General features: G+C 46.9%; 45 protein-coding genes and 1 pseudogene (1 of these 46 cut by a window edge). 15 read left to right on the forward strand and 31 right to left on the reverse strand.

The features are described from left to right. Positions 1-166 precede the first annotated feature (166 nt). Positions 167-301, reverse strand: coding sequence for a hypothetical protein (locus tag DXZ20_RS38385; RefSeq protein ID WP_284681706.1), 135 nt, complete (start codon positions 299-301; stop codon positions 167-169). A 229-nt stretch (positions 302-530) separates the two neighbouring features. After that, positions 531-1,565 (reverse strand): TIGR00341 family protein, encoded by a 1,035-nt coding sequence (locus DXZ20_RS35905; protein ID WP_163703233.1) that lies wholly within the window; start codon positions 1,563-1,565, stop codon positions 531-533. 268 nt (positions 1,566-1,833) lie between these two features. On the opposite strand from DXZ20_RS35905, the gene DXZ20_RS35910 reads away from it, so the two are divergent. Next, positions 1,834-2,253: a BON domain-containing protein gene (locus tag DXZ20_RS35910; RefSeq protein ID WP_163669670.1), complete on the forward strand. Its 420-nt coding sequence runs from the start codon at positions 1,834-1,836 to the stop codon at positions 2,251-2,253. 97 nt (positions 2,254-2,350) lie between these two features. Here DXZ20_RS35910 and DXZ20_RS35915 read toward each other — a convergent pair whose 3' ends face one another. After that, positions 2,351-3,310: a sugar transferase gene (locus tag DXZ20_RS35915; protein ID WP_250565154.1), complete on the reverse strand. Its 960-nt coding sequence runs from the start codon at positions 3,308-3,310 to the stop codon at positions 2,351-2,353. A 532-nt stretch (positions 3,311-3,842) separates the two neighbouring features. On the opposite strand from DXZ20_RS35915, the gene DXZ20_RS35920 reads away from it, so the two are divergent. Beyond that, on the forward strand, positions 3,843-4,430 hold the full coding sequence (locus DXZ20_RS35920; RefSeq protein ID WP_163703234.1) for a GIY-YIG nuclease family protein: 588 nt from the start codon (positions 3,843-3,845) through the stop codon (positions 4,428-4,430). A gap of 82 nt (positions 4,431-4,512) precedes the next feature. On the opposite strand, the gene DXZ20_RS35925 is transcribed toward DXZ20_RS35920, so the two are convergent. Next, entirely contained in the window at positions 4,513-5,505 is a 993-nt protein-coding gene (locus tag DXZ20_RS35925; protein WP_163703235.1) for an ABC transporter ATP-binding protein, read from the reverse strand. Between the two features lie 369 nt (positions 5,506-5,874). On the opposite strand from DXZ20_RS35925, the gene DXZ20_RS35930 reads away from it, so the two are divergent. Both DXZ20_RS35930 and DXZ20_RS35935 read left to right on the forward strand, forming a co-directional pair. Then, positions 5,875-6,522: a LexA family protein gene (locus DXZ20_RS35930; protein WP_163669684.1), complete on the forward strand. Its 648-nt coding sequence runs from the start codon at positions 5,875-5,877 to the stop codon at positions 6,520-6,522. A 455-nt stretch (positions 6,523-6,977) separates the two neighbouring features. Further along, positions 6,978-7,223 carry a hypothetical protein gene (locus DXZ20_RS35935; protein ID WP_163669686.1) on the forward strand — a complete coding sequence of 82 codons (246 nt, stop codon included), beginning with the start codon at positions 6,978-6,980 and terminating at the stop codon, positions 7,221-7,223. 109 nt (positions 7,224-7,332) lie between these two features. Here the strand turns inward: DXZ20_RS35935 and DXZ20_RS38835 are convergent, their stop codons facing one another. From DXZ20_RS38835 to DXZ20_RS35960, 6 genes and pseudogenes are all read right to left on the reverse strand, one after another. Next, positions 7,333-8,190, reverse strand: coding sequence for a putative bifunctional diguanylate cyclase/phosphodiesterase (locus DXZ20_RS38835; protein WP_431732111.1), 858 nt, complete (start codon positions 8,188-8,190; stop codon positions 7,333-7,335). A 132-nt stretch (positions 8,191-8,322) separates the two neighbouring features. After that, positions 8,323-9,222 (reverse strand): annotated as a pseudogene (locus DXZ20_RS38840) (response regulator); the annotation flags it as partial. A gap of 51 nt (positions 9,223-9,273) precedes the next feature. Beyond that, positions 9,274-11,346 (reverse strand): response regulator, encoded by a 2,073-nt coding sequence (locus DXZ20_RS35945; RefSeq protein ID WP_250566045.1) that lies wholly within the window; start codon positions 11,344-11,346, stop codon positions 9,274-9,276. Positions 11,347-11,395: 49 nt separating this feature from the next. Continuing rightward, positions 11,396-13,639, reverse strand: coding sequence for an ATP-binding protein (locus DXZ20_RS35950; protein WP_163703237.1), 2,244 nt, complete (start codon positions 13,637-13,639; stop codon positions 11,396-11,398). A 76-nt stretch (positions 13,640-13,715) separates the two neighbouring features. Continuing rightward, on the reverse strand, positions 13,716-14,600 hold the full coding sequence (locus DXZ20_RS35955) for a phosphate/phosphite/phosphonate ABC transporter substrate-binding protein (protein ID WP_348918753.1): 885 nt from the start codon (positions 14,598-14,600) through the stop codon (positions 13,716-13,718). A 210-nt stretch (positions 14,601-14,810) separates the two neighbouring features. Beyond that, positions 14,811-16,154 (reverse strand): Na+/H+ antiporter NhaC family protein, encoded by a 1,344-nt coding sequence (locus DXZ20_RS35960; protein WP_163703238.1) that lies wholly within the window; start codon positions 16,152-16,154, stop codon positions 14,811-14,813. Positions 16,155-16,382: 228 nt separating this feature from the next. Between DXZ20_RS35960 and DXZ20_RS35965 the strand changes: the two genes are divergently transcribed. Then, a complete protein-coding gene (locus DXZ20_RS35965; protein ID WP_163703239.1) occupies positions 16,383-17,843 on the forward strand; it encodes a glycosyltransferase in 1,461 nt (486 codons plus the stop codon). Here DXZ20_RS35965 and DXZ20_RS35970 read toward each other — a convergent pair. From DXZ20_RS35970 to DXZ20_RS35980, 3 genes are all read right to left on the reverse strand, one after another. Then, entirely contained in the window at positions 17,840-18,469 is a 630-nt protein-coding gene (locus DXZ20_RS35970; protein WP_163703240.1) for a LysE family transporter, read from the reverse strand. The two genes, DXZ20_RS35965 and DXZ20_RS35970, sit on opposite strands and share 4 nt — an antisense overlap. A gap of 76 nt (positions 18,470-18,545) precedes the next feature. Next, positions 18,546-19,751 (reverse strand): hypothetical protein, encoded by a 1,206-nt coding sequence (locus DXZ20_RS35975; protein WP_163703241.1) that lies wholly within the window; start codon positions 19,749-19,751, stop codon positions 18,546-18,548. Positions 19,752-19,826: 75 nt separating this feature from the next. Further along, on the reverse strand, positions 19,827-20,762 hold the full coding sequence (locus DXZ20_RS35980; protein ID WP_163696824.1) for an IS5 family transposase: 936 nt from the start codon (positions 20,760-20,762) through the stop codon (positions 19,827-19,829). A 1,060-nt stretch (positions 20,763-21,822) separates the two neighbouring features. Here DXZ20_RS35980 and DXZ20_RS35985 point away from each other — a divergent pair. Continuing rightward, positions 21,823-22,578: a PEP-CTERM sorting domain-containing protein gene (locus DXZ20_RS35985; protein WP_163703242.1), complete on the forward strand. Its 756-nt coding sequence runs from the start codon at positions 21,823-21,825 to the stop codon at positions 22,576-22,578. A 296-nt stretch (positions 22,579-22,874) separates the two neighbouring features. On the opposite strand, the gene DXZ20_RS35990 is transcribed toward DXZ20_RS35985, so the two are convergent. The 3 genes from DXZ20_RS35990 to DXZ20_RS36000 all read right to left on the reverse strand — a co-directional run bounded on the left by DXZ20_RS35990 (position 22,875) and on the right by DXZ20_RS36000 (position 29,835). Continuing rightward, the gene (locus tag DXZ20_RS35990) at positions 22,875-26,705 is read right to left on the reverse strand and encodes a CHAT domain-containing protein (RefSeq protein ID WP_163703243.1); all 3,831 of its coding nucleotides are present in this window, start codon (positions 26,703-26,705) and stop codon (positions 22,875-22,877) included. A 135-nt stretch (positions 26,706-26,840) separates the two neighbouring features. Beyond that, positions 26,841-27,854, reverse strand: coding sequence for an SDR family NAD(P)-dependent oxidoreductase (locus DXZ20_RS35995; protein ID WP_006514935.1), 1,014 nt, complete (start codon positions 27,852-27,854; stop codon positions 26,841-26,843). A gap of 367 nt (positions 27,855-28,221) precedes the next feature. Then, a complete protein-coding gene (locus DXZ20_RS36000; protein ID WP_250566046.1) occupies positions 28,222-29,835 on the reverse strand; it encodes a cation:proton antiporter in 1,614 nt (537 codons plus the stop codon). A gap of 335 nt (positions 29,836-30,170) precedes the next feature. On the opposite strand from DXZ20_RS36000, the gene DXZ20_RS36005 reads away from it, so the two are divergent. The 4 genes from DXZ20_RS36005 (at position 30,171) to DXZ20_RS36020 (ending at position 36,630) form a co-directional block, all read left to right on the forward strand. Beyond that, on the forward strand, positions 30,171-33,041 hold the full coding sequence (locus DXZ20_RS36005) for a DUF4347 domain-containing protein (protein ID WP_163703244.1): 2,871 nt from the start codon (positions 30,171-30,173) through the stop codon (positions 33,039-33,041). Positions 33,042-33,145: 104 nt separating this feature from the next. Continuing rightward, positions 33,146-34,567 carry an HlyD family secretion protein gene (locus DXZ20_RS36010; protein ID WP_163703245.1) on the forward strand — a complete coding sequence of 474 codons (1,422 nt, stop codon included), beginning with the start codon at positions 33,146-33,148 and terminating at the stop codon, positions 34,565-34,567. A gap of 37 nt (positions 34,568-34,604) precedes the next feature. Then, on the forward strand, positions 34,605-35,834 hold the full coding sequence (locus DXZ20_RS36015) for an ABC transporter permease (RefSeq protein WP_250566260.1): 1,230 nt from the start codon (positions 34,605-34,607) through the stop codon (positions 35,832-35,834). Positions 35,835-35,946: 112 nt separating this feature from the next. Further along, positions 35,947-36,630, forward strand: a complete 684-nt coding sequence (locus DXZ20_RS36020; RefSeq protein ID WP_284681707.1) for an ABC transporter ATP-binding protein — start codon at positions 35,947-35,949, stop codon at positions 36,628-36,630. A 341-nt stretch (positions 36,631-36,971) separates the two neighbouring features. Here DXZ20_RS36020 and DXZ20_RS36025 read toward each other — a convergent pair whose 3' ends face one another. Continuing rightward, positions 36,972-37,874 (reverse strand): ROK family protein, encoded by a 903-nt coding sequence (locus DXZ20_RS36025; RefSeq protein WP_163703247.1) that lies wholly within the window; start codon positions 37,872-37,874, stop codon positions 36,972-36,974. Between the two features lie 335 nt (positions 37,875-38,209). Between DXZ20_RS36025 and DXZ20_RS36030 the strand changes: the two genes are divergently transcribed. From DXZ20_RS36030 to DXZ20_RS36040, 3 genes are all read left to right on the forward strand, one after another. Further along, positions 38,210-39,175: a pentapeptide repeat-containing protein gene (locus DXZ20_RS36030; protein ID WP_250566047.1), complete on the forward strand. Its 966-nt coding sequence runs from the start codon at positions 38,210-38,212 to the stop codon at positions 39,173-39,175. Positions 39,176-39,275: 100 nt separating this feature from the next. After that, positions 39,276-39,884 carry a hypothetical protein gene (locus DXZ20_RS36035; protein ID WP_163703248.1) on the forward strand — a complete coding sequence of 203 codons (609 nt, stop codon included), beginning with the start codon at positions 39,276-39,278 and terminating at the stop codon, positions 39,882-39,884. A gap of 66 nt (positions 39,885-39,950) precedes the next feature. After that, on the forward strand, positions 39,951-40,415 hold the full coding sequence (locus DXZ20_RS36040; RefSeq protein WP_163703725.1) for an ASCH domain-containing protein: 465 nt from the start codon (positions 39,951-39,953) through the stop codon (positions 40,413-40,415). A 97-nt stretch (positions 40,416-40,512) separates the two neighbouring features. Here DXZ20_RS36040 and crtC read toward each other — a convergent pair whose 3' ends face one another. The 5 genes from crtC to DXZ20_RS36065 form a co-directional block, all read right to left on the reverse strand. Beyond that, positions 40,513-41,415 (reverse strand): cyanoexosortase C, encoded by a 903-nt coding sequence (gene crtC / locus DXZ20_RS36045; protein WP_163670169.1) that lies wholly within the window; start codon positions 41,413-41,415, stop codon positions 40,513-40,515. A 212-nt stretch (positions 41,416-41,627) separates the two neighbouring features. Then, positions 41,628-43,202 carry an FAD-dependent oxidoreductase gene (locus DXZ20_RS36050; protein ID WP_163670167.1) on the reverse strand — a complete coding sequence of 525 codons (1,575 nt, stop codon included), beginning with the start codon at positions 43,200-43,202 and terminating at the stop codon, positions 41,628-41,630. A 765-nt stretch (positions 43,203-43,967) separates the two neighbouring features. Further along, positions 43,968-44,966 carry an ABC transporter substrate-binding protein gene (locus tag DXZ20_RS36055; RefSeq protein ID WP_163703249.1) on the reverse strand — a complete coding sequence of 333 codons (999 nt, stop codon included), beginning with the start codon at positions 44,964-44,966 and terminating at the stop codon, positions 43,968-43,970. After that, entirely contained in the window at positions 44,963-45,724 is a 762-nt protein-coding gene (locus DXZ20_RS36060) for an ATP-binding cassette domain-containing protein (RefSeq protein WP_163703250.1), read from the reverse strand. Before DXZ20_RS36060 ends, DXZ20_RS36055 begins: the two co-directional genes overlap by 4 nt. A 2-nt stretch (positions 45,725-45,726) precedes the next feature. Further along, the gene (locus DXZ20_RS36065) at positions 45,727-46,524 is read right to left on the reverse strand and encodes an ABC transporter permease (protein WP_163703251.1); all 798 of its coding nucleotides are present in this window, start codon (positions 46,522-46,524) and stop codon (positions 45,727-45,729) included. Positions 46,525-47,127: 603 nt separating this feature from the next. Here DXZ20_RS36065 and DXZ20_RS36070 point away from each other — a divergent pair. Together DXZ20_RS36070 and tehB are read left to right on the forward strand one after the other, a co-directional pair. Then, the gene (locus tag DXZ20_RS36070) at positions 47,128-47,298 is read left to right on the forward strand and encodes a hypothetical protein (RefSeq protein WP_163670154.1); all 171 of its coding nucleotides are present in this window, start codon (positions 47,128-47,130) and stop codon (positions 47,296-47,298) included. 170 nt (positions 47,299-47,468) lie between these two features. After that, positions 47,469-48,359: an SAM-dependent methyltransferase TehB gene (tehB, locus tag DXZ20_RS36075; protein ID WP_163703252.1), complete on the forward strand. Its 891-nt coding sequence runs from the start codon at positions 47,469-47,471 to the stop codon at positions 48,357-48,359. 153 nt (positions 48,360-48,512) lie between these two features. Here the strand turns inward: tehB and DXZ20_RS36080 are convergent, their stop codons facing one another. From DXZ20_RS36080 to DXZ20_RS36120, 9 genes are all read right to left on the reverse strand, one after another. Beyond that, complete coding sequence (locus DXZ20_RS36080) at positions 48,513-50,345, reverse strand: V-type ATP synthase subunit A (RefSeq protein ID WP_163703253.1); 1,833 nt, start codon at positions 50,343-50,345, stop codon at positions 48,513-48,515. A gap of 10 nt (positions 50,346-50,355) precedes the next feature. Next, positions 50,356-51,039 carry a DUF2764 family protein gene (locus DXZ20_RS36085; RefSeq protein WP_163670148.1) on the reverse strand — a complete coding sequence of 228 codons (684 nt, stop codon included), beginning with the start codon at positions 51,037-51,039 and terminating at the stop codon, positions 50,356-50,358. An 8-nt stretch (positions 51,040-51,047) separates the two neighbouring features. Next, positions 51,048-51,743: a hypothetical protein gene (locus DXZ20_RS36090; RefSeq protein ID WP_163670146.1), complete on the reverse strand. Its 696-nt coding sequence runs from the start codon at positions 51,741-51,743 to the stop codon at positions 51,048-51,050. 42 nt (positions 51,744-51,785) lie between these two features. Then, positions 51,786-52,229, reverse strand: a complete 444-nt coding sequence (locus tag DXZ20_RS36095; RefSeq protein WP_163670144.1) for an ATP synthase subunit C — start codon at positions 52,227-52,229, stop codon at positions 51,786-51,788. Next, complete coding sequence (locus DXZ20_RS36100; protein WP_163670142.1) at positions 52,226-54,028, reverse strand: V-type ATP synthase subunit I; 1,803 nt, start codon at positions 54,026-54,028, stop codon at positions 52,226-52,228. The genes DXZ20_RS36095 and DXZ20_RS36100 overlap by 4 nt, the downstream gene beginning before the upstream one ends. After that, complete coding sequence (locus DXZ20_RS36105) at positions 54,025-54,624, reverse strand: V-type ATP synthase subunit D (RefSeq protein ID WP_163670140.1); 600 nt, start codon at positions 54,622-54,624, stop codon at positions 54,025-54,027. The genes DXZ20_RS36100 and DXZ20_RS36105 overlap by 4 nt, the downstream gene beginning before the upstream one ends. Before the next feature lie 12 nt (positions 54,625-54,636). After that, the gene (locus tag DXZ20_RS36110) at positions 54,637-55,986 is read right to left on the reverse strand and encodes a V-type ATP synthase subunit B (RefSeq protein WP_163670138.1); all 1,350 of its coding nucleotides are present in this window, start codon (positions 55,984-55,986) and stop codon (positions 54,637-54,639) included. Between the two features lie 812 nt (positions 55,987-56,798). Beyond that, complete coding sequence (locus tag DXZ20_RS36115; RefSeq protein ID WP_163670136.1) at positions 56,799-57,224, reverse strand: hypothetical protein; 426 nt, start codon at positions 57,222-57,224, stop codon at positions 56,799-56,801. Positions 57,225-57,343: 119 nt separating this feature from the next. Beyond that, positions 57,344-57,671: the 3' portion of a GNAT family N-acetyltransferase gene (locus DXZ20_RS36120; protein ID WP_163670134.1), read on the reverse strand. 326 nt of this gene lie beyond the right edge of the window; the window shows 328 of its 654 coding nt (coding positions 327-654); the start codon falls outside the window, past its right edge — the gene reads right to left on this strand; it ends in the stop codon at positions 57,344-57,346.

Genomic DNA, 57,671 nt, shown 5'->3' on the forward strand with positions numbered 1-57,671 from the left:
TTTTAGCTTGCCAATAGGTTGGGGTTGTTGGTTCTTGGTTTTCAGTAGTTTCTCAATTTTTTAGATTATTGGGTGGATGGCTGGGCGATAGCATTGCGGAGGAGGGTAATCATTTCTGTACGTATTGGCCAGATTGTTGTGCGCCGTGGCATAGGACGGATCGAGGTCAAAAGGTATATCTCCCCTGTAGTGCTTTTAACCGTTCTTCCAGACCCGTTTGCACATTCACCATCGCCCCCAACAAATCCATCTGCGACCGCCGCAACATTGCCAGGACAAAGGTAAGCTGCTTATCTGGCAAGGGTCTTCGGGGTATCCAAACAATGTTTTAGAAACCGTTCACAAGTCTCTTTAATCACCCGATCTCGCTCGCTAGTTTCTCCATCTTTTCTCGGCACCGGAGCCCCAATTTTAGTGATGGGCTTCCCCTTTGCACACATCGCCGCCACCAGATCCATCACAAAGGGAATACCTAAACGAAACTCTGCAATGGATTTCGCTTCACTTTCGGCTAAAGATGTCTTACGATATTACTCTTCGCCATCTGGCTCACCGCTGGCAGGCTGCACTTCTTCCTTAGTGACTTCTTGCACCTCGCTGACCTCAAAAATTAATCGAAACGGTCGGTTCATGCGATCGGTTACATATTGCTCAAGTAATCCCACCTGGGTAGGCGTTACCGGCTCTACGCTATACACCGTCAACCGCACCTCCGGTGGGCTGGGCAACCAATCAATATCAAGGTCAATCAGCTCTAACCGTTGAAACGTGACTGTGCCATTCACCAATGCATCGCGAACACTATCTTCGGCTCGGTTCTGGCGCACTAGCTCCACCAAACTCAGGGCCAGTGGAATCACTAATGCCCCTGTGATGATTAACACATATCGCAACGACTTACGCGCTTTTTGAAACGGTGCATACCCCGTTAGCCAAAAGGCCAACATACAGGCCAGGGTAATACCGATCAAATTGGTCACATACAGTAAGGTCGCACCCTGACTCAGGGCCATTTTTCCCTGGGCCAACCCTAACCCAATCACACAGACTGGCGGCATTAAGGCCACTGCGATCGCAGTTCCCGCCAACGTACTCGATATCTTTGGCTGCACCTTGGCAAATCCGCTAATGCCACCCGCCGTAATTGCAATGCCCAGATCCAGTAGCGTTGGTTCTGATCGCGCCCACACTTCCGACCCATATTCCGAGAGACCTAGCATGAAGCCTAGAGCCGTGGAGAGTGCGATCGCAAGTATCGTACCCACTCCCAGCGCCTTGGCACCTTCCGTAATCAGCTCAATATCACCTTCCAAAAAACCAAAGGCCATGCCCCGAATCGGTAACATCAGCGGTGCCACCAGCATTGCCCCTATGATTACCGCCGCACTATTTGAAAGGAGACCCAGCGTCGCAATGATACAGGCACCAATTGTCATGACCACATAGTCACGATTTAGCTCTGAATCATCCATGAGGCTATCGCGCATGTGCTTTAGCGCCATGGGGGATACTCGTCGCCCACCAAAATAGCGATTCGTTACCGTTTTCAGCCCGTCTCGTACCATGGTTCGCTTCGGCGAAAACATCTATGCAACCGTGTTCAGACTATAGCAAGTTCCTTAGCAAGTTCCTTCAATGTTCATCGTGACGATTACGTACTGTAGAAATTGCATACCCTAGAAAATCTGCCATCCGGCGCAGAAAAATACGCGATTAGACGTCATTAAGGTTATTTGTTTCTGAAAATGTCGATGGGATCAGAAGTCGACCGGTACCCTGATCAATGTGAGGCATTTGTTCTACTCACTTGTGGTATTCACGTAGGAAATTTTCATGGGTTTTCTAAAACGTATCTTTAAGCAGGACAAGCCTGCAGGCGCTAGTATTACCGCTGGTCGTCGCCCTGGTGCCAAAAAAGCTTCCACCCCTAAAAAGACTGCTGCTGCTCCCACTGCCGCTGCTGCCAATAACGCACCTTCATCTTCACCCGCAGCAGAGAACGAAATTCCACTGTGCAAAATTGGCCTCACAGGTGAATTTGATGAAAGTGGTCTAGCTAAGCGGGTCACCCTGGCCTTTGATGAAGATTCTCAGCTGGATGATGTCGAAACTCTATGGGTAGCGCAGCTCAGCAGCAAAGTAGTGCTCAAGGGCAAAGTTCCCAGCCAGGCTATCCTCGACAAAATGATTGCTGTTGCTAAAGACGTTGATGGTGCCACTGCCGTTGACACTAGCCAGGTAGAAATTGGCTAATTTGAGCCTTTAAAAATTTTCAATTCAACAGAGAAGGGTGTGAACCCAGGTTCACACCCTTCTTTTCATTTTTATCTAGGTGTTAATCTTAAAAGCTTTAGTGAGCTCCAGATTTTTTGCTAAACAAAACCAGAACCGTTTTGACAATTAGCTTAATGTCATAGAAGAAGCTCCAGTTTTCCTGATAGCGCAGGTCTAACTTAATCACATCCTCAAACTTAGTGATGCTAGAGCGACCGTTAACCTGCCATTCTCCAGTCATTCCTGGCTTGACATTTAGACGTTGCCACTGGCCAACTTCATATTGCTCAATCTCATCAGGTGTGGGGGGTCTTGTACCCACAAGGCTCATATCCCCCTTGAGCACATTCCAAAATTGAGGAAACTCATCTAAGCTGGTTTTGCGAAGGAAACGCCCAATCTTAGTGATTCGGGGATCGTTTTCATTCTTAAATAGTGGGCCTTCCACCTGGTTAGAGACCTCGCTCTTACGAGATTCGGCATCCGTTACCATCGAGCGGAATTTCCAAATCTTAAACCGCTTACCTAGCCAAGAGCAGCGGGTCTGAGCAAAGAAAATAGGACCTCCATCATCCAGCTTAATAATGATTGCAACTGGTACACAAACCAGAGCAGTCAAGAATAATCCTACAAAGGCTCCTACGATGTCTAGCGTGCGTTTTGCTTTGGAATTTACTGAAGGATGAGTTTCAGGTAAAACCTGATCTTCAGGATTGGAATCTTCCTCAGCAGCAAGGGTAATGTCAAATACCTTATCTAGTTCAGTTAATGACAGCACCATCATGACCTGGGCGGGTACATCGACCAATCGCAACCTGGCACCTTTAGCCGCACATAGGCGATGGCAAATCACCAAAGCGCCAATGCCACTACTGTCAATAAATCGGGTTGCCGAAAAATCCAGTACCAACTCAGATAAATCAGGCTGCTCGGCAAAAAGCGTCTGACACTGCTGCTTAAATGCTGTTGCTTCAGCTACTGCCATACTGATGGGCAGCTGAATAGTTTGAAACTCCGATTGGACCAACGCTGACATAGGAGAGGATGTCTTAACACTATCGACCATAATCTAATAGCAATATTTACAACAGACTAGTAGAACAATCGGCAACCCTAGATTGCCCAAAAGTTCCATCAGACGGGTTATCTATATACTGTTCGCCTTGTTTAGCCTAACGAATAAACATCGAGTGATTACTCACGCAATTCGGCATTTACTCGGTAGCCACCCTCTGCTCTATCCAATTTTAAGTAGTAACAACAAAACCCGACTTGATAAAAGGTAGTGTCTACAAAATCAATATAAACTTGCCCTTAGATTCGGTAGTTTTCTTCACAATGGGAGTTACTTTTGCATCACAGTGGAGGACGTGTCATTACTCAGAACGTTAATAGGCCGATGTCGATACCTATCAATACATGGTGAATCGTTAACTTTCCAGATTAAATCTACTGCCATCTCTGCAATGTTCTTGTAAAGCAGGTATTCTTGATGCTAGATACAGAGGTATGATTGCTTTCTAGAGGCATGATTACGCCATATATAGCGTCGAGCTTGGAGTAATTCCATGGGCAATCGTAACCAACCCTCCCTACTGAATGACGAGGTTCAGCGGGCCGTTAGTCAGTCTCGATTCCAAAACTTACAGTCTCAAACTACCTTGAGCCATAGCGAGCTCGTTGCTTGGAAATGTAAAGTTGCTACATTTCAGACGTCCGTACAAGCGACACCCATAATGGAGCAAGCTTGTTTGTTCGAAGCAGCTCGTGATCCTGGCGAGGATATCGATCCGTTTACTTTACCTCAGCAAAATACGGAATTTTGGCGCTGGCAGTTTAGTGATGTGGGGGTGGCAGCCCTCTATTTTGTCATTGATTACAAAAGTGAGTTGCTGTTGTATGTGGGCGAAACCGTCAAATCAAATCAGCGTTGGAAAGGGGAACATGATTGTAAACGCTATTTAATGAACTATCGCCATGCGCATTATCATCATGGTCTTGACAGTCAGTTAGGTATAGCGTTTTGGCGTCATGCTCCTGTTGAACGCCGCCCTCGCCAGGCGATTGAATCAGCTCTCATATATAAGTGGCGCTCGCCATTTAATAAGGAAAATTGGAAATTTTGGGGAACTCCTTTTATTGGTGAAGGTGGCTAATCTTCAGGTAAGGGGGGAACTCCCTTTATCGGTGAGGGTGGCTAATCTTCAGGTAAGGGGGAGAGTTTTGACGGTCATGTTTTTAGTTGCGAACAATCTCAAGCCCAATATCAAATACTCGCCCGATGACATCTTCTATGGGGGGATCGGTAACGGTTAAATCATGGACTGGCAATTGGGCTAACACTTGGGATACGGTTTTGGTCAGGTCTTCTCTACGCACTAAAAGAACAACTTTGCAACCATCGATAGACTGAATTTCACCATAGGGTTCTAAAGAGGCAGCGGGAATTTCTTGGGCAAGCTCAGCAGTCACTTCACGATAGGGGGCAAACTGCTCAATCAGACTGTTCAAAGACCCATCATAAATGAGTTGTCCTTGATAGATGAGTAAGACGCGATCGCAAAGCGCCGTAATATCAGCCATATAATGACTCGTTAGAACAATGGTTGCCTGGTAACGCCGGTTATAAGCCTGCAAAAAATTTCGCACCGCCATTTGGGCATTGACATCCAGTCCCAATGTGGGCTCATCTAAAAACAACACCTGAGGATGATGTAACAGAGCTGCTAACATTTCAGCCTTCATCCGTTCTCCCAAAGATAACTTACGGACAGGCTGTGTAAGTTTATCGGTCAGGTCAAGCATCTTAGACAGTTCATGGATGCGATCGCGTAGCTCTTGGTGGGATAGCCCATAGATCGCCCCATTAATCCGCAGTGAATCTAGGGTCGGTAAATCCCAAATTAGTTGCTGCTTTTGTCCCATGACCAGAGTGATGTGCTCCAAAAAAGAACGCTGACGCTGAAAGGGGATCTGCCCAGCCACGCTTACCTGGCCAGACGATGGATAAATTAATCCGGTCAGCATTTTTAACGTTGTGGTTTTACCGGCTCCATTGGGTCCCAAAAAACCAACCACTTCCCCTGGTTCTATGGAGAACGATACATTATTGACAGCCTTGACCTGACGATATTGACGCTGGAAAAAGTGACGTAATGTTCCAGCTAGGCCAGGTTGCTTAATGGCCACTGGATAGACCTTGGTTAGGTTTTTCACTTCTATAGCAGGCATAGGTTCTGTAACATAGTTAGTAGCAGGTTAGTAGCAATGAGTCTCTAGCCAATGAATTCTGGTGTGGACTCTTTATATGATGCAGCTTATATGATGCAGCAACAATCTGATTTAAGCTGGCGTATTGCAGGCTGCTAAATATTTTCCGTCAGCATCGAAAGTCGATGTCGGTGTGAATACTAAGCACGACAACAGTCAACTGCATAGAAGAAAACCGATAAATCAGCGGATAGAATACCTCAAAGCATTGAGCACCTCTTCTAACTTACGGTCAGGCGCAGTAGTGTCTATTTTTGATTTTTTTCAAACCCCCTAGTCACTGATAGGACAATTGAACTACAATACATTTGTCCTATACGATGTTGACCCATGGCTGTCCGCAAACCCCACGGAACTGTACTCAGCTTCATCGAAGCGTACTGGCGCAAACATCAGAACAGCCCTACGGTGAGAGAAATTACCACCGGTACAGCTCGCTCCCATGGCAGCATTCAAAACAGTCTGAAATGGTTAGAGCGAAACCAATATATTACTCGTCGCAAACGTACATCACGGGGTATTAAGGTCGTTAACTTCGAAGCCTACGACATTCCTCCCACTGAACTATCAGAGTTAGAAGGAATACCCATTCGCGGTGAAATTGCAGCCGGTTATTGCCACGAGCCTGCTACAGAAGACCATGGGTATCTCAACATTGAGTACAACGGACGTAAGCCCAACGATTATGTCCTGAAAATTTCAGGAGATAGTATGGTGGGTGCCGGTATTCCTGATGGAGCCTATGTCGGCATTCGACCTGTAGCTGATGATTACCAACCTGGGCCTGGTGAGATTGTTGCAGTTTATGTGGAAGGCCAAGGTGCTACCCTAAAACATTTTTTTCAAAAAGAGTCAGTGGTTGTTTTAGAGGCTGCCAATCCTAAGTATGAGCCGCTGATCTTTGATCTGGATGATTGTGAGTTACGGGTGCAAGGGACTCACATTTTTACCCACTGGCAGTCAACAGCGCTTAGTTAAAAGACAGATAGGTTCACCCTAAACGCTGTCTCTTTTCTAGAACTGATCGATCAATTTTGTATCAGAAAGAACTTTGTATGCTGTAATTTTTTGAAGTTATCTACCGACAGGTGACTACTCTGTCCATAAGTTCATCCATGGGCTCCTTAATGGTGTAGATATGCATTGGTAATGCTGCGAGCCATGGCTGGAATGACCGTATAGGTGGGTTTTAACTGACTGTCAGGTAGCCACAATAGACATGTTGCATTGTTATGAACTCCATAAGATGTGAGCAGGTTTAATCAAAAATTCTGGATTTGGTAAATTGCATGGGAATTCTATAGGTATAAGTTTCTTCGTCACTGATGCAGACTTCCCCCGGTCTGTATCCCTTTAGAACCATGCATCCAATCTTGAAAGACTGGTTACAGAACCTTGGCTGCCTTGTCCCCCTTGGATTTTTGGGCCTTTGCATGGCCTTCATTACGCACTGGGTATCTACAGAAACAGGCCCAGCCAGGATAGTGATTGTATGGCAAGCCAGAATTCTAGAAGGTCAGTATTTCGATAAGGTCACGATGGCGGCTTTCATTTTGCCCGCACTCATCGGCGCATGGCTAGTATATGTTAGCTTCCGTCGATTTTTGACAAGACTCGGCGTCTATGATCGGCCAACAAATGCAGGCTTTAAACGTCCCAATGAGAAAATATATCGCTGATTCGATTGCACACAATTGCTGATTTAGGAGATGTACCGATCTAGAGCTATGGCTATTTACCGGTGTTTCATACCTAAAGTCATCCTAAGGATCAGCAATGTCGACTGAACTAGTGGAGGGTGGCTACCCTACCTTTATCATTCTTAATATTATCCGTTAGCCAATGATGGGACCAAACAGGCTGAGTGAATAGCTTAGCCATGGTTGTACTGTCGACCGGCTTAGAGAAGAGATAACCCTGGCCTAATTGGCAGCCAAATGTTCTCAACTGCTGTAGCTGTAGATCTGTTTCAATGCCTTCGGCAACAATATCCATTCCTAGGGTATTTGCCAGGGTGACAATCGCTTGGAAGATACCGACATGTTTGGGATCTTGGCCCAGCTGATTCACAAAAGCTCGGTCGATTTTAAGGGTATCGACGGGAAACTGAGTGAGATAACTCAAAGAGGAATAGCCTGTACCAAAGTCATCGATGGCCAGTTGGATGTTTTGCGATCGCAATCTTTCCAGAATAGATGCAGCTGATTTACTACTCTCCATAATGGCGCTTTCGGTAATCTCAAGTTGTAAGTTCTCAGGTTGCAGATCTGTGTCTGCTAACATCTGTTGAATGCGTTCTACCAGATCTGGTTGAGCGAACTGGCGTACCGAAAGGTTGACGCTTACCTTTAGTTGCTCTAAAGACGGATACTGCTGTTGCCACTGACGGAACTGTTCGCAAGCCTGACGCATCACAATTGCGCCTAAAGGAACAATTAATCCAGATGACTCAGCTGCTGGGATAAACTGGCTCGGTGGAATAAATCCCTGTTCAGGATGTTGCCAACGAACAAGCGCCTCCATGCCTCGGATTTCTCCAGTAGCAAGAGAGACAATGGGTTGATAATGAACAATAAACTCCTGGCGGTCAATAGCCTGTCTGAGATTACTCTCCAACTGCACCTTTTCCAATGCCTGATCGTGCATGTGGGCATTAAACACACAATACGCTGCTATATTCCCCTCCGTCCTCCCTGGCAAAGTTAAACCTAGAGAATAAGCCTGAGAACAGGCAATGCTAGCATCTCGCAGAATGTGATCCGCTCTAGAATACTGGGGTTGTCCTAGGGTTATCCCCCATTTTGTTTGCAAAAAGATCTGATGGTGCTCAATAATAAACACCTTTGATAACTCTCCCTGAGCTTGTTTAGCCATGGCTAAACAAGTTTTCTGAGCAATCTCTTGGTTAGCCGCAAGGCCCTGTAGCAACACCACAAATCGATCACTCCCAATTCTAGCGATTACTGCCTGATCAGAAAAACAATGGTTAAGACGATGTGCCACCTGTAACAGTAGATCGTCCCCTACCAAGTGGCCAAATGCATTGGTAATACGTTGAAAGCGTTCACACGTTAAGCTCAAAACAGCATAGGTTTCCGATAAAAAATGGGTTTGTTCCATCGCCTGTTCTAAAACTTTGACGAATCCAGGTAAATTGAAGCAATCCGTAAGCCGATCGTGGGTGGTTTGATAAATCAGCTTTTCTTGCACTCGCTGACGTTCGGCCATCTCTTCCTGGAGTTGCAGAGTGCGTTCCATAACCCGCTGCTCAAGTTGTTCATTGAGCATGTTTATCTCAGCCTGGGTCTGTTTAAGCGTTAAATGGGTAGAGATGCGGGCTAATACTTCCTCAAGTTGGAATGGTTTTGTGACATAGTCAACACCGCCAGATTCAAATGCTTTTACCTTATCGAGGGTCTCTCCCATAGCGCTGACAAAGATAACCGGAATCTCTTGAGTATTTTGACAACTTTTCAGTTGACGACAGATGGTATAGCCGTCCATATCTGGCATATTAATATCCAGCAAAATAAGATCAGGAGGGGCAGCTTCAATAGATTTCAGGGCCAATGCTCCACTAATAGCACAGCGAACCGTGTACCCTTGGCTAAGTAAAAGCTCGAACAATAGTTCAACATTTTGAAGAACATCATCAATCAACAGAATATTACCGGTCATATTTAGCTTTAAACATTACAAAAAGAGGAGCAATCAATCAAATCTTGATGTTTACAGCTTTTCAGTCACCCTTTTTAAGGTTTCTATCAGTTCTTGTAAGTGAATCGGTTTACTAATATAGCCATCCATGCCAGCGGCTAGAAATCGTTCTCGATCACCTTGCATGGCATTAGCTGTTAAGGCAATAATCTGTGGCCGTCGAATCAACGGCCATTGCTCACGAATTTTTGCTGTAGTAACTAATCCATCCATAGTGGGCATCTGCACATCCATAAAGATGACATCATAGGGATGTTGTTGCATTGCCTCAAGTACTTTACAACCATCGCTAACTATATCAGGTTGGTAACCTAACTTATTTAAGTATTGTTTGGCTAGCTGTTGATTTACCAGATTATCTTCTGCAACTAAAATCTTTAAAGGATGAGTTTGCCCAAAGGTAGGCTCTAATAATGTTGTTTTAGTTGGTTTAAAGTCTTCTTTAGGTTGTACCTTGCCAATCAGCACTTGGGTAAGCACATCGTACAAGCGAGATTGCCGAATTGGCTTATTGAGAAAAGCAGCAAAGTTAATGGCCTTAACCCTGTTTTCTGGAAGCTCTGGTCGGCCAATAGACGTCAACATAATTAATGGGATGGTTTGCCCATAGTCTCCCTGTAAACGAATATTATTGGCCACGGTTAAACCATCCATATTAGGCATTTGCATATCGAGGATAATGGCATCAAAATCAGACTGACAACTTAAAATACCTAATGCTTCATAGCCAGACTGTGCAGCGATTGGAACTATCCCCCAGGACTTAGTTTGTAAGGTTAAAATATCCCGATTAGTAGCATTATCATCCACAATGAGTACCCGCTTTCCCAATAGCTGATTATTTGGCTGTGGTGCTTGAGGCGTATCTTGTTCAGAGAATACTTGAACAGAAATCGAAAACGAAAAACATGAGCCCTCACCCACAACACTGGTTACGGACATCGCTCCCCCCATCAATTCACACAGTTTTTTACTAATCGCCAGTCCAAGACCAGTACCGCCATATTTACGAGTTGTAGACGAGTCTACTTGGCTAAAGGATTTAAAGAGACGATCCACTTTATTTGCAGGGATACCAATACCAGTATCTTGCACTAAAAAATGAATAGTTAGAAATTCGTCATTAGCTGATTGAGGATCAGATTCAGATGGCGTAGTGTGTACTTTAACAACAACCTCACCCTCATGGGTAAATTTGACAGCATTACCCACCAGATTAACTAAAATCTGCCGTAATCGAGTGACATCACCCACTAGGGTATTTGGCACATCTAAATCAACGACACAACAGAGCTCTAAATTTTTCTTTACAGCTTTGGGAGCCAATAGTTCTAGAGATTCTTCCACACAGGTGCGCAGATTGAAAGGTGCATGCTCTACATCAAGCTTGTTCGACTCAATTTTAGAGAAATCAAGAATATCGTTAATGAGTGTGAGTAGCGAACTACTACAGTTTTGAACTGTTTCAGCGAAATTACGTTGTTCAGAATCTAAATTGGTATCAAGTAGTAACTCAGTCATACCGATAATGCCATTCATCGGTGTACGAATTTCATGGCTTAATGTAGCCAAAAACTCACTCTTGGCTTTTTCTGCAGCCAGGGCCTCATCCCTGGCGATAGCAAGCTGTACCAAGTTTTCTTGTAGCTGATTCGTACGCTCTATTACACGTTGCTCGAGATTTTCATTGAGGGACTTGATTTCAGCGCGAGCTGATGTGAGAGCAAGATGATTTTTAACACGGGCTAGTACTTCTTCAATCTGAAAGGGCTTTGTTACATAATCCACACCCCCTACTTCAAAGGCCTTTACCTTATCTAAGGTTTCACCTAGAGCACTGATAAAAATAACTGGAATCTCTCGAAACCTTTCATCACACTGTAGCTGTCGGCAGACGGTGTAGCCGTCCATATCTGGCATATTGATATCCAACAAAATGAGATCAGGAGGTGCCGCCTCGATTGTCTTAAGGGCTAAGGGACCACTAATGGCACATCGTACCTTGTACTCCTGTTGGAGTAGAACCTCAAACAACAACTCTAAATTTTGAGGAGTATCATCAACCAACAGGATGTTAGTAGCCATATCTATCTATTTTGCTGTAAGAAATCAATTCATTTAACACGACAATTGATCAACCATGGTGAACTTCTAAAATGTCAGCTGTATAATCAGTAATCTTGTCAAATCTGAAACTATTCACCCAGGTTTGTAACTCATTTACTAATGCACCGTGGTCATCCACAACCTGCTGCAATAACTGGGACACAGCTTCACGATCAAGTTGTATAGAAGCTTCATGCAGTTTTATCAACCAATCTCGGGGCATTGCAGCTATTTGTTTATCAATGGGCTCATTAACTGCAACACTTGTAGAATTAACGTTCACAGATTCCTCTGATTTATCAGGCTCATCCCCTTCGTAGAGATAACGAACACCTAAATGCTGCTCAAGCTTTTCGAACAGGTTTTGTTCGCGAAAAGGCTTTCGCACATAGTCATCACAACCAGCCTCTAGAGCCATTGTGCGATGGTCCTCAAAGGCAAATGCTGTCAATGCAATAATAATTGTTGAATGTTTTTTCCCTGATGGTTGATTTTTTTCAAGGTCTCGAATATGGCGGGTGGCCTCAAGACCATCCATCACAGGCATTCGCATATCCATCCAAATCAAGTGAGGCTGCCACTCTTTCCAACATTCAACTCCTTCCATGCCATTGGTAGCGACCTGCACTTCAAAACCGACCAGTTCTAGCACTCTGGTTAACAATTGCTGATTTTCCTCAACGTCTTCCACAATTAAAAGACGGCAGGTGTCTTGATCTGGTGCTAGCCCGACAACATGCTTTACTTCTGCGGATGCTACCTTAACATCAATGGCTTCTACCATTTGCATTGGCACCGAAAATTGAAACGTTGACCCTTGCCCTAACTGGCTTGATACGGTTAGATCCCCTCCCATAAGGCGCACATAACGGCGACTAATGGCTAAACCTAAGCCAGTGCCTTGTTGACTATTGCGACCTACTTCTGTCTGCTCAAATGGCTCAAAGATTACGGTCAAATTTTCCTCCGAAATACCAAGTCCAGTGTCTTCAACTGCAAACTTAAATCGATAAGATTGAGCCTGTGAGGAATCTGGCAAAGTCTTAACTTGAAGTTTCACGCTCCCTTCTTTAGTGAATTTGACGGCATTACTCAACAAATTTAGTAACACCTGACGTAACTTGCGCTCATCCGCTTTAACGTACCGAGGAAGATCAGATGGATAATCAAAGACAAAATGTAAATTTTGGGCTTTAGCTCGTATACTGAGCATGTCGTGGAGCGTCTGCAAAAAGTGATGCAAATCAAACGCCACCGGCTCAATTAAAGTCTGTCCTGCTTCAATTTTTGCCATTTCCAGAACATCATTAATCAGCGAAAGTAAATGTTCGCCACTGCGGTTAATAGTGTCTAGTGTTCGTTTTTGATTAGGGGTTACATCTTTCTCTCGAGCCATCAGCTCACTAAAGCCTAAAATAGCATTTAGTGGTGTTCTCAACTCATGACTCATACTGGCCAAAAACTCACTTTTTGCTCTATTAGCTGCAATTGACTGATCTAAAGCTTCAGCCAACTTCACCCAATTTTCCTGTAGCTGATCCGCCATTCGATTCAGGGCATTGCCCACTTGGCCAATCTCATCTGGACAGCCAATTTCAATTCGTTGATCAAGGTTTCCCTCTTCAAACCCTTGGGCAAATTTCCTCAATGATGTCAAAGGCTTATAGACCTGACGATTAAATAGGGCAATCGTCAGCAGCGCTAGTAAGAAACTTACTAATAAGGCCCTTATAATACTTTCTAAGGCAGCTTTAACACTTTCTGAGCGCACTCGTTGGGTGGAGTACCCTAATCGAAGCTGCCCCAAGGGCTTACCAAAAGACTCAATCGGTAATTGCACCTGATGCACATAGGGTAATTGATCAACCTTTACCAACAACCCTAATAAATCATCAGACTGAGTCTCAGACTCTGAAGCAACAAGTTTGATTAAAGGTTGTTCACGATTGAGATACTGGGTCAATAACTCCCCATCATGACTAATTATTACACTGTAAACAATGTCACTGTCTTCAGTTGCCTGTTGCATCATTGTTTCCAAGTATAGAAAGTCAAGGTCAAAAACTGCTTCTGGAGCAACACCACGCAAAAAGTCAGCTCTGCTTTCAACTTGAGTACGCAGATTAGTCATCTGCTGTGTTTGGTTACGAGAGATTTGTAATAGACTAAACACCAATTGCACTGCTAACACAAACGAGCTAGCAATTGTCAAATAGCGCAATGCCACACTATTCTGAAATTTAAGCACCAAAAACTTTCGAAGATTTTTCATGGCTTGCAGCTCTAAAACCAGTCCATAGGGATCTTAAAATTTCAGACAGCAGGTCTCTTAACAAAGGTATTCTTCCTTAATTTGCATCCCAGCTTTTTAGCTGTAGGGTTTCAATCAAGTTATCGAGACGGCTATAGTCGACAGCTGGCACAAATCCTTCTACTCGTAGAGATTCTAGGGCGGGATGATCGCTCGGTATACTTATGAGTGCTGACTGCACCTGTTCAACGAGTTGAGGGTCGGTATCTGGTAATTTAGCAATAGGCCATTCAGGATACAGGTCTGTGGTGTGGGAATAAAAGAAATCATCCTCTACCACGTCAATAATGCGGACTTCATCTTGGCTAGTTAGTAGGCCTTTTTTAACCATTTTCTCAAGCTGTCCTGTACGAATAAACCCTACATCGATGGTGTTATTCAGTAATGCCAAGACAATGTTATCTTGAGATTTATTTTCGACAAAACTACTGAAATCTTTGTAAGGGTCAAAGCCGTTTTGCAACAGGTGATAAATCTGAAAGGTACATCCTGCTGCTGCTGTTTGAAAATTAACACAGGCTGCTTTTCGGCCTTTCAGGTCTTGGATAGACGTCATATCACTATTAGCATTGACGACAATCAGGCCGCTAAACTGAGCACCGGTTTTAGGGCGAGTGTGGGTCACCAAGAACTCAGTGTCATAAAGTCGCTGAATCTGTACGGCAGCCAAGGGATTATTCGTCGTGAAATCTAATGCTTCTTCTGCAACCTTAGTGAACTGACTTTCTTGAGATAAGATAACTAGCTCAACAGGTCGACCAATCTCAGTTGATAGATAATTGAGCAGGGGACCGTAGCGCTCGTTTACAGAGACCGCACTGTCAATGGCTAATACTCCAAAGTATACGGGGTCTCCGGTTACAGGAGCAGCATTTTGTGTTGGTTGGGTATCCGTAATCTCCACATCTGTGGAATCAAGCACAGGCGCACCGCAAGCTATTCCCAAGCTCAGTAAAACTAAAGGCACTGCCTGCAAACGAATACACCTGGAGAGGTTAAAGCGCATGGGTTGGAAATGAATACGAACGACAGAGGTCGGCAACAAACTGAGTGATAAATCAAGCTGCCCTATTATTAATAGTGCCTCCGGCGTTTTGCAAACTAACAGGGAGGATGCGATTAAGGCCAGGACTTATTTTTGAACGGTAGCTAGCACAGGTACAGACTCTAGGCGAGCAGGCCAGAGCCAGTTACAGAGGGGAACGAGGTAGAGATACACCGCAAATGGAATGAAGCCCGGACCAGCCATCAGTAATGTGGCGGGGACTAACCCCGCAATGTTCCAGGGAATCATGGGTGCCAGCACAACGGCTGTGTTCTCTAGGTCAATGGCTACTTGCTGGGCGTTATGGCCCTGTTGTTTATATTGACGCGATACCAGCTGATGGGTAAGTAAAATAGTAATGGTTTGGGTGCAGCCAAAGGCTCCTGAAAGCAGGCTAATTAAGGTTGTGCCCGCAAAGAGAGTACGCTGTTGTTGCGCTATGCGTAACCAACGTCCTACACGGTCCAGGCTGTGGGTATTGCTCAAGAGTCCTGATAGGGCGGTTGACAATAAAACAACAGCACAAACTTTTAGCATGGGCCATAAACCGCCGCCCAACAAAATAGAATCTAGTTCGGAACTAGATTCCAGTCGAAAACCCCATAGGGTAAAGCGGAGAATATCTGTAAGAGAATAGTGTTGCAGACCGATCGCTAAGATAACGGCCACGCCCCAACCTAGACTGATCGTAAGTTTTACATTCACGCGTATCGCTGCCAGTGCCAACACCAGTAACGCCGGAACAAGTGTTACACCATGGAGATCAAACGTAGCTGCAATTTGTCGACTAATGTCGGACTGTTGAGAGATTTCTAATGGATAGAACCAGGAAAATATGCCATAGGTCAGTAACGTTAGTGATAGGGGCAGCAGAGACGTTAACAGCATTTGTTTCAGATTCTGGTAAATGCGTGTGTCAGTAACTGTTGCGATCAAATGGGCACTGGAAGAAAGCGGAGAACACCGATCGCCCACATAAGCTCCGGCAATAATGGCCCCAGCCACCAAATTAAGCTGGGGCATACCGCTGCTGCGGGCCATGATCATCAAGGCTAAACCAATGGTGCCAGCAGCCCCAAAGGAGGTGCCAAGTAAGGTGGATACTAATGCGGTCAAGATAAAGGCCGACAGTACAAAGTAGTGGGGGGCAATCAGCTGGGTACCGTAGTAAACAAGGGCTGGTACGGTACCCCCAGCGAGCCAACTACTCATGAGGGCACCAATGAGTAGCAAAATGCTAAACACAGGCCAGGACTGTCTAGCTCCTTGCCAACAGAAACGTAGGAGTATCAGCAGCCCATAGCCGCGACGTAGGTGGATAAGGATGAATAGTGCGATCGCACCCGCCAATGGCCACATTAGCGCTATTCCCTGTAGTGCACTGATCAACAGCAATGCAAATGCAGCTAACAAGCCAAATACAATATCCATAGAGGCATCCAAATATTGGTTGATTTACCCATCCCATCCATTATGCGTCTGACAGTTCTCAGCTTTGCCAGGCCCTAATGGATTTTTTGCGCAATCGGAGAATTTTTAGATAGATTTATTGCCTTAAATCAGCAACCGCTAAGCTTTTTCCCAGCCTATTCATAATTTCGTTGACTATAATGCCTCTGCTGGCAGCTTAGCCCGCCTAACAACATCAGTATTAAATACATGAGCCTGTCTGACATTGTCACCAATGCCTATGACTTAATCCTATGCATCATTGCCCTTTATAGCTTCCACAGGCTACTAATTATCTGGCGGTTCTACCATTATCGACATCAAGCATCGCAGCCGCAGCAGTATTACACCGACGCCACGCTACCAAAAGTCACCGTCCAACTGCCCATCTTTAATGAAATGTATGTGGTGGAGCGACTACTAAAAGCTGTTGGTGAGCTGAACTATCCGATCGACAAATTAGAAATCCAGGTGCTTGACGACTCAACGGATGAAACTCAAGAGGTCTGTCAGCAACAGGTAGAGCAGCTCAGACAACAGAATCTGGATATTCATCATATCCATCGCCAGCAGCGGCAAGGCTTTAAAGCAGGAGCCCTAGCCCATGGTTTAAACCTGGCAAAGGGGGAACTTGTCGCCATTTTTGACGCTGACTTTGTTCCACCACCAGACACATTGCTCAAAATGGTGCACTATTTTTCAGCCCCCCAGGTGGGCATGGTGCAGGCTCGCTGGGGGCATCTAAACCGTGGCTATTCTCAGCTAACGGAATTACAGGCGCTGATGTTAGACGGACACTTTGTAGCCGAGCAAACCTCTCGCAGCCGCACAGGCTGTTTTTTTAACTTTAATGGCACCGCTGGCATTTGGCGGATCAATGCCATTAAAGATGCAGGCGGTTGGCAACATTCTACGGTTACCGAAGATTTAGATCTGTCTTATCGAGCTCAAATGCAAGGGTGGCGGTGTATCTACTTACCAGATATCAGGGTACCTGCAGAGTTACCCATGGAGATGAATTCATTTAAATCCCAGCAGTTTCGCTGGGCTAAGGGATCTAGCCAGGTGGCAAAGCTGCTATTGCCGTCTCTTTTACGGGCTGACTTCCCGGCCCATATTAAATGGGAGGCCTTCTTTCATTTGACCAACAACTTCAACTATCTGTTGATGTTGCTGATGCTTCTACTCTCTTTGCCATATCAGCTCTATGTTATGCCTTACCGTTGGCAGTATGCCATATTCTTCTACGTACCACTGTCTTTAGTAACCTGCATTAGCTTAGTCAGCTTTTATTTAATCTCCTTACAACAGCCCAGGAAAACAGTGTTTTCCTGGGATATATTACGGAACCTGTTTTTACTAATGGGCGTAGGCATTGGCCTTAGCATCAATCAATCCCTGGCTGTGTGTGATGGTCTATTGCGTAACAATAGGGATTTTATCCGCACACCCAAACATGGTGTAATTGGCAAAAAGGAAAGCTGGATCGACAAGAAGTATCGAGCGGCTAAAAATTGGGTGCCCTATTTAGAGCTGGCGATGATGGTGTATTTGGTGCTGACGATTGCGATCGCATTCACCAACCACCACTACTTCTCACTTCCTTTCTTGGTGCTATTTCTGACAGGCTATGTCTACACATTCAGCCTGAGCGTGTTTCAAACTCGTTAGTCGCTAAGCTTAGTCACCGCCAGCCGTAGCCCTAACAAAATTAATAACGCTCCCGTTACCCGCTCTAACCAGTGAGATACATCCATTAACAGCTGTTTTACCCATCGCTGAGAAATTAATAATGCTAGTAAAGAGAACCAAACAAGGGATTGTAATGCCACGGTGCCACCATAAAGAGCCTGGGCTGCGAATGGTGTTTCTGGCTGCACAATTTGAGTGAATAGGGCTAAGAAAAACAGTGTAGCTTTGGGGTTTAGTAAATTGCCAAACAACCCCAATCGAAAAGCAGCAAATGCACTGACAATCCGTCGATTATCTTGTAGAGATTCGGTTCTGACAGGTTTGGCCTGTAGAGATTTGATGCCCAGGTAAATTAGATACCCAGCCCCCAGCAGCTTGAGCCCATTGAATAACAAAATGGATTGGGAAATCAGCGCGCCAATGCCAACCAAACAGTATGTGGCGTGAATAGTATTCCCCAAACCAATACCCACTGCCGTATACACGCCAGCTCGCCGCGAATAGGCTAAGCTACTCCGCAATGTCAGCGCAAAATCGGGTCCAGGGGTGATAACAGCCACCAAACCCATAATAAATACCGTTAACCATCCAGCCCAAAATGTCATAAGTCTAGCCTAAATCTCATCAGATATAGCTTAGGCCAGAGCAACTGCGTTTGCAGAGTAAATCAACACCAACTGCCTAGTCAATAGATTGTATATCAAAGACCCCGAAGTCATTTAGGGCCTCGTACTGGGCATCTGATAAAAATATATATCCAGAGAGGGTATCGTATTGGTCTTTCAACTGATAGAACCTTCCCTCTAAATTTTCCCTAGCAGTAGTCGTTGCGACAAATAAAACGATGTCCGAAATTGACGCCCATTCATTATCTGCCTGGAAGGATTTGCTATAGCGATTACCATTCACATCAAATGAATACCGTTCAGTTTGAGACACCTCATCATAGACAAGCTCAAAATTAGAAGGCTGAAACGCTCCGCGTGAGATGTCTGCTAAGGCTAGCGTTAGTTCTTGATATAGCCCATCACCTTCACCCGACAGACTAAAAATGTTGTAAATCACATCATCAAACACACTGAGAATTTGACCACTGTGCGTAACATAGTTTTGAGCCAGACGGCCTTTACCAAGCGCGATTTGTTCATCATTCAAATGGCTTAGAACACCAGTTGTTTCTAGCGAGTCTACTATTTTGCCAACGACTTCACTACGTAAACCAGGTTGCTCACTGTATAAACTACTGTCGCTAAAGGCAATGTGGTTTCTGTCAAAGAAATTCGCTTTTTGGTCTTCGGTGAGAGCAATAAATCCTAGCCGATTGTCATTAGACTCAAGCGTTCTTACATCTGTAAATACCCTTGGGTCGAATGATGGACCAATCGTATAGAGGCGATAGGGAGAGTTTTGATCACGTAAAACCTGATTAAAGAAGGCAGACAATTCTTCAAAGTAGATATCATAGTCACCTTTTATCTCTTCGAGCAGAGCATACACACCAGCCTGTTGATAGGTACGATTGATAAACTTAACTGAGATCGCTAGCTCGCAGTGAAATCGGCAATCGTCGGCCCACAACGGTACCACGTCATCTAGTTCCTCTTTAATGTCTTCGCCGTCCACTGAAACCAAAGTCCCATGGGCAATAAAAGGGCCAGACACACTAAAGTAGCTGGCTCCTTCAACTGCGTCTACTACTTGAAAGGTACCGAAATCGTTCTCTAGGATATCTACCCCGTTCAGCATTTGGGCAACATCCTCATAGACTCGCGGCAAATACAGCTGAGGATGGGCAGGGTATTCATCCATATTCAACAGAGTTGCTTGGTCGATATAGTTAAAGAACTCAATCTCACTAGTGATTTGTTCTGTTTCTAATGCAGCCAAAAGATTTGTTTGAGACTCAGGGGCTTTGGTGCGTGAATATTCTGTCAGACAGATCAGTCCTTTAGGAGGTCGATCTTAGCCTTCAACAGGGTAGCTGTCCGGCATCCCCAAGTGAGTGAACTGGTTGATAATTGAACATTCCAACAGTAATTCTGTCGTTTGATTCTCAATACATCGTGCAGACACGTCACCTGTGAAAATGGTTTTGAGTCGATACATCATGGTTTCACTCAAAGACCGTCGATGATAGTTAATCTCTTCTTTCCAGGTAGACCGTCCCTTTTTGCGAATAGCTCGTAGGTTTTCGTCGCGCGGATGAGGGTCCCCCTTGCGATTGCCATGGAACCAAATTTTGGCATCCTTCCGGGGAGGAATGGCTGCGGTTGCTTCGCGCTCATCAATGGCATCGTAGCAATAGGTGCGGTCGTAGGCCCCATCGGCACTCACTTGGTCAATATCGTCTGGAATTTGGTCCAATAGATCTGGCAACACCTCGCCATCACTCATTGAATTTGAGGTGACGACGGCAGCCAGAATCTCTCCGGTGTGCTCATCGACCCCCAAATGTAGTTTGAGCCAGGTACGACGTTTACTCACCCCGTGCTGACGGGTTTTCCATTCCCCTTCTCCATACACTTTAATACCCGTACTATCGACCACCACATGACGACCACCGGATGCAGGCTTAGTCGGTACGTCAATCGTTAGCGTCTTTTGGCGACGCGACAGGGTTGTATGCACCGGTAACTCGACCGATACTCCCATCAGCTCGAAGATAGACCCCGCAAAGCCAATTGTTTGACGTAAGGCCAGCCCATAAATCACTTTGAAGGTCAATAACGTTTGAATGGCTAAGTCACTGTACTCCTTGGAGGCTCCAGGTTTCTCTGTCTTTTGAGTGGTTTTCCACCCGGCAATCACCTCATCACTCAGCCATAAGGTCAGACTTCCTCGCTTCACCAAGGCGGCGTTATACTCAGACCAGTTGCGGAGTTTGTAGGGGCGTTTCATCGGTACCGTGTTTGTGTGGTAACTGCACTTTACCGGCTTCTATGGCTCCGCAGCTACCTTATTCACGCACCAAAGCCCTTTTGAACTCCTAAGGCAAATCCAGAATATGCTTCCCAATAGATCGTTTGTTTATCGACACTAACTGGCTCAAACAACTGATTTCTCATATTAAACCAATCAAATTTCTCAAAATGTATTGTGTGGCTTCTAATCAAAGACTGACTGAATATCTCATCAATCACTTCCAAAGTAATAACGCAATCATCAAAATATAGTCTGTCGGGTAAAGCGATAGGTTTTATCTATAGCCTACCCCTCCTCCCCTCAGAACCGTGCATACAGCTTGCACTGTACAAAGCTTAATCAAAATCGATACTTCAGTGATGCTTCACTACCTATTTACATGGTTTTGCCAAAGGCACCAAAGCTAACAGACACGGTCGCGAATGGATCAGCTCCATGGACATTGATGACACTCAATGGATTGCTGAACCAGCAGCGCACATCACCAAGAATCTATCCAGGAAAATGCTTACACTGCTAGATCAGAATTTTCAGGGTGGTAGAGGCGAGCGACAAAGGCTGGTGGTGGGTTGGGATGGTGGGGTACGATCTCACTGAACTGCTACCGGATAAGCACTTAGGTGTAGTGGGTAAGGCGGTGGGTTGAGGGAGCTTTGCGATCTCCCAACTCCACAATCAATTGAATTTCACCTTGAAGGACCATGATGCATATCAGAAAAGCTTAGAGCAGTTGGTCAGGGATTTGAAGGCGTCTTTGGCAGCTAAGGGATGATGTGTATGCTTCCTAAAATGGCCAGCAAACCGCCAATGTCAATTTTTGGTGAAGATTAAACCACACAACCCTCTAGAGAAATCGTGAATCTCCTGATGTCTACAGTTAGAAGATCACACTACGATGGGTATAAATATCGGCAATCAAAATATCCCCACGTAAGGTAGGGATGACTATAGATACGCTCCCACATCTATGTCATCCCTTGAGTTAATGGCGTCTTTATTTATGTTTCAGTCGTTAGGCACTTGGAGATTTTATAATATGCGTAACAGCTTTAGGCTGCTTCTGGGCTGCCCAATCATTGCAATACTAGTCGGAACAGGTAATGCTCAGGCAGGAACAATCATACTAGATGACTTTTCAGTCACACAAGATGTTGGACTTCTAGATATTTCTGGGTTTATACCCTCTAGCAGTCAGACTGGTCCTAGTAGCAGTATTTTAGGTGAATTTCGGGATCTAGAAGCATTAGGAAATGCAGACAATTTTCTGGAAACCCGCTTAAGAGTAGATAATGGTGCACTCAGTTTTAGTAATAATGTAGGCACTCTTGGAGCTGGGTTAATTGTTTGGGATGGTAATGACAATCCGACTACAGTTGATTCAACAGGCTTAGGTGGGATTGACATTACCCAAAGTGGGGGTATGGGCCTAGACGGGATTTTTCTAGATATTCTCTCCGCTGATCTTGCTGGCTTAGAGCTTGCGTTTACAGTCTATGACACCAATAACAATACCTCAAGCCTTGCCCAGCTGTTTGACACACCTGTTTCCAGCTCCTCTCCCTTAACCGCAGGATTCCTCTTTTCTGACTTTGTTGGCAATGCTGATTTCACCAATGTGGGTGCCATTGAGCTAGCGATTGCCGGTCCTGAAGAAATCGATGCTACCATTGATTTGATTGAGATTGGCCCATCTGAATCAGCTGATGTACCAGAGCCCACGGTCTCTCTCTTTGCCTTAGTAGGAATCTCTATGCTTGGCGGCAACTCCCTTAAGCGCAAGACTCAGCAATAACCGTCAATCATTGCCCAGTCGAATCTTTTGCAAGAATGACGCGATCGGGACCCTATTGTATTGGGTGTCTCGTAGGTGAATGAATATTGGTAAAGCCACCTCTGGTGCTCAATGCTTCAGGGGTGGCTTTGCTTTGTGACAGATGGGAATGCAGAATATTGATAATGAAACAAATACAGTAGCCCTCGACCAGTTCAGCGAGGCGCGCGATCGGGGGGTGGGGATCCCATTATTGAAGCCACATTTAAGCCATGGATTTTTCGAAGCTTGAAAAGCATTGTTAATCAAGGCATTTCTTACCAGGGACTGCCAATGGTGGTGAAAGAGGCCCAAAAATAGGGGTGAGAAAAGAGGCGACTGTCGATGCTGGCGATGTCATCTGGCAACGACAGGGTCCCGCCTGACCAACTTAGCTCACCGTTTTCTACGGTAATGTCGCCGTTGAGCATGGCTAACTGTGCCTGGCGTAGGGCTTCGGCCTTGATAGGCTCGGTTTGTAGGCTGGTATAAAACTGGGTCATTAGCCCTGCGGTGCCGACATCGTCCACTTTCCAAAGACTGGCGATGGCTGTTTTCACACCAGCTTGTACGGCTAGACCAGCAAAACCTAGTTCAGCTTCTTCATTGCCCAGGGCGGTGCGGCAGGCGCTCAGGACCATCAGCTCTACAGCCGGGTTGTTTAGGCCCAGGGAGCGTACCTGATCCAGGGTGAGTCGCTGATCCCAAAATTGGATGTAGGAATTGTCGAGACTGCCTGTTTTGAACTCACCATGGGTGGCTAAGTGCACGATACCGTAAGGTTTACGGGCTCGATTGGCTACCAATGAATCGGGGGTAAAGGTTTCATTAATAACAAAATCACCGGGCCACAGTTGTTCGGCAATGGTGCTGAGCTCAATGGGGACTGCCGGCAGTTCAGGCTGATCGGCAAATTTGGCAGCTCCCATGGCTAAGACTTCGGCTTTGCGTACATCTACATAGCGTAGATCGGTGAGGCTAACGCTGGGCATCAGACCCACACTATAGCGTTCGATCAGAAACTGTTCCCCATCATGGAGGGCGGATACGGGCAGCGATCGCAACCCCGGCGGCATCACAAAGGCTAGATTGGTAATCCCCCGGCGGGTTAATGCCTCTTCCAGGGGCTCAATTATCCACCTATGGAGCTGTTGAGCTGAGCTAAGATAGGTGCGTGTCCGTACCCGACCAGGGTTGACAACATGATTGCGGAAGCGGTCAGCGGTTTTCTGGACTTCTTCCTGTGGGACTGGCAGCGTTCTTAAAATGGGTGGGCCATCGGGGGTGATGACCACCAGCTCTAGCACATCAGTAGACTGGATTTCCTGATCTGCCTTTGGCAATACGTCAGAATAATTACCCGTCGAGTCCGCTGGGACAAAAGAAATATAGATAATGGCTGGAGGTTTGCCCGTTTTCTCGGCAATGAGGGATAGCTCCATCTGCACCTGGGGCAGATTGGGCACGGTCAATTCGTCTGTTTCTAAGTTGAGATACTCTCGAAATTCGTCGGTATAGTTGTTCTCATTGCGCAAAATCGCTTGCTGTACCCCAGACAGCAGCTGGGGATCCACAGCAATTAAGGTCCCTGGATCATCTTCCTTAAATACATCGGGGCCAGGACGGTCAGTCTTGCAGTCCACGGTACAGGCATCGACTTCCGGGAAATTGTCCCGGTCAGGTTCCTCAGTTTCTGGGTCTGGATCGGGGTCCGGGTCCGGATCGGGGTCCGGGTCCGGCGGCGGCTCGACTGGAGCCTCTCCCGTTAAAATGGCAATGGCTCCTACTTGTACATCTTCTAAAAATGACTGAGTTGGCTGTAGCTCACTATCTCTGGCAACGATGGCTCCAGCTGTACCATTCACCTCAGCATTACCAATGACAAAGGGGGTAACCCCGTTGCCGCCATGGGTGATTGTAACTTGGCCTGCACGACTCCGAACGCTACTCTCAATCGTTTCTCCTTCGCCTTCTCCACCTTCGTCAAAAAAGATACCTGATGCCCTAAACAATTCAGGTGTTGTAACGGTGACATTGTTGTTGGCGATCAAAGCATCAACTTGAATATCGTTGTCACTCAGTAGGGTCAGCCGATCGTTGACGTCGAGAAGCGTTGAGATGGAGATACCAACAGCGTTGTCTGTACTGTTCCCCGTAATCTCTAAAGACCCATTAAGAACATTCAGATCACCATCTATTAACACGCCGACATCACTGGCACTCTCACCTGTGATGAAGACACCGTCACCGGTTCGAATAGATGAGTTGTCTCTTAATTGCACGCCATTGTCAGTACCAGAGATGCCTTCAAGGGTCACTGACCCACCTGAGAAGACTACTTCAGAAAACAGATCAACGGTTGAAATGCTAGTATTGCTATCTAAAGTAATAGCCGATGAATCTGCTCCAGCCAGGTTTGTGCTGTTGGCCTCGATAACAAGGTCGCCCCCCGCCGTGTTGATTTCGGTAAAGAGCCCGGCTGCCGCATTAGGACTACTGACCACAACTTGACCATTGCCGGTATTGTCAGTGTCTGCTAGCAAATTAACATCAATGGGAGCACCAAAGGATAAGGGCGCAATACTAGCGTTGATAAAAATGCTGCCAGCCGCTTCTAGGTTGAGGGCGTTGGTCTGTCCACTTTCATTGGAAAAGTTGTCAAACAATAAATCACTGAGCAGCGTAATATTGCCTGCTTCGTTTCCTTCAGTGCCGGTTGTTACGGTGACGTCGCCATTTCTCAGAGCATTAACTAGCAGGTTGACGTTTAATCGGGCTGGGGAAGATAACGGACTAAAGGCCTCACCTTCACTAAATTCGGTGGTGGGAAAATCTCCAATCTCCACATTGAAGGGGTCAATCAGCCAAAGTCCCGCTTGCCCTGCGGGTGCTGATACATCGGGGGTATAGTTACCCAGGGTCAACCCTTGACGACCGCTAGTTTCAATCAGGCCGCCATTCCCCCCATTAGGCCCCCCCAACGCTAAAAACTGCCCCAGGGCATTGGTTGTCTGATCGCTCCAGATAATAATTTCACCACCATCGCCATTGACGGTGGCGCTGGCATCCAAGACGGAGTCGGCACTAACGTAGGTGATCTGGGCATTGGGCAATGGTCCCCGTCCTTTATAGCTGCCGCCAATGCGAATAGCCCCACCACCATCGGGTCCGCTGACATTGAGAAGACTGTTGACGATGCCGATGGTGTCGCCTAGTACGGTAATATCGTCGGCATTAACAGTGCCGTTAACAATCGTTGTCCCCAGTGTATTGCCTGATGTATTAGAAATGGCCAGATCAGGAGAACTCACCAGGCGAACGTTGCCATCGGTGTCTAGTTCTAAACTATTGGCGACATCACCAGCGCCCGTTAATAGCTCGGGCAGGGTGAGGGGTGAGAATAAGCCATCGTCGCTGGGGGCAATGTCATAGCTAAGGATGGACCCATCTGGATTGAGGCGAATCAGCTGTGCTCCAGGGACAGATGCGATCGCAACCTCTCCAGCCGACACAGTGCCCGTGGAGATGACGGTGCCACCTGCCAAGGTGAGCGTGCCGTTTTCCCCCAGGTTGAGATCCGCTGCGTTAATCACAGAGCCAGGGGTACTAAACCGAAATACCAGACCCACAGGACCGCCCACTAAGCTGGCATAGTCAGGGGTACCCAAGACATCAAAGGTAGCGTCAGCAAAAGCTAAACCATCAGCGGTTGAGATGCTTAAATCACTGGGGAGCGCCAGCGTAGCATTTTCGCCAAAAATAACCCCCGCAGGATTTAGCAAAAAGAGATTGGCCGTACTACCAGTAATTGCTAGCTGACCGTTGATAACAGATGCATTCCCCCCGTTAATTCCCCCAATGATATTCACGACATTGGGTTGGGTAATAAAGTTGGCGGCTTCTGCGGCGGTTAACCCAAATTGCTCAAAGCTATGAAATAGGTTCTCTCCATCGTTAGAGGCAGTTCCTCCGGTGATTTGGTACTCACCGTCTACATTGGTAACAGCTGTACCAGCTCCATTAGGCACAATAGACTGAGCCCAAACATGGCTCTCCCCCATCAACAGACTACCGATGATGAGGGCTGCACAAGTTTTGGTATGTGCCATAGTTCACGCCTCCAGCTAGGCCATCTCACACCATGACAATCTTCGGCGCACTCCGGGATTTTACCGGAATGTCCCTGGTCAACTATATGAGGGCCTTGTGAACTTACGTGGTATCAATGTGAGGAACAAGGCTTTTTATACGTCACGCAGGTACCCATTTTGTTGATACCACTGAACCGTGTCGTTGATGGTTTCTTTAAATGGGCGATAGGACGTCTTTAGACCTTTAGCAGCTTTGCTAGCATCAAACCACTGTCTCGACAGCATTATTCTGATCATATCCCCTGGAATAAAGGGCTTTTGGCCTTTAAGGCGTCCCAGGAGGTTTTCTATAAATGCCCAGATACGGACGGCAAACCGAGGTAGTTTTTTCTGCGGTACAGGCTGTCCACTGATTTCAGATAGGTTGCTCATAATTTCATTGACCGAGTAATATCCCCCGGTCACCAAATAGCGTTCATTGGGTTGTCCTGAGTAGACAGCCGACAGCATGGACATGGCTACATCACGGGCATCCACAATGGGAAAGCCACCACTGGGAATCAGTGAAGCCTTACCTTTCAAGTAATTAAGGATAAAGCGCCCCATTTCTGTCGGTGCGGCATCGTACGGCCCCATCATGCCAGCGGGCAAAATCAGCACAACCGGCAAATCATGGGTCTTCAAAAAGTTAGAAATGGCTTCTTCAGCCAGTAGCTTACTCTTAAAATAAGGGTTCTTATGGTTAAACTCCTGGAATGGTGTTGATTCATTACTGGGAGCGCCACCCCGAATAATGCCGACACAGCCGCAGGCACTGCTGACATATATCACCTTGGAGACGCCTGCTTTATCAGCCGCCTCAAGCAGTTTGATGGTTGCATCTACATTAATGGCTTTGAGCTGCTTCCAATGATCGCCATAATCGAAGGATTCTCGAAAATATGAGGCTGTATGGAAGACGACATCACATCCCTGTAGGTAATGGGAAAATTCATCAACTGCCTGCATATCTCCTTGGATCACCTTCAGACTAGGGTGCTCATCCAGGACCTTACTGGCCTTAGTTAGCTCGCGTGTTAACGCAATAACCTCAAACCCCTGGCTCAATAATAATTTTGTCAGGTTGCTCCCAAGCAGACCGGTACTGCCAGTTACAAACGCTTTCATAAAAACTCCTATATCTGGATAAACTGGCTGGATATTGAATAATGCCCTTCTGGAGCAGGGATTACCGAAGTGACTAGATGTTTCAAGTCTAGGCGGTATCTGTTTAAAGCACGGGTATGGCGCAAATCCCTAGCCAATAATTTTCACGATTCTATTCACCAGAACCATATACAAAGTTCACGACTCATGATCCGTTTCACTATAAATTTATTGCTTTACTCAATTTAATTATTGGGGGGCAGTATACATAATTACAGATGGCACCGTAGGTAAATGGTTCCTAGAAATGTATAGCATCCATTCCCTGGAACGAATCTACGCCATTTGTCGTTTGAACTCCTGCCACAATTCAGTAATGCCTATCATTCTATTCGGTCAAAACATCTTGGAGTAATGGTGCTAATTCATCCTTAAGTTGCCCAGCCCGAATTAACTCTGCATAGGTATCTGATTCAATGGCCAATAGCTCCTCCTTTACTTGTTCCGCTGCAAATGTCTGTAATTCAGGATGCTTTGTTTGCATCTTTTTCATTTCTTCTTGCAGTTTTTTTACTTGCCCTTCCACTAGGGCTAATTGATAACGGCCAAATTCGTTATCAACTTCTTGTCGTTCCATCAGTTCTTTGATGCGGCTAATGACTCGGTTTAGGGCTACTCGTCGGGCCACCCCTTGCATATACTCTTGCCGTAGGGGCTGATCTCCTAACAGGTTAAGGGCTTCTAACAGAGGCTTTGTTGTTAACCCCTGCACCAACAGCGTGAATAGCATGACCCCAAAAACAATCGAGATAATCTCTTCTCGCTCGACGAGTATGGTGGGTACACTCAGGGCCAATGCTACTGATACGGAGCCCCGTAACCCGCCCCACCAGAGGACTGTTTGATCCTGCCAACTAATGTCTGTGTTGTCGGGGGTAACCATATTGCTAAAAAAGCTCAGACCAAACACGCTGATTAAACGAGCTAAGAGCATGCATGCGATCGCAATCAAAATCGAGTCTAAGTAATTGCCCAGACTGCTGAACTGGACCTGATCACCGATCAGTAAAAATACGATTGAATTAACGAAAAATGCCAAAAACTCCCAAAATTCTGAAACGACCAATCGGGTGCGGGGGTTCATGCCGATACGTGAGCCAAAATTGCCTAAAATCAATGCGGTGGTCACTACTGCAATGACGCCAGACCCCCCCAATTCCTCAGCAATGATGTAGGTACCATAGGCCGATACCAGGGTTAACGACTGCTCGACCAAAGGCAGGTCAAAACGTTGAGTTAAAAACGAAATGCCAAACCCAATTAAGGCTCCGGTACTCACGGCAATACCGGTGAATACCAAAAACTGAGCAATCGTAACGGATAGATCAAATTGCTCTATACCCAGGGCAATACCCAACACAAGATTGAAGGCAACAACAGCCACACCATCATTAAAGAGACTTTCTCCCTCCATCAGTGTGGTGAGTCGTTTATTAACCCCTAACTCTCTAAATAAAGCAACCACCGAAACCGGATCTGTTGCCGATAAGCTTGCTCCTACCAGTAACGCCGTTGCCAACGAGGCCCCTGCGAAGTTGATCAATCCCCAAAGTAGTGCGCCGATGCAGATGACCACACCAATAACGGCATAGAGCACAATGGGTACCCAGTCGCGCTTGAGGTTTTCCCATTTAATATTCCAGGCCGCTTCAAACAGGAGTGGCGGCAGGAAAATAAATAAAATTAGCTCAGGGGACAGGTTAACCAGGCGCACATTAAGGACCGCCAACCCTAAACCGACCAGCAACAGCAGTAGGGTGTAGGGAATATTCCGCAGCCAACTGACTACCCGCGACAGTGTAGCCACCCCTAAAGATACTGAGAGCACCAGTAAAAACTGGCGTAGATTCTCTTCGATGGCTTCATTTTCAGTTACCAGGTCTACAGCGGTAGCAGCAGTGGCCAAAACACTGTGCACAGGCAAAGCGCTATCTAAGAACATGGTGAACGAGTCCCGTTGATCAGGCTACATCATATAGCAAATAGCCTGATACATCAGGAAAATCAGCCGATTGGCATATTGAACGAATTTTTACCTGTATTCAGCACAAGATCCAGGCCTTTGGTCTCGCTCAGAACGAAATTTTGTGGGGCTCGTAAAGGCCCATGAATCTTTAATGTTGGTTTGCTTAGCACATGATTCAGGATGCTGACGACTGTTGTGATCACTGGACATCTTGATAAGGAAAACATCGTTCTTTTAGGTGCCCCAGTGAACCCAGCCTAAACCTATATTTCTCCTTAAATTTATCGCCTTCAGTTTGTAAAAAAGCCCCTATGACCTCCTCTCTGCCTAACGCCAAGTCTGATAACCGTCAGCCCATGGGGCAGCAGGTCCCCATGGATGAGACATCGATTGTCATTTTTGACAGTCGTGTGGATGACCTGTCACTGTTGCTAACTGGTCTGCGACCCGGTGTTAGCGCCCACGTACTTGACCCAGACCGTGATGGCATTGAGCAGATCAGTGAGCTGATATGTCAGCGGCCAACGGCAGCGCTCACCCTGGTGGCCCACGGTGCTCCCGGCGAGCTACAGCTGGGTGCAGACAAACTGGAGCTAAGCAATCTGGGCCAGTATGCTCGATATCTCCAAGGCTGGTTTAGAAATGCGGATGCTTCACGGCTAACCCTATTAGCGTGTCAGGTGGCTGCAGGCGACGCTGGTATGGAGTTTGTCAGCAAACTGGCTGCATTAACGGGCGCTGTTGTCACTGCCTCAGCCAAGACAGTGGGCAATGGGCAATGGCCGCCTGTTGCTGCACAAACCTTCCAGCAACAGGTGTTTGACACCTATGCAGCTACCCTGGTGCTCACATTTCAGCAAGATATTAAAGATGGTGACATTGGCGATGGCGATCCAAACCTGAATAGACTCTTTGGTACATCTGGAGTAACCGTCAGCCCCGATGGTACCCAGGTGTTTGTCACCAGTGCAGTTGATGCTTCACTGACCGTATTTAATCTGGACGCGTTTGGCAATCTGAACTTTAGCCAGGTTATCCGAGATAGCTTTGAGGTGGAGGAACTGTTTGGCGCTTTTGGGGTAACGGTAAGTCCCGATGGCAGTCAAGTCTTTGTTGCCAGCACTGGAGACCATTCCTTAATGGTGTTTAGCCGTGATGGTGATGGCAATCTCACGGAGCAGCAACTGTTGAAGGATGGTCGTGACAATATCAATACCTTGGAAGGGGCCATCGATGTAGCGGTTAGCCCGGATGGTAGCCAAGTCTTTGTGGTCAGCTTAGTGGACTCTGCCATTACCGTATTTGACCGCGACGAGACTGGTAATCTGACGTTTCGCCAAGCCATTGCCGACGGTATTGGGGGAGCGGCTGAACTGTTTGGAGCGTCAGGTGTGGCCATTAGTCCAGACGGCAGTCAGGTTTTTGTTACCAGTCGAGATGATGCTGCCATTACTGTTTTTAATCGAGATGCGTCTGGTAATTTGACCTTTCGCCAAGCGATTAAGGATGGTCAAAACGGTGCCGAACAGCTATTTGGGGCCTCAGGTGTAGTCGTCAGCCCTGATGGTAATCAGGTGTATGTTACCAGTGCTGTGGACGCCGCCATCACTGTCTTTGATCGCAATGCCGACGGCACCCTGAGCTTTGCGCAAGTGGTCACTGATGGTGACAATGGTGCTGAATTATTTGGTGGCACCCAGGGAACTGGTATTCCTGGTGTTAGCGGGTTTACGGGTGTTACCATCAGCCCCGATGGACGGCAGGTATTTGTCACTAGTTATGGTGACAATGCCATAACAATTTTTGACCGTGACACCAATGGCCGCTTAACGGTCAATCAAGTGATTCAGGATCAAGATGGTGTGAATGGTGCTGATGAATTAGCAGGCGCTATTGGCGTTGCTGTTAGTCCTGACAATCAGCAAGTCTTTGTGGTGAGTGCGGCTGATTCTGCCTTGACAGCGTTTGATCGAGACCTGGCTCCAAATTTGCTGAGCATTGTACGCCAAACGCCAGCTACGCCAGTAACTAATGCAGATAGTCTGGTGTTTCGTGTCACCTTTAGTGAGAGCATTCAAAATATTACGGCTGCTGACTTTAATGTTACGGGTGGCTCTACAGCGACAGTCACAGGTATTACGGCTATTAGCGCCACAGCCTATGACATTACTGTTTCTGGTGGGAATCTTGCCAACTTTAACGGTACTGTTGGGCTAGATCTCTCGGCTAGTCAAGATATTACCGACCCCATTGGCAATGCATTGCCTACCACTGAGCCTGAGACCGATGAGACGTACACTCTAACTAATGACACAACAACACCCAATAATCCTCCGCTGTTGACGCCGGTATCAGGTTTAGAAATTACTGGACTGGGCAGTGACAATACTATACGCCTGCATGTGGACAAGGTGAATATCTCTGAGGTGGGTGAGATTCGGATCTTTGATGTAGAGGGTACCAACCGTACCCAAATAAGCAGCTTTTTTCTGCTGGAAGGTGGCCAATTGCCTGAAGCCTACATGCCTGCCTTTAGTATTGATGCGAACCGAGTGAACGAGGGACAGTTGTTAGAGTTTCAGTTAGTGGTCAATGGTACAACCCATCTGGCAACAGCAACAACAATCACCGCTACGGAAGTTTCTCTCGATTTTGGTGAAGGCACCCAATTCACGGTGGAAACATTCACCCAAACCGCAACAACAAATCTGTTAGTCAATGATGCCGCTGCCATTGATCTCACTGGCCAAACAGGGTTAGTCAACGTTGACTTTTCGATCTATCGTGAAGCAGCGATGGATAATATGGTGGGTTTTTATGCTACTGACTTAATTGATGGCGGTATTCGCGACACGTTAACCAGCAATATTCTGCGACCGGGAGAGGCTGGATATAAAGAAGCGGCTTTAGCTAATCGTTTGGACGTGGAACTTACCAGTGAGAATGGCCAGGCAAGTATGTTCTCTGTAGAGATTACCGCTGGTGGGTTCTTAGGAATCTTCTTAGTGGCGGGTGGCGGTTATCCAACAACAAACGACGTTTACTTTAGCCATGCTGGGGCGAATGAAAGCAGTAATGACCATGCCAGACTACTAGGAGATAACACCTTTGGCTTTGAAGACTTGAGCGGTCTGGGTGATCGGGACTTTAACGATATGGTGGTGGAGTTTACGGTCATTTAGTTGGATAGATCACGTGACCATCGACATGGTTCAATGGTGACCTTTGATAGATTGCAAATAGACTTAGGCCTAATAACGTAGGGGTATAAATCAGAGCTACTCCCATGAGTTTGCAATTGCCCCAATCCTCTGAGTGTATTTCTCTCCCTCAGGTAGAAACCACTTTCAAGCATCCAGCGAAACATCGCCTCGCCCAAAGTGCCGCAGGCCTCCTCATATTCAGCTTGCTCACAGGGGGTAGTTATCTGCTCTATCGACAGTTTGTGCTGGTACCAAAGCAGCAGGAACAGACGCAAACGCAGACAGTGACCGTTGAAACCGCGACGCTCCCAATTACAGTGGTGGCCAACGGAACTGTTGAGCCTGAGCAACTGACCAATGTCAGCCCTAAAACCTCAGAACGTCTGGAACAAGTGACTGTTGCTGAGGGTGACGCGGTAGAAATAGGCCAAGTTTTAGCCTATATGGATGATTCTGATCTCCAGGGGCAACTGATGCAGGCCCAGGGACAGCTCGCCTCGGCCCAAGCGAATTTGGCTATGCTCGTCGCTGGTAACCGTCCCCAAGAGATTGCCCAGGCCGAGGCTACCCTGACCAGTGCCGAAGCCAACTTAAATCAGGCGAAAGAAGAGCTACGCCGCTATGAGTCCCTTTACACCCAGGGAGCAATCTCTGCGCAAGAAACAACGAGCTACCGAACGGCTCGCGACACGGCTCAGGCCGAGGTAAGAAGTGCGCAGCAGGCGCTGAATCTCAGTCAGATAGGCAGTCGTCAAGAAGAGATCGCGCAGGCGGAAGCAGCCGTGATACAAGCAGAAGGCGCTTTGTCCACGATCAAGACTCAGATTGAAGATACGGTGATTCGGGCTCCTTTTAGCGGGATTGTCACTGCCCGTTATGCTGACCCAGGAGATTTTGTTTCTCCATCAACTGCCGCCAGCGAAACATCGTCATCATCGTCGTCATCGATTCTCTCTTTAGCCTTTAATTATCAGGTTGTTGCTAATGTAGCAGAGACTGATATTGCTCAGATTCAAACCGGGCAACTGGCTCAGATTCAAGCCGATGCCTACCCAGATCGACGGTTTGAAGGGACTGTAGTCCAAGTCGCAGAGCAGGCAACGGTCAGTTCTAATGTGACCAGTTTTGAGGTGCGGGTCAATCTTTCCGAAGCAGCGCAGTCACAGCTACAGCCTGGAATGAATGTAGATATTGAATTTCAAGCCGGTGAATTGACTGATGTAATGGTGGTGCCAACCGTTGCCGTTGTGAGAGAAGAGCAGGGAGAAGGTGTGCTGGTGCTGACAGCAGAGGGGGTGCCTCGATTTCAGCCGATTGAAACTGGATTAACAGTCGATGAGCAAACGGAGGTGATTGCAGGACTTTCGGGGAATGAAAAAATTGTGTTGAGTGCGGCTCAGGGATTACCTGAAAATCGACAAAATCGGGGCGGTCCACCTTTGATACCGGGGGGAGGCTCTGGTGATGGCCCTAGCGTTACGCCGAGAGGAGGTCCTGGTGGTTAAGATTCAAGCACGTTTAACCTACCTGCCATCAATTTCTATGGCGGAAATCTTGGCAATAGCGATCGCAGCTCTCTGGAGCAACAAATTGCGCACGGCCTTAACCATGTTAGGTGTCATCATCGGCATCACCGCCGTAATTGCGGTCACCTCCGTAGGGCAAGGGGTGCAGTCTGCTACAGAAGCAAATTTACAGGGGCTGGGCGCAGATCTTTTGCAGGTGCGGGCCGGGGCTGCAAATACCGGCAACGTCAGCCAGGGTAGTGGCAGTGCCACCACGCTCACCTGGAGCGATGCCCAGGCGATTGAGTCCCAGGTGTTATCTGCTGGAACGGTGACGGCCTATCTGCAGCAAACGACTCAAGTGGTTTATGCCCAAAATAATATGTCTACAACCGTCTTGGGCACGGATACAAATTATGCAGAGGTGAATAACATTACACTGCAGTCGGGACGTTTTTTCACCCTAGATGAACTGACAGCCGCTCAGCCAGTGGCGATATTGGGGCCAACGGTGGAGGATGAATTATTTGATAGCGGTACTGCTATTGGCAAAAACATTCGCATTCAAGGACAGCGGTATAGCGTGATTGGGATTGCCAATGAGAAGGGGGCCCAGGGTCGAGAGAATCCTGACGAACAGATCTATGTGCCGCTTACCAATATGTCCGCTCGGTTGGTTGGCAACAACGCCCTGAGCGGGATTGCCGTTCAGGGTATTTCGATCAAAGTGACTGAGCAAGACCAGTTAGAAGCGGCTGATTTCCAGATTACAAACTTGTTGCGAGTGCGTCATAACATTTATCCCGCCAGGGGGGATGAAGATGATTTTCGGATTGTGAGTGCTGCTGATTTGGTGGAGACACTGACCAGCACGGTGGGTTTGTTTACGATTATGGTGGTTGCGATCGCAGCTATTTCCCTGGTCGTAGGCGGCATCGGCATTGCTAATATTATGCTGGTATCGGTGGTAGAGCGCACCCGAGAGATCGGCATTCGTAAAGCAGTCGGGGCGACAAATCAGGCGATTTTGAGTCAGTTTTTGACAGAGGCAATCTCAATTTCGGCTGTCGGTGGAGGCTTAGGCGTGGGGCTGGGGGTAGCGATTGCCTGGATCGCCGCCACACTATTTGACTTTCCCTTTGTAATTTCTCTCTGGGCGATTGTTTTAGGGGTGGGTCTTTCTTTTATGATCGGGATCGTAGCCGGTGTGATTCCCGCCCGCAGTGCTGCGAAATTAGACCCGATTATTGCCTTAAGAAGTGATTAGAAAAGAATTTTATCAGGTCCAAAAAGTAATGCTGGAGAGACGTTCCATGGAACATCTGTACGTCCAATAGTAGAGCTTAAAATTTTGTTCTCTTAGTAAAATAGTGACCACTATGGCCGCCATGATTTGGATGGAAGACATCCGCAAAACCTATCAGTTGGGTGAAGTGAATGTCCCCGTACTCAAGGGGATTGATCTGACCATTGAAGAAGGTGATTATGTCTCGATTATGGGAGCCTCAGGTTCCGGGAAATCTACCCTGATGAATATTATCGGCTGTCTGGATCGTCCGTCTGCTGGCCACTATGTTCTAGAAGGACAAAACTTGACCACGCTAAGCAACGAAGGTCTGGCCTATATTCGCAATCAGCGCATTGGCTTTGTATTCCAGCAGTTTAATCTGCTGTCTCGCTCAACCGCATTAGAAAATGTCATGCTGCCGATGGTTTATGCAGGGGTGAGTCGTCGTCAGCGGCGAAAACAAGCAGAATTAGCGTTAGTTCGAGTGGGATTGGGCGATCGCATGGGTAATCGACCCAGCCAACTCTCTGGGGGACAACAGCAGCGGGTTGCGATCGCACGCGCCCTCGTCAATCGACCAGCATTGGTCCTGGCTGACGAACCCACGGGTGCACTCGATACCCAAACGTCTTACGAAGTAATGACGCTCCTTAGCGAACTCAACAGCCAGGGAATTACCGTCATCATTGTGACCCATGAACCCGATATCGCCGCACAAACCCATCGTATTATTCATGTGCAAGATGGTCTGCTTCAAAGAGAACAAGAAAACTAGCTTCTTTGGGATTTTACAAAATTGTAACCACTTTGTTGTTTGGGACAGGGCCTCCTAGAAGGACCTACCGTGTATACATAAGTCGGAGAGATGGCTCTAGATTTCGAGCCCTCATCCCCCAACCCCTTACTCCCTGAGGGAGAAGGGGGGTCTAGTCTCAAAGTCCTTCGCCCCCAGGGAGAAGGATTTAGGATGAGGGCCAATTCAAGGCTATGTCTACCTTTTGGGACATTATCTTCTAGATGTGTATACACAGTAGCCTAGAAGGACACCCCTCACATCCAATCATTAGTGCTCATAAGAAAGATTCGCCTGCTGGTGTACAAAGTATCATCGACACGCTAGCTGGATACTTTGGCCGCCTGCTGGGCAAGGACAAATGCACCCACGATACCCGCTTTGCCACCGAGCTTTGGCGGAACGATGTAGGCATCAATGTCATTCATAATCCTTGGCACTTTGAGATAGGCACTCATCTGTTGACGCACTTGCAAACGGATCAGCGGAAACAGCTGCATTTGCTCCATCACACCTCCACCCAGGATGATCCGCTCCGGTGAGAACATGAGCATAAAGTTAACCAAGCCCACCGCCAAATAGTGGGCTTCTAGTGCCCAGGCTGGGTGGTCAATCGGAAGCGATGCCGCCTTCTGTTGCCAACGTTTTTCAATGGCAAGTCCAGAGGCCAATCCTTCTAAACAATCTTGGTGAAACGGGCAAGCTCCCGGAAACGGATCGGCAGATAGATCGTGGGGAATCCGAATATGACCCATTTCAGGATGCAGCAACCCGTGCACCAGTTGACCATTGACGACTGCGCCACCGCCAATGCCTGTCCCTACGGTTAAATACAAAAAAGTCTCAAATCCTTGACCATTGCCCCAATGGTACTCACCTAACGCCGCCGCATTAACATCTGTGTCAAACCCAATCGGGGTTGACAACTCACGCGTTAGAACCCCGGCCAACTCGATCTGTTGCCAGCCTAGCTTGGGGGTATCGAGAAACCAGCCAAATGTAGGTGAATCAGTATGGATATCAACCGGACCAAACGCGCCAATTCCAATTGCTGTTAACGGTCCAAGTTGTGATATTTGTTGACGAAAAAAATCGATCACTTGAGCAATAGTCTCTGCTGGAGTTGTCGTTGGAATCCGCATCTCTGCTCGCAGATCGTCAGGACTCGTTCCCACTGCACAGACAAACTTGGTACCGCCCGCCTCGATTGCTCCAAAAAGTGACATTGCCGTTTCCTTTTGAAAATACGCTCACTATATAACTAGCTGTTCAGCGTTGAGTGACTAGTACCCGATGGCAGAAATATCGAGCCCCTGGGACTTTACTGGCAGCTTCCAAGGGTACGACCTGATTTCAATGTGACACTTGATGAATAGATATCGCTCTACGCCTATAGTTTCGACTATTTCAATTCAAACCATATCCGTATCAGATATAAGTTCTGTGAATATGGGTGTTACTACGCAAATTTGCTAGCTAAAATCCGGGGATACGGAATCCGCTTAGCGGGCTGACCTACGCGTTAGCCTCTACATAGCTGTAGCTACCGCCAGCAAATCAAATGGAAAACCCTGAAACTCTCAAGCTAAATCCTGTCAATGCAGTTCATTCGCAGCCACAGGCCAACTATGGAACCAAAAAGGTTATTGTTATCGAAGGAACTGAGAATATCAGCCTGATAAGCGCTTCATTAACTCAAAACCTGATCGTTGGTGGTCATCTGGATAGAGATCCAATGAATACATCGTTTGCGACCGATAGTGAGCATATGGGTGTTTTACTGTCTGGAGCCCAGGTAAGTGCATCCACATTTATTGGCCACTATCCTGGCCTAAACGCTGATGCCCTGGATGATAACCACCCAACGGTCATCAATAACAGCCGTTTTGTTCTAGTAGAAGGACGAGGATATAAATTTCAGACTGTTATCCCCATTAAGCAACCGATAACGGAATATCAACCAACCGCTGTTGGTAAAGGGGCAAATTTGAGTCGAGCCAACTTTAAGCAAGCCGACTTAACAGGGACTGACTTTACCGGTTGCAATTTAGAAGGTGCTAACTTTACAGCAGCGAATTTAAAGGACTGTAAATTTACTGGCGCGAATTTAACCAAGTCCAGTTTCAACGGTGCTGACTTGTCAAACGCTATCCTTACAGGAGCCAATTTATCTGGTGTCGATTTTAGTTCTACAGTGACGTCTGAGGCAACGGACTTTAGCCATGCCTACTTAGTGGGTGCGCGGTTCTATTGCTTGGGTGGTGAAAAATTTGCCTATTTAGGTTGTTTTCACGGTGCGATCTTTGCTGATGGAGAGCGGAGAATAGAAGTAGCAAATGCTGACTTTAGCAGGCTTTCTAATCTAGTTAATGGGCAATTTGCTTGTTTCTATAAATCTGATGTCGTCTTACCGGCAAATGTGGAATCCATTTCTACCAACAGATTTGTTGAGGCAAGAGAAGCTGCACCTAGCATTAACGAAGCAGCAGCTTCAACGCCTGCTGCTTCCTGGGGCGATGGATATTAAGGGGATTTGAGCCCTTTCTTTGCCCTAACCAACCCTATATCGCTTGTCATCGCCAATGCTGTTTTCTGTGTGCACCAAGCTATAGTTTCAATCTAGAAAGATGGTGAGTCATCTCGATGATAAAAAAAGTTGGATAGGATCTTTAGTAATATCTGAGCAATCAGCCAGCAAGATTGGGTATGTCAAAGCGATTAATCCTATGCTTGAAGATGCTGCTGAGACGATTATAGTTGTTCCCTCTCCAATTGTATGGCTGCCAATGGAGATAACGGGTGCTTCTCAATTTGCAAGTGATTCCATTATTGGCGGTGGAGATGGTTGCTTGATAGTTCAATTATCATCTGGAATGACCACTATTCCCCAGAGTGACTTTGGGAGAATAGTGAGTAAAGGTGCCACAATTTCCTGGAAAATTCCTTTAAAAGTTTTTCAGATCTTGTTGGTTAGTTTAGTATCGCTTCCTGCTGGTATGTTGTTTTTAGCTAGGTTGCTAGGTGCTAAACCTCTCCAGCAACAACTCGTTGATTTATCGTCATCCCATGGGGACGACGATGACAATTCTGGCTTATCTCCGATGCGCCAGCCACGTTCCCCAGGTCCTTTGCCAACTCATGATGAAGCTCTAGCGCTACCATTGGTAGATACTCAAAAAGATACAGAAACCTATCCAATGACTCAGTTAATAGTGCAAGAGATCCCTGAACTCTAACTGTAATCTTATAGATAAAGGGCATTAGAATAGCTGACGAACACATTTGTGACGGACACATTTGTTATGAATAGGGCGCAACTAGATCGTTATTGGCAGGCATATTTAGCGTTATATCCAAATTCTCTATGCAGTAATGAAAATTATGAGGCAGAACAATTTGGTGATAATCCTGCCCTAGCAAATGAACTTGGGAACTTGATTCTAGCTGGGGTTAAAACTGCAACCTGTTCAGCTTTATGGGAATGGGAAGCGGAGGGAAGTGAAATTCCAAAAGTAGGGTTAAAAACAATTGTGCTTGATGGTAATGACAATCCATTGTGCATTATTGCAACAACAGACGTAGAAATTCGCTCATTTAATCAGGTCAATGAACAATTTGCCTTTGCAGAAGGTGAAGGTGATCGATCGTTAGAATCCTGGCGACAGGAACATTGGAAGTATTTCTCGCGAGTATTATCTAAGCTTGGGAAGCAGCCAACTCCTGAAATGCTGCTAGTTTGTGAGCGATTTCAAGTCGTGTGCACATAAATGAGACATATTGCTTGACTGAGATTTGATTTGTGGGCAATCGCCTTGCCGTTACTTATTATCCAGTGCTAGAACAGCCGAATCACTTAGTGAAGACTTAGACAGTTTTAGGGGTGATGTTAGTGACGATCAGGTAATAGGCCGCAAGGACACAACCAGAAAAGAGTTGACTGCCCAGGGGACCTTGCCAGAAGTTGAGCCAGCGGTCTCCCCAGTGAACCAGGGCGATGGTCATGAGCATAACCCTAGGGATATTGAATAGCAGGGCAGTCACGATGCCAACCCCCATAAAGCTGAGAATTTGTAAGCGGCTTTGTTTCCTAAGCAGACCGATAACTAGGCTAGCGGCGATGACGGTCAGGGCCATGTCAAAGCCGTTGCAATCCCAATACACATCCACTGAGCCTTGGGGAACGTTGACAAACGATTCTGAGGCGGTCGCAGGCCAATTAAACAATCGCAAAGCCCAAGCTCCTGCATGAGCCATGACTCGCTCTAAATATTCGTAAGGGGTGAAGGCTTCCCAAAGGCTACGAGCTGCCGCTGCCGGTCGGGGGTAAACCGTGACCAGAAAGGACAATACGATAATTGGCTGCTGCCGATAGAACTGCCAGCCCCAGTTAGAAAGGGCAATTCCAATGAGGATGGAGGCCCAAAGGATAGCTTGGGACCATAGGGCAAATCGACAAATTGGAAATAAAAGAACACCACCCAGAATTAAAAAATGCCCGAGACGACGTTCTGTATGAGTGGCTTTAAGCTGAGTAATCTGTTTCCTTTGTCTCCATAGATGGTAAAGTCCAAAACACACAAAGAAAGCAGCAAGGGTGAAGCCATAGGTGCTTTGCAGACCTTTATCCAGGAAACCCAAGAACCATGCAGGGAGATACCAGAGTCCAATCAAGAGACCGATAATTGTCAGGATGCTGTGAAGGTTCTTTGGGCTGTTTTTTAATTTGGAAAAAATAGAAGTTTGGTTTAATTTTTGGGGCTGAAACATTTCAAATCAATCTCATAAATGAACCACCCTAGTTAATTGTCATCTAAGTATTTTCATCTAAGTATATATAGGTGGATTTGATGCAGGTTGGTATCGGGATTTATTCAAGCTTTATCGTGGGGTAGCCAAAGGTTTAAGCAAAGTATATGACCAAAAATATAAGTCTCAAGAGGCTCAAGAGGCTCAGATAATTACAACTCAGTGGGACTCTATCATCTGGATTGTAAGCTCTTCAACCGATCTGCCAATCGTATAGCCAATGCCAAGATCGTCAGAGTCGGATTCGATGATCCAGATGTGGGAAATACCGAACTGCTCACGACATACAGCCCTTCAACTCCGTGCACCTGACAGTTTCGATCAACCACCCCCATCGTCGGATTATCAGCCATCCGCGTTGTTCCCATATGGTGATATGTGTCCCAAATATTCTCAGTCCATTGCTCCTCTGCCTTACTTACCCAATCAAAAACTTTGACTTCTCCTAAACCCAAACGGAGAAACTCACCAGCCACAGTTTTTGTAAACTCATAAATGCTCTCTCGACAATTATCTGTCAACTGCCAATCTAATTGTGCCTTAGGAATGCCTAAGGCATCTTTCTCAGCACTGAGCGTAATACGACTGGTTGGGTCAGGTGATTGTTCGCTATGGCACCGCAATAAAATACGACTCCGGGTATAAACTGGATTGTGTCGTAAAACACCGTATTGATATGCATTGAAAGCAAGGTACGGCAAATCTCGTAGCAGTGATTTTAGCTGACTCCTTCGAGCAGTCTCCAGGCTGGGTTCCTTACCTAATAGACCCAGCAGAACACGCAAGCCATCATCCTGTGAAGGTTGAAAAAATAAATCACCTATTACATTTAAAACTTGTTTTTCTCTTTGAACAGCTTCTGCTAAGGGGATTTTAGGATAGTAATAAGCATCTCGTCGACGATGCCAACTATATAATCTCTGTAACTGACGCGGCTTTTTAGTGACAATCTCTGCTGAATAACAGTCTACATGGTCCTGGAAAAAGCGTCCAACTAGATCATGTTGGTTGCCCAACCCTGTCGGACAAACCTGATTAGAAACTAAGAGTAACCGTGCACTCTCAATCCCTCCACAACAAACAATGGTTGTTGCCGCCCGGACAGTTCCAGTCTTACCTGTCAATGTCCGAATCTGTACTTCTTCTATTTTTGTACCGATGGGATTAGTCACCAGTTGCACCGCATTGGCATGCTGTAACACCCGAAGGCCAGGTGACTGTTGTAACTTTTGGCGATAAGTCTCAAAAAAATTACTCTTGTACGTATATTTAGAAACCAGGGTCCCAATTTTGTCAGGTTCAAACTTAGGAGGATTGAGTCCTAATCGTTGCCAGGCATCTTGACCATATTCGTAGTTACCAAGGTGCATGACCGCTTCTGCTTGCCGGTAAAATGGATCAAGCTCTTGACGACTGAGGGGCCAACCGCTAAAGGGCACCCAGTCTCTTCTCTCAAAATCAATTGGTTCTAGCGGTAAACTTTGCCCACTCCAACGTACAGTTGAACCACCTAGAATACGGTGGCGTCCCTGATGAATACCCAGGTGGGTTAGGCCAATAATTTCACTGTCATATAGGGCCTGAGTGTCTGATTCAGAAAAGCGTCCACCGCTTTCTAAAAGGACAATATCTAATGAAGTTTTAGCCAGCTCTAAGGCCAGTGCAATACCAGCTGCTCCTGCCCCTACAATGCAAATGTCACAATCAATGTTGCTTCCCGATGGAAAGTCTTGAAAATCAAATATCATCCTAAAGCACGCTCTGTAAACTATCAAAATGACTTTGTAGACGCTTTATCCTTCAGAAAAGCTATGTAAGAGGCTGCTTTAAAAGTCCTTGAAGCCTTGTTTAATTATCTCATCCGCTTAAAATCAAACGAGTTTATGGTCACTTTAGATGCATTTATTACTATAAGGTAGGCTTTGATATCCAGATTTCTCCTTGCTTCAAAGTAGTCTCTAATTTAATTAACATATCCCCCCAGCAGAGCCAGGAGAGTTATCCAGTTTAATAGTTCAATCAGTCTTAAAGTTAAAACATCTCAAAACTCACAGAATATAAGCCCTAAGATACAAAGAGATCGAGATAGTTGTCTCTCATCTCCATTGCCGCTTTGAGCGGTTCCAATGTATAAAGCCCCCAGGTTTTCGGGAGGATACACGTACTCAGCAGACGACAATAATGCCCTAAAAAACAATAAGGCAAGGATTACGCTATCACTTTAAAGCTTTTGACAGCTAAATATATAGTATCCCGGAGGCTTTATAGAACCTTTATAAAAAAAAATAAAGTTTGAAAAGATGTTTATTAAGTAGTAATAGGTATAAAAAATAGTCTCTCTATCCGACTTTTGCTCAAAATCAATGCATGATCCGTATCAATAAGCTGTCATCCTTTTTATTGATACATGTCAAGTAAATGTTAATGGCACAATTAAAATGATTTTTATGTGAAACACTATGAAGTGAGGTACATTTTACAATCAACATCTGTCTGAATCTTTATCATTGAAGTTAGCTCTCTGCATAAAACTCTACATCCGGAAGCTGACCTTTGAGCAACTTAGGATTGACCTGCATGAGTGCCTGATAAAATACCTCTAGCTCGGGGCGGGCTTCCATCGCAGGTACATATTCAAACTGATTGGTTTTGAGGGATTGTGCGATTACAGAAGCGGGGGTGTCCATGTATTTAGCTCCCAGCTCTGCAGCATCAGTGGGATTTTGTTGAATCCAATCAAGGGAATCACGCAATTCTGTTTGTATCAATGTCACCACATCAGGATTGTTATCCACAAAGTTGCTGAGGGCAGATATTCCTGCTTGAGGAAAACGGGCCGATTGTCCTGTTACCTGACTCCAGGTTTCTTTAAAGTCTAAATTGTAGAAGAGTTCTAAATCTTGCTGTTGGGCCTTGGCAACAACATTACTGGCATGGGGCTCAGAGAATACTCCCACATCGGCTGCACCTGTCAATAACAGCTGAGCAGTACTCTGAAAGTCCTGGGTGGACTGAATGGTGATGTCCTGGTCCGGCTCTAATCCTGATTGGATAGAGAGAAAGCGGAAGATCATTTCTGGCATTCCCCCCTTAAATGGAATCAGCACTGATTTACCGCGCAGGTCTTCCCACTGGCTAAGTCCTCCATCAGCCGATAGCACATAAATGTTACCCCATACCATTACGTTCAGTAGTTTAATCGGTATGTCTTGTTGATAGAGACCTGCTGCGAGCAAGGTGGGATTGGCAGTGATCTGTCCCTGCCCCGAAGCTAGTAATGCCTTCATTTGGTCATGGTTGCGTATAGCAAAAAAATCAATGTCTGCGATCGCATCCCGCAAGCGACTATGCTCAACTAAGTAGGCCAGGGGAATTGTCAACAAAATTGGCGATCCACCGATGCCTAGGGATGACAGTCCGCCGTTGGTGGTGGGTCGTCCACAGCCAGCGGCAATTGACAGGCCGAGGCTAGCTGTCATTAACTGGAAAAACTGACGGCGGTTGTAAGTCATGGGATAACATTCCTGAGGGTTGAGAGATTAACGGTTTTGAGATTAAAACTGGCGGCAATTTCAGGCAGAGTTTGTAGCGCTGAAAGGGTTTGGTAGATGTAAGCCGGATCCCGCTGATGGGGTGGGCGCTCATTGTGCCAGTTATAGACAATGTGGGCCGGACATCGGGAAAGCACCAGGAGACGATCGCCCATTGTCACCGCTTCCGCCAGGTCGTGGGTCACTAAAATAGCCATTGCCCGATGTTGTTGTACCCAAGTCACCACCAGTTGTTGTAGCTGCTGACGTGTGCCAATATCGAGGGAACTAAATGGCTCATCTAGCAAGAGCAGTTGGGGGTTGATGGCAAATGCCCTGGCCAAATTTACCCGCTGTTTCATGCCGCCACTGAGCTGAGGTGGGTACAGGAACATAGCCTCCGACAACCCGACAGTTTTTGCCAACTGTTGGGCCTGTTGCAGCTGCTGTTGTCGACTGATGCCTTTAGCTTTTAACCCCAGGGCAATATTCTCGATGACTGTATACCAGGGAAAAAGCCGGGGTTCTTGAAAGACATAGGCGGTCGCCATGGATATGCTGCCAACGGTCCCTGTTGTTGGCAACAGCAAGCCTGCTAACACATTAAGGAGTGTGGTTTTACCACAGCCAGAAGGCCCCATAATCCCCACAATTTCCCCAGGCCCAGCGCTCAGATGAATAGCCTCCAAGATTAGCCGGGATCTATAAGAGCGATAGATGTTGTCCAGTAGTTGCATCATTGTCACCATCCCAGGGGTTTAGCCGGTTGTTGCCAGGGTAGAAGCTGTTGTTGCAGTCGTCGCAGCAGTGTGTCGGAGGCCAGAACCAAGCCAATGGTAATCACGATCCAGGCCATCACTTCCGCTGTATCTAGATTGGCGCGGGCGGTATTGAGTTCAGCGCCAATGCCGGTGGGCGTGGCCAACACCTCAGACATGATCGACACGCGCCAGGCGAGGCCTAATCCGGTCACGAGTAACGGTAATAGCCGTGACACCAAATGGGGCCAATAGAGTGACTGAAATCGCGATGTACCGGACAGCTGATACACCTGGGCGACGTCTACTAGGTTGGGGTCAAGGGTCATCACTGCATTGACTACTCCAGCAAACACCATGGGTCCCACCGTAATTGCCACGGTAAAAATTGAGTTGGCGTGGCCCAGACCAAACCACACCATTGTCAACATTAACCAGGCGATGGGGGGTGTACCTAGCAGGGCAATGGCAACAGGGGTGAGTGCTGGACGAACCCAGGACTGACGACCCGCGGCCAGTCCCAACAGACCGCCAATGACCAAGGCCAGGATAAATCCGACCAGGACATGCAGACTAGTGGCTGCGATCGCAGCCCACAGTCGTCTTTCTAAGAGAAGCGATCGCAAAACAACGGCCACCTCAATCGGGGCAGGCAAGATCACGCGACTGTACTGCTGCGAGCCCCATTGCCAGCCCCCCAACACCAGTATCAGTGTCCCCAGGCCCAATAGTATCGACCGCAGCCGAGTCAACGCATTGACATCAGGTTGATTAGATAACATGGGCTGACTAAAACTGAAACACGATACGAAGATTGCCAAGCTCAACAGTGAACGACTCAATGAGAATTTCTATTGGTAAAAAATGCAATCGTCTGTAAATTGCAGCAGCCGGAATGCCCCTACCCACGAATTCTGCTCAGTGTAAGCGCTTAAAACAAGTCATTTCTCACAAGTGGAGATTTAATTTAGATTTATGTAGTAATTATTTGTTGTCTGACAGGTTGTCTTTTGACAACTCTCTTTTAAGCAGTTACCGAGTAACACAGTTTAGCTACAGCCTGCATGATCAGACTTTTATACAAGACAACAGTGCTACCTAAATTTAGGTAGTTATAACTAAATTTAAAGATTTGCATCCATAGCTATATTGGGTGACTTGGAACAACGCCTGTGCCTCTATCTACCGATGATCCCCCCAGTTCATACCCCTAATTTATAGGCCCCAATCAGCCGCAGAACGACTTGCATATCTAGGTCTATCGACCTATCATCGGAACATAAGCTATATCAGGTACAGAGGCAACTGTCTAAAGGCACAAAAAGATTTTTCTTTTAATGTTGTTCTTAGTCAGGCTAAATACGTGTATCTAAGGAGACTAGAATATGTCACGCCAAGTCGGTGATCGTTATGCCTGTGATAAGTGTGGAGCCCAGTTGGTTTATGAAAAGCCATGCCCCTGTCCTTCGGACAGTATGCCCCACTCAGAAATCTGTTGTGGAGAGCAGATGAAGATGGTGCAAGCAGGGACTCCAGAGAATATGAAAAAAGGCTAGGGTGTTGCCCCCTTGGGAAATTTCCACCGAATTAACACTATGAAAATAAGTAGGTTTTGACGTAAATGGTTCGGCTGAAGCTGGGTTTGAAACATCACCGTCGAAGCCTTAGTTAAATGGTGAGTATAGAGAGCAGTGAAGGACTGCAGATATAACCGCAGACATAACCTATGACAACAGCAACTATAGACCCACTGGTTAAATACAAAACCCTACCTATCTGGGCAGAAACAACGTTACCAGAATCGTTTCAAACTCAGCACAATACAAAGCCAGGCACCTGGGGAAAAATCACAGTATTAGCAGGCCAATTGCAGTATGAGGCCCTAAATGAGGCTGGAGAGATCCTGTCTACCGACATCATCACCCCACAGCACACAGACTTCTTTGTATCACCAGGAGCCTGGCATCGGGTCAAGCCTCTAGGACCCCTACAGTGTTTTGTTGAGTTTTACTGTCGCTCCGAAGACTACTTTCAAAAGAAATATCATTTTGCAGCGCCTCACCGAGATATCCAGGCGCTCATTCAAGGACCTTTGGCAGACTGTCAGGCGATGAACGTCTTAGATTTAGGTTGCGGGAAAGGTCGCAATTCTACCTATTTATACGCTAAGGGGCATCAGGTGACAGCATTGGATAAAAATACCAGTGCTATTCAGCATCTTCGGGAGATTATTCAAACGGAAAAGGTTGGGGATAGATTTCAAGCCCGGGTGCACAACATTGAATCAGCGGCGCTTGATGACTACTACGATTTGATTATTTCCACGGTTGTTTTTCAGTTTTTGAGGTATAAAACTCTATCCCATGTGATTGAGAACATGCAGGCTCAAACGAAGCCCCAGGGCTATAACTTTATTATTGCCCCAGTTTCATCGTCGGAGTTTCCCTGTCCCCTCAAATTTCCGACTACCTTGGTGCCCCAGGAACTGCGTGACTATTACAAGCACTGGCATATTTGTGAGTATCAAGAACAAGTGGGCAAATTTCATCGCAAAGATAGCAACGGCAACCCTATTGAATCTATCTTTGCTACTCTGCTGGCTCAGAAACGTACTTAGCCCCCTAAAGGATGTCGTCGTCTCGCCGGGTTAGTGAGAAAGAAGGCGTCCTTAGCCTGTCCTCGAATGAGGACAGGCTAACCCAGTTGAACTGGATGGTCAGGGTAGCCTGCAATACGGGGCCAGACTACCTCAGTAGATCACTCTAGTAGATCACTCTAATTGTGATAGCTCACTGAGGGTAACGGCATCCGCTAGACCATAAATTTGCTTCAAGTAGTCCGTATACTCAGAAGATTTTTTTCGAGAATAGTTGAGGTTCTTATACAGACCGATCAGGTGAGTAAAATAATCTCGGGCTGACGATTTATTGTCAAACTTATAACATCTAGTCACCAGGTCATTGACCAGGTTAAAGCTCTCTTTCTGACGGGCTAGGGGTGTGCTGGAATCAACGGCATCAAAGGCATCCTGTTGTAGATAGACCATGTCCACAAATAGGGATTTTTGATACGTCACATAGTCATCCAGGGTCACCCCATCCTCACCCGTGACTTGCATCATCTGATAAATACTATCCCCTTGTTTCAAGAGACTGTTCATGGCCTGGACCTGGTCAACCCAGTCAGAGGCAATCTCCTTTTTTAACCATGGTGTGAGTTGGGTCAGGTAGCGCGACCACGAAATTAACGGATCGATAGCTGGATAAAAACGCTTGTATGCCCGATCATAGCTCAGACCTAAGAAGGTTTTAACGGTGCTCATGGTGGATTGGGTGACCGGTTCTTCAAAGTTTCCTCCGGCCGGAGAAACAGTGCCTACCATGGTGAGACTGCCCACACTGCCATCATTGGTGCGAATCACTCCAGAGCGCTCGTATACTCCTTTAATTGAAGAGTCTAAATAAGCTGGAAACGCTTCCTCCCCAGGAATTTCCTCCATCCGCCCTGAGGTTTCTCGCATGGCCTGAGCCCAGCGAGAGGTGGAATCCGCCAGGAGGAGAACGTCATAGCCCATTTGACGATAGTACTCACCTAAGGTGATACCGGTATAGATGGACGCCTCGCGGGAGGCCACTGGCATGGAAGACGTATTGCAAATAATGATGGTACGCTCCATCAGTGAGGCCCCTGTCTTTGGATCTTTCAGTTCTGGAAATTCAGTGATGGTTTCTACCACTTCACCCGCTCGCTCACCACAAGCAACAACCAGAACAATATCAACGGCGGCATATCGAGACAGGGTGTGCTGCAATACGGTTTTGCCAGCCCCAAAAGGCCCTGGGATACAGGCAGTGCCCCCACGGGCAATCGGGAAAAAGGTATCAATAATCCGCTGGGTTGTCATCAGCGGCTCGTCAGGGTAAAGTCGCTCTGAGAATCGCTGTGTCAGCAGCCGTTGTGGCACCGATCGCCGTACAGGCCATTGTTGAGTCATATCCAGGGTATGCTCTCGACCACTGGCCTCCCGGATGCGAGCGATCGGCGTGTTCACGGTGAAACTCCCCTGTTGGATCCAGATCAGCTCCACCTCACCCGGTTGATCGAAAGGGACCATAATTTTATGGCGAAATCGACCTTCCTGAACCGTACCGAGAGTATCTCCAGCCTTGAGTTGAGCACCCAAATGTACTGTCGGCACAAATGACCATTTCTTCCGCTCATCCAGGGCCTTGACATCGACACCCCGAGGTAGAAACGTACCGTAGGATACTGCCAACAGATCTAGCGGGTTTTGTAGACCGTCATATACTTGACCGAGTAACCCCGGCCCCAAGCTGACAGAGAGTAACTGGCCCGTTTGCTCCACAGGATCGCCAATTCCCACCCCCCGCGTACTTTCAAAGACCTGGGCATCGGCTTCATATCCCCGTACCCGCAGCACTTCAGCCTTGAGTCTCTCAGTCCGACCGTCATTCTGCCGCTGGGGGGAAATGTAGACCACTTCATTCTTGGTCAAGGGACGCCCGTCCGTCGGGGCCATTTTAATGGTGACAATATCTTCTTGAACAGCAACAACCCTAGCTGGCTTGTACATTTCAGACATCGGACTCTCCTCATACAAACAGCTGATCAAATTCGCCCACCCCAGCGTCCACCAGGTTCTTGAACCGCTCTACGGCCAACGGGCCATCGTATCGAACCCATCGATCAATCAAGTCCCAACGCATTACATAAATTACCACTGCTTCAAAATCGAAGTAGTGCTCTGCTCCTAACTGACCTAATCGCTGCCAAACGTAGCTAAATAACACCCGTTCTAACGCCACTGATTCATCGGCATGCAACAACTGTTGGGCTTCTAACAGCCAGGGGAAATTCCCCTGTAGTCGAAAGGCGGGTTCTGTCCAATGACGTTCAATGTGTTTAACCCAGCGCCCATACCCCCAGGGTTCTCCCACCGGTGCGGTTTTCTCGCCTCGCTGACGACGGCGTAGGGCGGCGACAATCGTGTGTAGCTCTAAGCGAAACGCGACGACTTCTCGCAGGAGCGGATTTTTGACCTGCTGAAAGAATTGCTCTGCTGCTGCTACAATTTCCGCATCTGTTCGCGATATGGGCACATGGTGCCAACGAATTAAGGACTGTATTTGCTGCAGGCGTACAGCATCTTCCTCACTCAGCATCTTCAGACGAGCTTCCAGTTTAAATCGCGACAACGGCGTCTGCTGGGCTTCAAAAAGTTCGCCAAGATAGGGCAGGCTTGCCATCAGGGTGACGTACTGGTTGGCCTTAAACATTGTTATACCTATTTGACAATGCCTTCTAGAAGTGCGCGGAAACGGGGTTGAAGATACTGAAGAAGTACATCGGCAATGGCGCGATCGCTAACATCTAGCACAACTTCCTGATCCACCAGTCGGATCCTCAGGCCCCCGTGATTATCGTTAGCCACACCAAAGGTGATGCCTTCTTGCAGTGCTTCTTGACTAATCAGACGGATAAAATGGGTTAATATCCCCTGTTCCAATTCCTCAGGGTTACGACTGAGTTCCTCAAACCCTGCCACATTACGAGGCAACAAGATCTCCACTGATTGCGCATCGTCAATCTCGTCTTGAGCTCGGCCTGCTATTTCTAGAATAAGTCGCTGTAAGAGTTCTGGTTTCTGAGCTTCGACACCGACTAAGCGACGCACCTCCCCGGCAAATCGCTGGCTCAACTCCATTTTGAGAGAGAGCATGGCATCACGGGCGGCAACTTCTAGCGCTTGATGACCCGCTTTTTCCAAACTGTCTGCCTCTTGTCTGGCCTTAGTCAGAACCTCACTCGCTTTTTCATGGGCTTGCTCAATAATTAACTCGGCTCGTAATTGGGCATCTTTTACAATCTGTTCCCCTTGAGCCCGACCACTGGCGACGCCTTCATCTCGCAGTCGTGCAACTAGGGCATCAACCCCATGGGCGGCGGGTATATCTGATCGGTGAGATTTATTGTTTCGCACGGTTACATTTTCCCCCTTTTTTACCTATGGCAGACCATCTGCCTATGGCAGACCACCTGCCGCTACCAGAGCGAAGACAAAGGCAAACACGGCGAAACCTTCAATAATGGCGGCAGGTGCCAGGGAAAGCCCAAAGATTTCAGGTTTGGCTTTTGCTCCTGCGATCGCAGAGGCACAGGCTTGACCTTGATAGATCGCCGATAGCAGAAACGCCAGACCGGATCCCACACCAATACTAAATAACCCGGCAGCATTATCCACGGTCACAAGACGGTTTAGGGAAAACAGAACCACAATGCCATAAATCGACATGGAAGAGGGCAAAGCTGATAAACCAACAAAGCGACCATATCCACCTTTAACCTCAAGCATTGCCCCAATGGCCGCTTGTCCAGCGATCTTACAGCCAAGGGCGCTGCCAATTGCCCCCAATGACACAGGAGCGTATATGCCTATCCACCCCAGGAGAATGATAAATTCATTCACGGATTACTCTCCTTTTTTGCAAATGCCTGAAAGGGATATCCTTCATCAGTGATACCCCAATTAAAAAACTCAATAAAATTCAACCGCAAACCATGGACAAACCCGCTAATGATCCCCAAGGCTAAATTAATGCCATGGCCCAGTAACAGAATCAAAATGCTGAGCAACAACCCTAATCCTGGCACTGACTGATACACCTGGTGGGCTAGCTGGTTGAAGGTTAAGGCCAATGAGGCACTGGCTAATCCTAGCGCGAATAATCGTAGATAGCTCATAATATCCCCAAACAGTTTGGAGATCTGGGATAACGAACCCAGGCCAGCCACCAACCGTAAGGGCAGATTTTTTTGGCGACTGCCGAGAAATCCGCCTAAGAAAATCACTAAGAAACCGCCCAGTAGTAAGCCAATGCCTAGATGGTGCCCGACGGCTTCTCCCAGCCCTAGTGACAAGGTTAATCCGCCAGCAATAACAACAATCCAACCCAGTGGTTTCGCCTTTCCGGCAAATCCACCGGCACCAAGGGCGGCGATGATGTTCGCGAACGTAATATGCAAACAGCCAATTGCGATCGCAAGCTGCATCATGGCATCGTAATTGTTGATATTTAGCACCTGAAAACGGGTGAGCCATGATCCAATGCGCGGGATCTGTTCAGGTCCGGCACCGAAGTAGCTACCGACCAAAACACCATAGATGATGGCCGCTATCAATCCCATTACCGATAGGATCCGGAAATGTCGACCGCCTGCACTGCTCCCCATGGACGGCCAGTAACAAGCCACAATGACTGCAAGCACCAGGGCATAGCCAGCATCCGAGAGAATCATCGCAAAAAAGACGGCAAACGAGAAGAAAACCGCAATCGACGGGTCCCAGGTACGATAGCCGGGGGTTTGGTAAAAGCTGACCAAATCTTGCCCACTACTCAGCTCCGGCGGATTATCCATCAGGGTGGGTGGGGCATCGTCAGGACGGGCCGGTTCAACCAGGAGTGCCAGTTCCTGTTGTTCAGCAAACGCTTCCAATTGCTCTAACTCTCGGGCAGGCATCCAACCCTGGACCATAAAGATGCCAACTTCCTTACGGGTTTGGGTACTCGCATACTGAATCGCTGCCCGATCGTCAGCCCGCGCCAGATTCTTAGAGAATAAATGTATCCAGCGACTTAGGGCCTCATGTTCAGCATCCAAGTCTTCTAACTGGATCTCAACCCGTTGTAACTCATGCTTTAAATCCGTTAGCGGCACTGCCCCGGTGTACGTGCGAGCAACGGGCAGGGCGTTAGCGGGAGGCTCCTGTTTAGAAATGACTACAACATAGGTAAATCGATGATCCGCAGAGACCTGTTGCCAAGGCCACTCCAAATCCTGGAGAGATTTCATCTTCGCGTAGGGCACCCGATAAAACCAGAGTCGGTAACCACCCAGCTGGCCGAGATCGGGTAAGGTAAAATCACCCCAGGGCTCTAAATCTCGGATGCGATTCACTAAAAAATATCGCCTGTCCTCGGCCTCCCGACGGTTTTGTTTATTGGCCAAAGCCGCTGCTAACACGTGATCAAAGTCAAAATCCACATGCTTCAACACCTGATGTCGCCTACGCCGTACATCCATCAGATATAGCAGCGCTTCATGGGCATCTTCATCCCGCACAAATAGCTCTGCCTCTGATTCTTGAGCAGGGGGCTGGAGTGGGATCAAGTGGAGGCATCCCAAACGCTGTAGGCCCTCAAGTACCTTCTCTTGATCGTAACTTACCCCGCAAAGGGTGACTTTGTTTAAGGGAACAATACTCATGCAGCCACTCCCTTCTTCCGCTTGGCAATCTTTGAGTTCACCACAGCGGCCCGTGCGGCATCCGACAAATAAATCTGGATTTTTTTAATATTTGCCTGGGCTCTTGGGATCAGCACCTTATCAAACAGGTTGACTCGCTGGGTAATCTTGCGAGCAGCCTGATTTAGCAACACTTGCCGTTGCTCAGCCACCTGTAATTGCAGGCGTAATTCCACCGCTGTTGTGAGGGCGTCCACCACACGCTCGACCCAGTGAGGTCTGCCCAAGAAAGCATACTGGCGCACTTCTATATCAACCTTCTCCAACTTAGGCAGACGGGTTCCCACAACATTTTCTTCCACTATCTGCACCCCAACGACCTTAACAATATCGGTCAGATCTACCTCCTGAGTTGATAGCATCAACAGCTCGCTGGCAATCAGAGGATCTAACTCTCCCAGCTGCTGGCGAACATCCATGAGCCTGCGTCTAGCTCTGGCCTGCTCAGCCAGTAACTGACGGCGTTTCAGGTCGAGAGATGGCAAGACGTCTTTATAGGTTTTGAGTTGTCGTTGAAGTTTGGTAAGAGACGCCTTATTTAATGCCAACCTTGCCATGGTCGCCTCCTATTACTGCATCTCTTTTGGAAAGTACTTGTCAATCAGCGCCTGTTTCATCAACAATTCTTGAGGTTCAAAGCACTCGGCTAACGTTTTCCACCCCAGGTCAAGCGCCTGCTCAAGGGAAATAGAGACATTAATGTCCATGAAGCGCTGTTTGAATAGCTCACCAAATTTCAAGAGCTTATGATCAAAATCAGACAGTTCAAATGCCATCGCCTGCTTCTGTTCAGCATCTTTGGCATTGGAGTAAAAGCGAACCATCGTATTCATAATCTGACTATGGTCTTCGCGAGTCGCCTTACCAATAACATGCTGCTTAAGTCGTGACAACGAACCAAAAGGATCAATCACCCCATCATGGAGATAGAATTGCCCCTCGGTGATGTACCCCGTATTGTCTGGCACTGGATGGGTGACATCATCCCCAGGCATTGTGGTCACGCTAAGAATAGTCACTGATCCCCCCTGGGCATAATCACAGGCTTTCTCATAGCGACGAGCCAGCTGGGAGTATAGATCACCCATATAGCCCCGATTTGACGGTACCTGATCCATGGCAATACCGATCTCTTTAAGGGCATCGGCATAGGCGGTCATGTCTGTCAGCAATACCAACACCCGCTTCCCTTGTTCCACAGCAAAACGTTCCGCTACCGCCAGGGCCATGTCGGGAATCAGGGTACGTTCCACAATGGGATCAGATGCCAGGTTAACAAACATCACAGTGCGAGAGAAAACACCGGCATCTTCAAAGGTGGTGCGAAAAAAGTGGTAATCATCAAAAATGAGACCGAGTCCGCCAAAGACCACAATGTCTGCATCAGCCTGAATGCCAATGCGAGCTAGGAAAGGGTTAAACGGCTCGCCAGCGACAGAGAAAATGGGTATCTTCTGACTCTCGACCAGGCAATTAAACACATCAATCATCGGCACATCGGTGCGGATCATCTTAGATGCCAACACCCGCCGCATGGGATTAACGGACGGTCCACCAATGGGGACTTTAGAATCCTGTGATAGATCGGGTCTGCCATCAATGGACTCCCCGGTACCGCGAAATACCCGCCCTAGAATGTTGTCAGAATAGGTAACCTCCATGGGATGCCCTAAAAAGCGAACAGACGAATTTGTCGCCACACCTTTCGTGCCACCAAACACTTGAAGAGCAACCGTATCATGCTTAATGTTAATAACCTGAGCCAGAGATAGGCTATCCTCATCATCGCCTTCCACCACAGCTAAGTCGCCATAGCGCGGCCCAGTATCTTTCAGGTAAGCACTCTCAGGCACTTGCACCCGCATGATGTCGCCAACGATCTCAACTACTTTAGAATAACGAACGAGAGTTTGTGGCATAAGAAACACTCTGGGCTAAAAGATGGACACCCTAAGGACTAAATATCTTAACAAAAATGGTATTTTTTATTACTTGAAGCGAAACAGAAAACTTAAAAAACTTAGTAATATTCAAGTCTAGCTGGAGCAAAATCTTGAACAGAGCATCTAAGGAGATCTTGAAACCATAATTTCAGTTCATTAAGCCATACACCAGCCAAATAACAAGTAAGTACATCAGCTCTGGTCTACTTACTGAAAACAAAACAAATCGTTAGCAAAGATTCAAACTTGTCTGAGATTAATGAACAACGACCAACAAGATATCATTTTACTCACTCTGAACCATAGCAACACACCAAGTGTAAACACGGATCAGCAAAACGACTGCACTCAATCAAGCAAATAAACTAATCTCAATGAACCCATGCAATAACATTGCCTTATCTCCAACAGAATTTAAGGTTTTCTAAATAGATTCAATCACCTTTCTCTCATCTTTCTCATCAAAGCAGAATATTTTCTTTTATTACCCTCACCTTTCGAAAGAAGAGATATACAATAACAAGACTGTATGTCTGTGGCTAGCGTCACAATCATCAATAACAGAGGTGATTTCAGAGATTTCAGGAATAAAGATGCATCTTTATAAATGTCAGGGTATCTTAACTTCTCTATGCCGTATTTATAGATATCAGCGGTGTCAGAAAAATCAAGATAATCAGGTGCTGTTATACAGCTATACAGCCTTAATCAGTCACCAATCCCAGGTCTTCTAACACATTTGGGACTAGAGGTAGGATAGGCTCTTTTAAGGTCGCAACAACCAATCCCTAGGCACGTCGAAACCACAATAAACACCAAGCAGGTATCACAGGCAGCATCAGGTATAACAAATACTGTAAAAATGACACACTATCACCAGGTCTAACTAAAGTGATTTCTTTCAATAGGGGTAACGCGAATGACAGCATAATCAGGCTAAATAGTCCGACTAAGAGTCTGCCTCGCTGAAATTTCATCCATCGAAACCGGGTTACAAGACTGATGAGCAAGGTTTCTACCGCTAGAGCTATCTGGATATAAACCATGCCCATGACTAATCCCAATACCCAGTTCTCAATTGGCCTTACCTGATCTGGATTGAGTGTTCCGTACCACCAATCCTGCCACCAGGCTGCCACACCGATCACGATCAGCAACCCCAACAAACTAATTAGCCCAAGAATGATAGTTCGTAGTAGCTTGGCAAAAGACATGGCACAGCAGACAATTAAAGGATTGAGTTGTAGATGCTGCCAAGGCGGACCCATTGCCAACTATACACAGTTAGAAATGAGGCTCCGCCCACTTCTAGTATCGTCTTAACTTTTGTACGCTATGGGTTGCGCTTGAGTGTCCAGAAGGGTGGCGCATCGGGGGCTGTTTTCTGGATCTGTACAATTTCAAATCCATGTTTCTGATAAAAGCGTACGGCTTGTTCCGTAAACGTCACCAAATAGCAGGCTACCCCTTCATGGCTTGCCTGTTGCAAAATCGGCTGTAGTAACCGACGGCCCACGCCTCGTCCCTGACAGGTGGGATGCACTACCATCAAGCCCAAATACCAATGGGGGCAATCGCCCATATCTTGTTGATGGGCCTGCTCAACAGCCGATAACAACGTTAGACATCTTCCCAAGCGATTCCAGCGAAACTTTGTGGGT

Origin of the sequence: Adonisia turfae CCMR0081 (assembly GCF_011009555.1) — a bacterium.
Taxonomy (GTDB): domain Bacteria; phylum Cyanobacteriota; class Cyanobacteriia; order Phormidesmidales; family Phormidesmidaceae; genus Leptothoe; species Leptothoe turfae.

What these genes read in the sequence shown, in the direction of transcription:
- DXZ20_RS36115 (WP_163670136.1), bottom strand. Translation starts at nt 57,224, where the DNA reads ATGTCTTTTGCCAAGCTACTACGAACTATCATTCTTGGGCTAATTAGT.
- crtC (WP_163670169.1), bottom strand. Translation starts at nt 41,415, where the DNA reads ATGTTTCAGCCCCAAAAATTAAACCAAACTTCTATTTTTTCCAAATTA.
- DXZ20_RS36015 (WP_250566260.1), top strand. Translation starts at nt 34,605, where the DNA reads ATGGCGGAAATCTTGGCAATAGCGATCGCAGCTCTCTGGAGCAACAAA.
- DXZ20_RS36105 (WP_163670140.1), bottom strand. Translation starts at nt 54,624, where the DNA reads ATGGCAAGGTTGGCATTAAATAAGGCGTCTCTTACCAAACTTCAACGA.
- DXZ20_RS36110 (WP_163670138.1), bottom strand. Translation starts at nt 55,986, where the DNA reads ATGCCACAAACTCTCGTTCGTTATTCTAAAGTAGTTGAGATCGTTGGC.
- tehB (WP_163703252.1), top strand. Translation starts at nt 47,469, where the DNA reads ATGACAACAGCAACTATAGACCCACTGGTTAAATACAAAACCCTACCT.
- DXZ20_RS35995 (WP_006514935.1), bottom strand. Translation starts at nt 27,854, where the DNA reads ATGAAAGCGTTTGTAACTGGCAGTACCGGTCTGCTTGGGAGCAACCTG.
- DXZ20_RS36010 (WP_163703245.1), top strand. Translation starts at nt 33,146, where the DNA reads ATGAGTTTGCAATTGCCCCAATCCTCTGAGTGTATTTCTCTCCCTCAG.
- DXZ20_RS36030 (WP_250566047.1), top strand. Translation starts at nt 38,210, where the DNA reads ATGGAAAACCCTGAAACTCTCAAGCTAAATCCTGTCAATGCAGTTCAT.
- DXZ20_RS36060 (WP_163703250.1), bottom strand. Translation starts at nt 45,724, where the DNA reads ATGATGCAACTACTGGACAACATCTATCGCTCTTATAGATCCCGGCTA.
- DXZ20_RS36005 (WP_163703244.1), top strand. Translation starts at nt 30,171, where the DNA reads ATGACCTCCTCTCTGCCTAACGCCAAGTCTGATAACCGTCAGCCCATG.
- DXZ20_RS35970 (WP_163703240.1), bottom strand. Translation starts at nt 18,469, where the DNA reads ATGACATTTTGGGCTGGATGGTTAACGGTATTTATTATGGGTTTGGTG.
- DXZ20_RS36040 (WP_163703725.1), top strand. Translation starts at nt 39,951, where the DNA reads ATGAATAGGGCGCAACTAGATCGTTATTGGCAGGCATATTTAGCGTTA.
- DXZ20_RS36070 (WP_163670154.1), top strand. Translation starts at nt 47,128, where the DNA reads ATGTCACGCCAAGTCGGTGATCGTTATGCCTGTGATAAGTGTGGAGCC.
- DXZ20_RS36000 (WP_250566046.1), bottom strand. Translation starts at nt 29,835, where the DNA reads ATGTTCTTAGATAGCGCTTTGCCTGTGCACAGTGTTTTGGCCACTGCT.
- DXZ20_RS35960 (WP_163703238.1), bottom strand. Translation starts at nt 16,154, where the DNA reads ATGGATATTGTATTTGGCTTGTTAGCTGCATTTGCATTGCTGTTGATC.
- DXZ20_RS36020 (WP_284681707.1), top strand. Translation starts at nt 35,947, where the DNA reads ATGGCCGCCATGATTTGGATGGAAGACATCCGCAAAACCTATCAGTTG.
- DXZ20_RS35910 (WP_163669670.1), top strand. Translation starts at nt 1,834, where the DNA reads ATGGGTTTTCTAAAACGTATCTTTAAGCAGGACAAGCCTGCAGGCGCT.
- DXZ20_RS35990 (WP_163703243.1), bottom strand. Translation starts at nt 26,705, where the DNA reads ATGGCACATACCAAAACTTGTGCAGCCCTCATCATCGGTAGTCTGTTG.
- DXZ20_RS35925 (WP_163703235.1), bottom strand. Translation starts at nt 5,505, where the DNA reads ATGCCTGCTATAGAAGTGAAAAACCTAACCAAGGTCTATCCAGTGGCC.
- DXZ20_RS35950 (WP_163703237.1), bottom strand. Translation starts at nt 13,639, where the DNA reads ATGAAAAATCTTCGAAAGTTTTTGGTGCTTAAATTTCAGAATAGTGTG.
- DXZ20_RS36085 (WP_163670148.1), bottom strand. Translation starts at nt 51,039, where the DNA reads ATGTTTAAGGCCAACCAGTACGTCACCCTGATGGCAAGCCTGCCCTAT.
- DXZ20_RS35965 (WP_163703239.1), top strand. Translation starts at nt 16,383, where the DNA reads ATGAGCCTGTCTGACATTGTCACCAATGCCTATGACTTAATCCTATGC.
- DXZ20_RS35905 (WP_163703233.1), bottom strand. Translation starts at nt 1,565, where the DNA reads ATGGTACGAGACGGGCTGAAAACGGTAACGAATCGCTATTTTGGTGGG.
- DXZ20_RS36065 (WP_163703251.1), bottom strand. Translation starts at nt 46,524, where the DNA reads ATGTTATCTAATCAACCTGATGTCAATGCGTTGACTCGGCTGCGGTCG.
- DXZ20_RS38835 (WP_431732111.1), bottom strand. Translation starts at nt 8,190, where the DNA reads ATGCACGATCAGGCATTGGAAAAGGTGCAGTTGGAGAGTAATCTCAGA.
- DXZ20_RS36050 (WP_163670167.1), bottom strand. Translation starts at nt 43,202, where the DNA reads ATGATATTTGATTTTCAAGACTTTCCATCGGGAAGCAACATTGATTGT.
- DXZ20_RS36025 (WP_163703247.1), bottom strand. Translation starts at nt 37,874, where the DNA reads ATGTCACTTTTTGGAGCAATCGAGGCGGGCGGTACCAAGTTTGTCTGT.
- DXZ20_RS35980 (WP_163696824.1), bottom strand. Translation starts at nt 20,762, where the DNA reads ATGAAACGCCCCTACAAACTCCGCAACTGGTCTGAGTATAACGCCGCC.
- DXZ20_RS35935 (WP_163669686.1), top strand. Translation starts at nt 6,978, where the DNA reads ATGGCCTTCATTACGCACTGGGTATCTACAGAAACAGGCCCAGCCAGG.
- DXZ20_RS35985 (WP_163703242.1), top strand. Translation starts at nt 21,823, where the DNA reads ATGCGTAACAGCTTTAGGCTGCTTCTGGGCTGCCCAATCATTGCAATA.
- DXZ20_RS36035 (WP_163703248.1), top strand. Translation starts at nt 39,276, where the DNA reads ATGGTGAGTCATCTCGATGATAAAAAAAGTTGGATAGGATCTTTAGTA.
- DXZ20_RS36100 (WP_163670142.1), bottom strand. Translation starts at nt 54,028, where the DNA reads ATGAGTATTGTTCCCTTAAACAAAGTCACCCTTTGCGGGGTAAGTTAC.
- DXZ20_RS36080 (WP_163703253.1), bottom strand. Translation starts at nt 50,345, where the DNA reads ATGTCTGAAATGTACAAGCCAGCTAGGGTTGTTGCTGTTCAAGAAGAT.
- DXZ20_RS35920 (WP_163703234.1), top strand. Translation starts at nt 3,843, where the DNA reads ATGGGCAATCGTAACCAACCCTCCCTACTGAATGACGAGGTTCAGCGG.
- DXZ20_RS35945 (WP_250566045.1), bottom strand. Translation starts at nt 11,346, where the DNA reads ATGGCTACTAACATCCTGTTGGTTGATGATACTCCTCAAAATTTAGAG.
- DXZ20_RS35915 (WP_250565154.1), bottom strand. Translation starts at nt 3,310, where the DNA reads ATGTCAGCGTTGGTCCAATCGGAGTTTCAAACTATTCAGCTGCCCATC.
- DXZ20_RS35930 (WP_163669684.1), top strand. Translation starts at nt 5,875, where the DNA reads ATGGCTGTCCGCAAACCCCACGGAACTGTACTCAGCTTCATCGAAGCG.
- DXZ20_RS36055 (WP_163703249.1), bottom strand. Translation starts at nt 44,966, where the DNA reads ATGACTTACAACCGCCGTCAGTTTTTCCAGTTAATGACAGCTAGCCTC.